The organism is Endozoicomonas sp. G2_2 (genome assembly GCF_017744135.1).
In the GTDB taxonomy this organism is placed as follows: domain Bacteria; phylum Pseudomonadota; class Gammaproteobacteria; order Nevskiales; family Salinisphaeraceae; genus Salinisphaera.
This window is the reverse complement of sequence record NZ_JAGHQU010000002.1, coordinates 287,563-345,233: the sequence shown is the minus strand read 5'-3', so window position 1 is coordinate 345,233 and position 57,671 is coordinate 287,563. Positions and strand designations below refer to the sequence as shown.

Here is a 57,671-nt window from a genome sequence, read left to right as displayed (position 1 = left end):
AACGCCGAGTACGACGCTGCCGGTTTCGTGGACTACCTGGCCGGTCTGGTCGACCAGTACCCGATCCTCACCATCGAGGACGGCATGGCCGAAGACGACTGGGACGGCTGGGCGTTGCTGACCGAGCGCCTGGGCGATCATGTCCAGCTGGTCGGCGACGATCTGTTCGTCACCAACACGCGTATTTTGCAGAAGGGCATCGAGGAAGGCATCGCCAACTCGATTCTCATCAAACCGAACCAGATCGGCACGCTGACCGAAACCCTGCGTGCCATCGACGTCGCCACGCGCGCCGACTACACCGCGGTGGTGTCGCATCGCTCGGGCGAGACCGAGGACTCCACCATCGCCGATCTGGCGGTGGCCACTTCGGCCACCCAGATCAAGACCGGCTCGCTGTCGCGCTCGGACCGGATTGCCAAGTACAACCGCCTGCTCATGATCGAAGCGGAACTCGGCACGCGGGCGGTCTACCCGGGCCGGAACGCGTTCAAGGTCGGGTTCTAGCATGAACATGCGGGCGGATCTCGCCCATGCTGGACAGCGGCCGCGGGCGCGCTACAATCGGCGTATGTATCGTATCGTGGTCATTGCGCTCGTCGTCGTGCTCGCCGGTCTGCAGTATCGCCTGTGGATCGCGGATGGCGGCTGGGCGGAAGTCCATCGTCTGGGCGAGATGAAGGAACAGCTGCACGAGGCCAACGAGCAGCGCCTTGTTCGCAACAACGCCCTGCAGGCCGAGGTCGACGACCTCAAGTCCGGCGAGAGTGCCACCGAAGGCCGTGCGCGCTCCGACATGGGCATGATCAAGCGCGACGAGCAGTTCTTCCTCACCATCGCGCCGCCCGGTACCGCCGACAGCAGTCACCAGGCCGCACGGTAAATGCCTCTGCTCGACGGGGACGCGGTGGATATCGCCGCGCTCGCCTACGCGCGCGGCGAACAGCCGCGGGTCCAGGCGGTCATTCGCCAGCAACCCGCGGATTTCTTCGTCGACGAAGACTGCGACATCGCTCTGAGCGGCAGCGGTGAACACCTCTGGTGTCACGTAGAGAAGACCAATCTCACCACCCAGGACGCAGTTCAGGCGCTTTCACGCGCGGCCGGCGTGCATCCGCGCCAGATCGGCTTCTCCGGGATGAAGGACCGTGTGGCGGTCACCCGTCAGTGGATCTCGCTGGCCTGGCCGATTGCCCGTGATCTGCCGGACTTCGACGATATCGCCGGATTGACCGTGCTCGACATGAAGCGCCACGAGCGCAAGCTCAAGCGCGGCGCACATCGCGGCAACCGATTCGTTCTGCGTCTTCGGCAACTTCGCGGCGAACGCGCGTCGTTAGAGCAGGACTTGGCACGCATTCGCGCCGTGGGGGTACCGAACTATTTCGGCGCCCAACGCTTTGGGCGCGGCGGTCGCAATATCGCGCTGTCGCGGGCGCTGTTCGCGGGCAAGCGCCTGTCGCGCAACCGGCGCGGATTCGCGCTTTCGGCCGCGCGTTCGCTGTTGTTCAATGCCGTGCTCGACGCACGCGTACGTGACGGCAGCTGGAATCGGCTGATTGACGGCGAGGCGGTGATGCTCGACGGCAGCCACAGCCTGTTTGAGCTCGACGCCACCGATCAATCCGCCGCGGCGCTTGAACAGCGGCTGGACGCATTCGATATCCACCCCAGCGGACCGCTGCCGGGCCGCGACGGGCCGGACGTCGTATCGGCGACCGCCCGTGCGCTCGAGGCTGAGGTGCTGGCGGCCTATCCCGATCTCGTTGGCGGGCTCGCCAGCGCCGGTGTGGATGCCGCCCGCCGGGCGCTTCGGTTGCCCGTGCCGGATCTGGACTGGGTGTTCGAGGACGACAGCTGTCTGCGTGTAGCGTTTTCACTGCCGCCCGGCGCCTTTGCGACCAGCGTATTGCGCGAGTTCGCCGTGGTTTGCGAGGCCGGCCCGCAGGCAGGCGACGCCGAGTAGCGTGCTAGCCGCGGCGCAGGAGTACGTAAACCGCGCCCGTGCCGCCGTCGTTCTCCCGCGCCGAGCAGTAGGCCAGCACCTCGTCGCGCTGGCGCAGCCAACCGGCCACCTTGACCTTCAGCACCGGCCCACGGTTGCCGGAGCGCAAGCCCTTGCCGTGCACCACGCGTACGCAGCGGTAGTCGCGATCCAGCGCCTCGCGTAGAAACACCGCGAGGCAATGGCGGGCGACATCGACGATCATGCCGTGGAGATCGATCTCGGCCTGACATCGGTACTGGCCGCGGCGCAGCTTGCGCATGACGGACAGCTGTACGCCTTCACGCCGGTGAAACAGGTCGTCGCCCGTTTCCACGTCGTCCGGTGGCGGCGTGTCGAGCAGTTCGCCGATGACGGCCTGTTCGTCGGCCTCGCGGATGGCCGGACGCGGGGAGGGCATGCGTCGCCAAGGCGCCCGGCGTTTACCCTTCGCAAGCCGCGCCACGGGCCCGACCGCCTCGCGAAACAGCGCGCTGTCGTCGTCGCTGATCGCCGCCGGGTCTGTGCCCGATGGCTTTCCGGTGGTGTGGGAACGATCGCTCACGGTGGCAATTCATCCAAGCAGGAAGCCGCCAAGATAGGCTATGCTAGCGAGCCTGCAGCGTGCTTGCACGTGCCGGTTTTCACGCACTTTCCTGAAACCCTTGCATGCGATTACTGCTGAGTAACGATGACGGATGTCATGCGCCCGGCCTTACGGCCCTGCGCGCGGCGATGGCCGAGATCTGCGACGACATGGTCACGGTCGCCCCCGACCGCAACCGCAGCGGCGCCAGCAACTCCCTGACGCTGGAGCGCCCGTTGCGCGTCAACCGGGTGGCCGACGGTCTGTACTCGGTCGACGGTACACCGACCGACTGCGTGCATCTGGCGACCACCGGCCTGTTCGAGCAGGACGCCGACATGGTCGTGTCGGGCATCAACCAGGGGGCGAACCTCGGCGACGATGTGCTGTACTCGGGTACGGTCGCGGCGGCCACCGAAGGCCGCTCGCTGGGGCTGCCCGCGGTCGCGGTATCGCTGGTCGGGGAAAACCCGCGCCACTACGATACGGCAGCCCGGGTCGCCGTCTCCGTGGTGCGCCTGCTCATCGACCATCCGTTGCCCAACGACACCATTCTGAACGTCAATGTGCCGGACCTGGCGTTCGGCGAGCTCGGCGGCTACGCGGCCACCCGGCTCGGCAATCGCCATCGCGCGGAACGGCTGGTGGAAGACAGCGACCCGCGCGGTCGGCCGATCTTCTGGATCGGCCGGGCCGGCGGCGAGGCCGATGCCGGCCCCGGTACCGACTTCCACGCGGTCGCCCAGGGGCAGGTGTCGATCACGCCGATCCAGATCGATCTCACGCAGCACAGCGCGGTATCGAGCGTCGGCGAATGGGTGCAGAGACTGTGAACGCGCACGACAAACACCCCCACGTGCGCGGTTTCGGCATGGCGTCGGCGCGCAGCCGTGCGCGACTCGTGGAGCGCCTGCGCGGCCTCGGTATCGACGACGAGACCGTGCTGGCAGCGATCGAAAAGGTGCAGCGTCATCAGTTCGTCGACGAGGCGATGACCAGCCGCGCCTACGACGATACCGCGCTGCCCATCGGTTACGGCCAGACCATCTCCCAGCCTTATATCGTCGCGCAGATGACGAGTCTGCTCATCGCCGAGGGTCGGCCGGAGAACGTGCTGGAGATCGGCACCGGCAGCGGCTACCAGGCCGCGGTGCTGGCCGAGATTCTGCCGTCGATCTATACCGTGGAGCGTATTCAACCGCTGTATGAACGCGCCCGCCGACGGTTCGCGGAACTCGGCTATCGCAACGTGCGGGCCCGGCTGGCGCGCGATGGCGTGCTCGGACTGCCGGATTACGGGCCCTTCGATGCAATTCTGGTAACCGCTGGCGCGGAGCGGTTGCCCAAGGCACTGTATGCGCAGATCGCCGACGGCGGGCGCATGATCGTGCCGGTCGGCCCGAGCGGCGATCAGCGTCTCATGGTGATTTACCGCGATGGCGCGAACTATCGCGAGCAGGCGCTGGACGCGGTGAGCTTCGTGCCGCTGATCGAACAGCGGGCCGACGAGCGCATCGGATGAAGCCCGATCTGGCCTCTCGCGTGTCGTCGACGCGCACCCGCGCATAGGATCTGCCCATGTTTCGACGTCTCTACGAGGCCGTGGTTCGCGCTTCCGGGCATCGGCGCGCGCCGTCGTTGCTCGCGTTGCTGGCATTTGCGGAATCGTCCTTTTTCCCGATTCCGCCCGATGTCATGCTCGCGCCCATGGCGCTTGCCCGGCCGCGGCGGGCGTGGTGGTTTGCGCTGATCACCACGCTGGCTTCGGTCGCCGGCGGCATTCTGGGTTACTGGATCGGAGCGCTGTTTCTCGACGCGTTACTGCCGTGGCTGAAGGATCTCGGGTATTTTCATGCCTATGAGACCGCCCGCGACTGGTTCGACGCCTACGGCTTCTGGGCCATCCTGCTGGCCGGCTTCTCGCCGATTCCCTACAAGGTGTTCACGATCGCGGCCGGGGCCGTCGCCATGCCGTTTCTGCCGTTCCTGCTCGGTTCGGCCGTGGGGCGGGGCGCGCGCTTTTTCTTGGTTGCGGGGCTGGTACGCTGGCTCGGGCCGGTGTTCGAGCAACGCCTGCTCAAGTATATCGACTGGATCGGGTGGGCCATCGTCGCCGTGATTGTCATCGTGATCGCCGTACTGAAGCTGCAATGAAACGCCTTGCGCTCGTACTGTCTATCGTCATCGTGGTCGCGGGCTGTTCGCTGCGCGGCGCCATGCGCCCGGATGTCTACACCGTCAAGCGCGGCGACACGCTATCTCGCATCGCGGCGACCTACGGGCTGAACTGGCGCGATCTCGCGCGCTGGAACCAGATCGGCCCGCCTTACCGGATCGAGGTCGGGCAGCGGATTTCGCTCGATCCGTACCCGCCGCTGGACTACTCCGCGTCGCGCACGACAAGCCGCGCCCCGGCACCGCCCGCACCCCGACAACCGCGGGTGGCGCGCGCGCCGCAGGATTCGCGCGCTGCCCAGGAGGCCGCGATTCAGGCTTCCACGCCGCAACTCACGCGCACGATCGAGCACGTCGACAAGCCCGATACCGGCCGGCCCACGACACCGCGCCCGCAACCGCGCTCCGAGCCGCCGCAAGAAACGATGGCCGAGAACGAAGTCGCGACCGAGGCGCAGATCAACAAGGCCAGCGAGCAGGCGCCGGTCCAGCCCACGCGCACCGGCGGGCCGAGCGAGGACGGCTGGCAGTGGCCGGCCAGCGGCTCGATCATCCGCGGCTATGCCGCTCAGCGCACCCGCCAGGGCATCGATATCGGCGGACGCGAAGGCTCGCCCGTCTATGCCGCATCGAGCGGGCGCGTCGTATACAACGGGACCGGCCTGAAGGGCTACGGCAAGCTCATCATCATCAAGCACGACGAGGAGTATCTGTCGGCGTACGGTTTCACGCGCAACACGCGGGTCGCGCAGGGTCAGGATGTGGCCGTGGGCACGCGCATCGCCGACATGGGGCTGGGCCCCCAGAACAAGCCCATGCTCCATTTCGAGATCCGGCGCGACGGGCGGCCCATCGACCCCGCGAGCGTCTTGCCGAACGAGGACTGAGCGGCCTCTGCATCCGGTAGTCGCACCTCGGCGATTCTGGCAAACTGCGGCGCTTGCTTTTTGCGTTCGCTGATCCACCGAGTCACTCACGACTCTTCAAGCCGATCGACCATGTCAAACCCGTCGCCCAAGTCTGAATTCGCGCGAATCAATCGCCTGCCGCCGTATGTGTTCGGCATCGTCAACGAACTCAAGCAGGCGGCGCGAGCGCGGGGCGAGGACATCATCGATTTCGGCATGGGCAACCCCGATCAGCCGACGCCCGAGCATATCGTCAACAAGCTCGTCGACGCGGCCCAGCGTCCGGATACCCACCGCTATTCGGTATCCAAGGGTGTGCCGCGGCTGCGTCTGGCGATCTGCGACTGGTACAAGCGTCGGTTCGACGTGGATCTGGATCCGGATACCGAGTCCATCGTCACGATGGGTTCCAAGGAAGGTCTGGCGCATCTCATGCTCGCCATTCTCGAGCACGGCGATCAGGTGCTGGTGCCCAATCCCGCGTACCCGATTCATCCCTACGGCGCGGTGATCGCCGGGGCGGACGTGCGCCACGTGCGGATGATGCCGGACACCGACTTCTTCGCCGAGCTGGAAAAGGCGATCAAGGAATCCTGGCCGCGCCCGAAGATGATGCTGCTCAATTTTCCGGGCAACCCCACCACGCAGTGCGTGGAACTGGAGTTCTTCGAACGCTGCGTGGAGATGGCGCGCGAGTACGATCTGTGGATCGTGCAGGATCTGGCGTACGCGGACCTGTGCTTCGACGGCTATGAAGCGCCGTCTATCCTGCAGGTGCCGGGCGCCAAGGACGTGGCGGTCGAGTGTTACACGCTCTCGAAGAGCTACAACATGCCCGGCTGGCGTGTCGGCTTCATGTGCGGCAACAGCACGCTCATCGCCGCACTGGCGCGCATGAAATCCTATCTCGATTACGGCATGTTCACGCCGGTTCAAGTGGCCGCGATCGCCGCGCTCAACGGTCCGCAGGAATGCGTGACCGAGATCCGCGACATGTATCAGAAACGCCGCGACGTGCTATGCGACGGCCTCAACGATATCGGCTGGCTGGTCGATCGGCCCAAGGCGACGATGTTCGTCTGGGCGCCGATCCCGGATCCTTATCTGCCCATGGGGTCGCTCGAATTCACCAAGAAGCTGCTTGCGGACGCCGATGTGGCCGTGTCCCCGGGGATCGGCTTCGGCGAATACGGCGACACGCATGTGCGTTTCGGCCTGATCGAGAACGAGCAGCGCACCCGTCAGGCGCTGCGTAATATCAAGCGCATGTTCAAACGCGACGGGCTGATCGACAGCCTGTAGTGCGCGCCGCGAGCGGCGACGACCAGAAGGAGACGCAAGTGCAACCGGTCAACGTGGGACTACTCGGGCTCGGCACCGTCGGTGCCGGCGCCGTCAATCTGCTCGAACGCAACGGCGCCGAGATCACGCGTCGCGCGGGCAGGGCGATTCGCGTCACCCGCGCGGCCGTGCGCAACCCGGACAAGGCGCGCGAGTGCGCCACGGCCGACATCCAGATCGGCACCGACTGCAACGCGATCGTCACCGACCCCGACATCCACGTGGTGCTCGAGCTGATCGGCGGCGACACCGAAGCCTATGACCTGGTGATGGCGGCGATCGCCAACGGCAAGCATGTGGTCACCGCGAACAAGCATCTGATCGCGCTGCATGGCAACGAGATCTTCGCGGCCGCCGACGAGGCCGGGGTGGTGGTGTCCTTCGAGGCGGCCGTTGCCGGCGGCATTCCGATCATCAAGGCCATGCGCGAAAGCCTGGCCGCGAACCATATCGAATGGGTCGCCGGCATCATCAACGGCACCGGCAATTTCATCCTCAGCCAGATGATGTTCGAGGACCAGAGCTTCGAGGATGCGCTCGCCGATGCCCAGCGGCTCGGCTTCGCCGAGGCGGACCCGACCTTCGACGTGGAAGGTATCGATGCGGCCCACAAGCTCGCGATCATCGGCGCGATCGCCTTCGGTATTCCGCTGTCCTTCGACAAGATCTTCACCCAGGGCATCCGCGACATCGATAGCGTCGATATCGAGTACTGCGCGGAACTGGGTTATCGCATCAAGCATCTGGGTATCGCACGGCGCCAGGACACGGGCGTGGAGCTGCGTGTCCACCCGACGCTCGTGTCGCAGAAAGCACTGCTGGCGAACGTCGAAGGCGAGAAGAACGCCATCATGGTCCATGGCGACGCAGTCGGCCCGACCGTCTATTACGGCGCCGGCGCCGGGGCAGGGCCAACCGCTTCGTCGGTGGTCGCGGACCTCATCGATACCGTGCGCATCATGAGCGTCGACCCGTCCGGACGCGTGCCGCATCTGGCATTCCAGCCGGACCAGATCACCGATGAGCCGGTCCTCGCATCCGAGGATTTCGTCTGCGGGCATTATTTCCGCGTGCAGGTCGCCGACCAGATCGGCGTCATGGCCGAGATCACCCGCGCGCTGGCGGAACAGCAGATCGGCATCGAGGCGATTCTGCAGAAGGACCCGCCGACTGCCGAAGACGACGCGCGCGTGATGATCGTGACCAAACCCGCGCGCGAGCGCAGTCTCATGCAGGTGCTCGACCATATCCGCGCCTTGCCGTACACCCGCGACGGCGTGGTGCACATGCGCGTTGCCCAGTTCGAAGACTAGGAGCGCCGGACTCTCGATGCGCTATATCAGCACCCGGGGCAGCGCGCCCGCATTGAACTTCGAGGAGGTCGTGCTCACCGGCATGGCCGGCGACGGCGGGCTGTACGTGCCCGAAACCATTCCGCAGTTCACGCACGACGAGCTGGCGGCGATGGCGGGACTGCCGTATACCGAGATCGCGTTTCGGGTGATGAAGCCGTTCGTCGGCGGCGAGATCGATGACGCCACCTTCCGCGAAATCATCGATGCGTCGTATGCGACCTTCAAGCACGACGCCGTGGTGCCGCTCAAGCAGCTCGACTGCAACCACCATCTGCTCGAGCTGTTCCACGGGCCGACGCTGGCGTTCAAGGATGTGGCACTGCAGCTGCTGGGGAGACTGCTCGATCACTTCTTGGCCAAACGCGACCAGAAAGGCGTGATCATGGGCGCGACGTCCGGCGATACCGGCTCGGCCGCTATCGAGGGCTGTCGGCATTGCGACAACCTCGACATATTCATCCTGCATCCGCATGAGCGCGTGTCGGCGGTGCAGCGCCGTCAGATGACGACCGTGCTCGCGGATAACGTGCATAACATCGCCATCGAAGGCAATTTCGACGATGCCCAGGCGATGGTCAAGGCAAGCTTTGCCGATCAGGGCTTCCTACAGGGCACCCAGCTGATCGCGGTCAATTCGATCAACTGGGCTCGGATCATGGCTCAGATCGTGTATTACGTAGCGTCCGCGGTGGTCCTCGGCGCCCCGCATCGCGAAGTCAGCTTCTGCGTGCCCTCGGCCAATTTTGGCAATCTGTTTGCCGGCTATATGGCCAAGCGCATGGGCCTGCCGGTCAAGCAGTTCGTGATCGCGACCAACGCAAACGACATCCTGCATCGCACGATTACGGACAACGACTTTTCCAAAACGGAGCTCAAGCCGACGCTGGCGCCGTCCATGGATATCGTGGTGTCGTCGAACTTCGAACGGCTGCTGTTCGAAGCCTACGGCCGAAACGGCAAAGATGTGGCCGATCTGATGGGTCGTTTCGCCCAGTCGCCGACGTCGCTGCACGAAGCGCCACTGGCCGAATTGCGTAAGCTGTTTTCCAGCCACAGCGTCGGCGACGACACGATTCTGGAAGTCATCCGGGAAGCATTCGAGCACACTGGTGAACTCCTCGACCCGCATACTGCGACCGGCTATCGCGCGGCGCAGCGTGTCCGTGCGGACGAAACCACGCCCATGATCACACTTGCGACCGCACATCCGGCCAAGTTCGAAGAGGCAGTGGTCAAGGCAGGGTTCGAGGGTGCGCCCTTGCCCGAGAACATGCACGATCTGATGTCGCGCGACGAACGCTACGACGTCTTGCCTGCCGAGTTGAAGGCAGTGCAAGCCTACGTGGCCGAGCATCGGCACTAGCAGCCGGCGGCGTGCAAGCGCCGCCGGCTGCTCGTGCCGCCTGCCGGATGGGGCATACAGCCGGGTTCAAGACGCCGTGAGCCGTGACACGCCCGTTACCGCCCGCATCGTCGAGCGTGAGGTCGATATTGCCGCGGCGCTCGCAGACGTGGGCCCGCCCTTATTGCAGCGCCTCTATGCCGGGCGGGGCGTACGCTCACCCGACGAGCTGGACTACGGCCTGCGTCACCTGCCGCACTATTCGACATTCAAAGGCATCGACTCAGCCTGTGATCTGATCGAAAGCGCCATGCACGGCGGCCACCGTATTCTCGTGGTTGGGGATTTCGATGCCGATGGCGCCACCAGTACCACACTGGTTTGTGACGCGCTGGAAGCCATGGGCGCACGCCGCGTTTCATATTTTCTGCCACATCGGGCACGCCATGGTTATGGCTTGTCGCCTGCTGTGGTCGAAGCGGTCGGTACGGGCGAGCAGGGCGACCTCATCATCACGGTCGATAACGGCATCGCCAGCATCGCCGGCGTGGAGGCCGCACAAGCGGCCGGTTGGCGGGTCGTGGTCTGCGATCACCATCTGCCCGGCGATACGCTGCCGGCCGCCGAGGCCATCGTGAACCCGAACCAGCCGGGCTGCGAATTCAAGGGCAAGGCCCTGGCCGGTGTTGGCGTAGCCTTCTATTTGATGGCGGCCGTACGTGCCCGCCTGGCCGAAACACAGCCGGAACGAGCGCTCCCGAGGCTGAGCGACTATCTCGATCTGGTCGCGGTCGGTACGGTTGCGGATGTCGTCGTGCTCGACCATCTCAATCGGATGCTCGTCAGCCAGGGGTTGCGTCGTATACGCCAGGGAAAGGCGCGGCCGGGCATCGCCGCGCTCATCGAGGTCGCCGGACGCGACGCGGCGCGGCTTAACGCTGCGGATATCGGCTTTGCGGTGGGCCCACGGCTGAATGCGGCCGGTCGGCTCGAAGATATGTCGATCGGCGTTGCCTGTCTGCGCGCAAGCGATACACCGACCGCTACGTCCAAGGCCAGCGAACTCGCCGCTATCAATCGCCAACGCCAGAGCGTGCAACGGCGTATGCAAAGCGATGCCGACAACGCACTCGCCAAGCTAGACCGCGCGCCGGCAGAACGCGCGGCGCTGGTCGTCCATAGCGACGATTGGCATGAAGGCATTGTGGGTTTAATCGCCTCGCGTCTGCGCGAGCACCACGGCCGCCCGGTGGTCGCGTTCGCGCCAGGGGCCCACGGATTGCTCAAGGGCTCGGCACGCTCGATCGCCGGTTTGCATATTCGCGATGCGCTGGCCGCCGTGGATGCGCGTCATCCCGGCTTGATCACCCAGTTCGGTGGTCATGCCCAGGCTGCCGGGCTTGTTCTGTCGCCCGATGCACTCCATGAGTTTGAGCAGGCCTTCGAAACAACCGTCGCCGCGCGTTTGACGCCGGCCATGCTGAGCCCGGACATCGTCACCGACGGGTCGCTCACCGCGCAGGAGCTGAATCTCGATACCGCGCGGTTGCTTGAGGCCAGCGGGCCATGGGGCAATGGTTTCGAAGAGCCGCTGTTCCACGGCCTGTTTGAAGTCGTATCGCAACGCATTGTCGGCGAGCGCCACCTGAAGCTCGAGGTTCGACATCCGCAGGCCAGCACTACCATCGAAGCAATGGTCTTCAACCAGGCCGATCTGCTGGAAACCGGAGCAGTGTATCGGCTGGTATATCGATTGGCGGTCAATGTGTTTCGCGAACGCATGAGCGCGAATCTCATTGTCAGCGCGGTTCGCCGGAACTGACAACAGGCCCGCGCGCGGGGCGCGCGTTCATTCATCGGAACGAACGCTAGCCGCCCTCAAGGCTGGCTACCAGTTGCAGCTGGGCGACGAACATGAGCGCGGGCACGCCGATGAGGATGGCCAGCCAGAGGAGTATCTGGTCTGAAAAACGATCGAGTAGCCAGAAATACACAGCCGCCAGGGCGACGGCAAGCACGCTCTGAATCAGGGCCGCGAACAGGCCGGCTTCTTGAATGGCGATGCCAGAAAAGAAGACGAAAAGGCCCCAGATGCCGGCGAACAAAAAAGGCCGGCCAAACTGGCTGGCCACCCAGCCGAGGAAGATCAGTACAAGTACGCCCATGATCTGTTGCCCCCGGTAAGCTCAGCCGCATGCCGACGCAGGGCGCCAGCGGCCGCTCTCAGTCGAAACGATCGTCGCAGACCTGGACCATACCGTCCTCGACCCGTACCGGAAAGGCGTGGACGTCCTCGTAGGCAGGCGGCGTAAGCGCCTTGCCGTTCTTGATACAGAAACGCGCGCCATGACGCGGGCAGATGATCTCGTCGCCCTCGACTTCGCCGCTGGCGAGTTCGCCGCCGTCATGGGTGCACATGTCCTCGATGGCGTAGTAGTCGCCTTCGCGATAGAACACGGCCACCATCACATCGTCCACGTCGACGACGCGGCACTGGCCTTCCTTGAGTTCGCCGTCCTTGGCGACATCGACCCAGTCCGTCATTGCTTGCTCTCGATTCGGTTAGGGGAAGAATCCCGCGAAAAAAATGTCACGCCAAGGCGCAGAGACGCCAAGAATGCCGCGACATTGCAGACTTTGTGTTTGCTTAGCGCCTTGGCGGCTTTGCGTGAGACCTGTTCGATCCGGCCTGGAGGATAGCGAATACGGCCGGAGCCGTCGGTCCGGATAATCAGCAGCCTAGCCGAAAATCCGCTGCACGCTCTCCAGGCCCTTGATCAGCGCGTCGACGTCGCTGTCGTCGTTGTAGGCGGCGAACGAGGCGCGCGCGGTCGCGGGCACGCCGAAGCGCGTCATCAGCGGCATGGCACAGTGATGGCCGGTTCGAATCGCGACACCGGATTCATCCAGCAGGGTGCCGATATCATGGGCGTGCACGCCGTCCATCACGAAAGAGAGGGTCGCGGCCTTGCCCGGCGCCGTGCCGAAGATGCGCAGGCCATCGATCGCCTGCATGCCGGCCGTCGCACGCTCGAGCAGACGGTGCTCGTGGTGTGCGACCGCGTCGAGATCCACGCCCTCGAGATATTCGATCGCCGCGCCGAACGCTGATGCCCCGGCGATGTTCGGCGTGCCGGCCTCGAACTTGTAGGGCAGCTCGTTCCAGGTCGTACCTTCGAAGGAGACTGTCTCGATCATGTCGCCACCGCCCTGATAGGGCGGCATGTCGTCGAGCAGGGCTTCCTTGCCGTACAGCACCCCGATGCCGGTCGGGCCGAACAGCTTGTGCCCGGAGAAGACATAGAAATCCGTGCCCAGCGCCTGCACGTCGACCGGCATGTGGGCGACGGCCTGGGCCCCGTCGATGAGCGTGATCGCGCCGGCTTCGTGCGCCGCCGCGACCATGTCGGCCACCGGCAGCACCGTGCCCAGCGCGTTCGACACATGTGCGAAGGCCGCGATCGCCGTGCGGTCCGACAGCTTCGCCTTGAACGCCTCGAGCGTCACGCTGCCGTCGTCCTCGACCGGGACCACCACGACTGTCGCGCCCGTCTGTTCGGCGATCATCTGCCAGGGCACGATATTCGAATGATGTTCGAGTTCCGTGACCAGGATTTCGTCGCCCGCTGTCAGGCGCGGTCGCGCATAACATTGTGCGACGAGGTTGATGCCGTCGGTGGTGCCGCGCGTGTAGACGACCTCGGCCCGCGCTCGAGCATTGATGAAGTCCACGAGACGGTCACGCGCGCCTTCGTACTGGCGCGTGGCACGCTGTGACAGCGCATGAATCGCCCGATGCACGTTGGCGTTGGCGTGCCGGTAGTAGTCGTCGCTGGCTTGGATCACGGCCAGCGGCTTCTGCGTGGTGGCCGCGTTGTCGAGATAGGCCAGTTGCACGCCCTGATCCAGCGGTTCCGACAGAATCGGAAAATCCGCCCGGAAACGGGCCGGGTCAAATGTCAGTTGCTTGGCGGCTTCGGCGATGGCCATGGTTTGTCTCTCGCGTTGCGATCAGGCGAGGTCAGCGTAGCTTTCTCCGCCTGGCAGTTTGGACATCAGCGCAGCTTCGACAAAGCGCTCGACCGGCTCGAGGCCGACCTTCTGCACCAGCGCGTTGGCGAAGCTGTAGGTCAGGATCGCGCGTGCACCGTCGTCCTCGACGCCACGGCTCTTGAGATAGAACACCGCATCCTCGTCGAGCTGCCCGACGGTCGAGCCGTGTGCGGCCACCACGTCGTCGGCATAGATCTCGAGTTCCGGCTTGGCGTCCACCTCGGCCTTGTCGGACAACAGCAGCGCATCGCAGCTCAGGTCCGAATCGGTTTTCTGGGCGTCCTTGCGGATAAGTATCTTGCCGTTGAACACGCCGCGCCCGTAATCGGCCAGTACGCCCTTGTAGATCTCGCGCGAAACGCTGTGTTCGGTGTCGTGATCTACGCAGGTGTGGTTGTCCATGTGTTGCCGGCCGGTCGGCACGTAAACGCCGTAGAAATGCACTTCGGCATTCGGGTCGACGAGCCGGGCATGGGTATCCGTACGCGCCAGGCGTCCGCCCAGATCAAAGCCGTGATTGAGCACGCGGCTGTCGCGGGTCTGGTGCGCAAAGAAGCTGGCCACGTGGTAGCCGCGGCTGGACTCCTGCTGTACGCGGCAGCGGGTAAGCTGCGCATTCTGGCCCATGACCGCCTCGGTCACGATGTTGGTGAAGTAGGGCTTGTCGCCCAGACCGACGTAGTGCTCGATGACCGTCGCCTGGCTGCTGGCGTCTATCACGTAGCGATGACGCACCTGCGCCATGCGCTCCTCGTGACCGCCGCTCGACACGGTGATCACGTGGATCGGCTTGTCGGCCGCAGCGTTTGCCGCGAGATGCACGTAGGCGCCGTCGGTGGCGAACGCGGCGTTCATGTCTGACAGACTGCCCGGCTGCGACGCGATCGCTTCCGACTGGACCGTCGCTTCGGCGTCCGACTCCAGATACTCGGCGAACGACTGTACGATCACGCCCTTGGGCAGGCCGTCCAGCATCGACAGGCGCGCACTGAAATGGCCGTCGACGATGACGATGCGATACGCGTCCAGATCTGCCGGCAGGAACGGGGCGAGGGCGTCTTCGGAGACGTCGCCCGCCTCGTCGCTGATCTCGAAGCGACGCTTTTCCACGGGACGCAGGCTGGTGTACTTCCAGTCCTCCTGACGCGTGTCCGGAAAGCCGGCTTCGCCGAAGGCTTTCAGTGCCGCCTTGCGGGCCCGCTTGTTCGCGTCGCTGCCCGGCAGCTGGCGCTCGATACGGGCGTATTCGGCCAGGTAATGGTCGATGAGCGGCGCGATATCGTTCATGAGGGTGCCGTTTCGCTATCGGTTTCGAGATTCACGTAGCCCTGTTCCTCGAGCGTATCGGCCAGTTCGGGACCGCCCGAGCGCACGATGCGGCCGTTGGCGAGCACGTGCACGCGATCGGGCACGACATGCTCGAGCAGACGCTTGTAGTGGGTTACCAGCACGGTGGAGCGCTCGGGCGAACGCAGGCGGTTGATGCCGTCGGCGACGACCTTGAGTGCGTCGATATCCAGACCGGAGTCGGTTTCGTCAAGGATCGACAGGCTCGGCTCGAGCACAAGCATCTGGAAGATTTCGTTGCGCTTCTTCTCGCCGCCCGAGAAATCCTCGTTCACGCCACGCTTGGCCATGTCCATGCTCATGCCGACATGCGCGATCTTTTCGTTGATCATCTGCATGAATTCCATCGCCTCGACCTCGGGCTCGCCGCGATACTTCCGGCGCGCATTAACGGCCGCACGCAGCAGGTAGAGGTTGGAGACGCCCGGAATCTCGACCGGGTACTGGAAACCGAGAAACACGCCTTCGCAGGCTCGTTCGTCGGCATCCAGGTCGAGCAGATCCTTGCCCTTGTAGGACACACTGCCGCCGGTGATGTCGTAATCCTCGCGGCCGGCGAGAATGCTCGCCAGCGTGGATTTGCCGGAGCCGTTCGGGCCCATGATGGCGTGGACTTCGCCGGTCGGAATCTCGAGGTCGACGCCGCGCAGAATCGGCTTGCCCTCGACCTCGGCCTGTAGGTTCTTGATGGAAAGCATAAATTATTTTTAGCGGATTGAACGTGGCAGGCCCGCGCACGCGGCGCGGGCCCGATATTCATTCGCCGGGCTGTCGCGTGCGATCAGCCGACGGCGTTCTCGAGCGTGACGTTGAGCAGCTTCTGGGCCTCGACGGCGAATTCCATCGGCAGCTCCTTGAACACGTCCTTGCAGAAGCCGTTCACGATGAGGTTGACGGCGTCTTCCTCGGAGAGCCCGCGCTGCTGACAGTAGAACATCTGGTCTTCACCGATCTTGGAGGTGGTGGCCTCATGTTCAAGCTTGGCGGTCGAGTTCTTGGTCTCGACGTAGGGGAAGGTGTGGGCCCCGCACTTGTCGCCGATCAGCAGGCTGTCGCACTGGGTGAAGTTTCGCGCGTTGTTCGCGCTCGGCAGGATCTTGACGAGCCCGCGATAAGACTGCTCGCCGCGCGCCGCGGAAATACCCTTGGCAATGATCGTGGACTTGGTGTTCTTGCCCACGTGGATCATCTTGGTGCCGGTATCGGCCTGCTGCATGCCGCGCGTCACCGCCACCGAGTAGAACTCGCCGACCGAGTCGTTGCCGTTAAGCACGCAGCTAGGATATTTCCAGGTGATCGCCGAACCAGTCTCGACCTGGGTCCAGGAGATCTTGGAGCGGTCACCGCGGCAATCGCCACGCTTGGTGACGAAGTTGAAGATGCCGCCGTTGCCGTTCTCGTCGCCCGGGTACCAGTTCTGGACCGTGGAGTACTTGATCTCGGCGTCTTCCTCGGCAACGAGCTCCACCACGGCGGCGTGCAGCTGATTCTCGTCGCGCTGCGGCGCCGTGCACCCCTCGAGGTAGCTCACATGGCTGCCCGGCTCGGCGATGATGAGCGTGCGCTCGAACTGACCCGTGTTTTCGGCGTTGATCCGGAAGTAGGTCGACAGCTCCATGGGGCACTTGACCCCCTTGGGGATATAAACGAACGAACCGTCGGTGAATACCGCCGAGTTCAGACCGGCAAAGAAGTTGTCACCACGCGGCACGACCGAGCCGAGATATTTCTTGACCAGCTCCGGATGCTCGCGGATGGCTTCCGAGATCGAACAGAAGATCACGCCCGCGTCGGCGAGCTTCTGCTTGAATGTCGTTGCCACCGACACACTGTCGAACACCGCGTCCACCGCCACATTGCTGTTGCTGGTGGGGTAGGTGGCGCCTTCGACGCCCGCGAGCATTTCCTGCTCACGCAGCGGAATGCCGAGCTTCTCGTACGTTTCGAGAAGCTTGGGGTCGACTTCGTCCAGGCTCTTGGGCTTGTCCTTGGCGCTTTTCGGGGCGGAATAGTAGGAAATCGCCTGATAGTCGATCGGCTTGTAATGCAGATGCGGCCATTTCGGCGTGCGCATCTGTTTCCACTGCCGGAATGCTTCGAGGCGCCAGTCGAGCATCCACTCCGGCTCGTCTTTCTTGGCCGAAATGAAGCGGATGACATCCTCGTCCAGCCCCGGCGCAACCGTGTCGGATTCCAGGTCGGTGACGAAACCGGCTTCGTATTCGCGCTCGGCGACAAGTGTCTCGACGTCTTCCTGATGTGCGGCCATAGCTGTTTCGATCGTTAGGAAGTATGCGGTTTATCCACCAAGTATAACGCGAATCGCGCGGCTCCCGGCGGCATGCATGACGATGTGTACGATAGTGGGGGTCTATTAAAGCGGTTCAAGGCATTGCCCCACTTCGATTCAGTTGCGGCCGCCCTGAAATCCAGCTTTAATGCCAGTTCTTTACATGACAAACAGGGAGTTCCATATGCGGCCTATGATTCGTCTGGGTGCATTGGCGCTGGCGGGCACGGCTCTCGCCGGCTGTTCGCAGATCACCATCACGTCCGACACCATTGTGGATGGCACCGCGCGCATTGCCGACGCCACCACGAATGCCGTGCAGGGCACCAGCAACGTGACCACCAACACCGCGAATGACGTGGACGCTCGCACGCACGCGGCACGTCGCGAATTCGTCGGTTCCCAGATGGCCATGATCAAGCGCGAAGCCGCGCGTGGCCAGGGCGAAAACCTGGAAACGCTCGCCTACATGATGCATGCCGAAGACACCGCGGCATTCGAGCATCAGGTGCAGGCCAATTACGCGCGCCTGTTCGCTGGCGATGCAGACGCCGAGCAGTGGCTGACCAGCCTGTATGAAATCGTCGGCACGCCGCCCGACATGCAGGTCGCGTCCGCGCGCTAGACCACGCGCGTTGCATACCAGCCGGCATGTCCTGCATGCCGGCTTTTTTGTGTATGGCTGGTGTGCAAGCCCGGCGTCGCGCTAGGCTTGCCCGCGTTTCATTGATCGCTTGAGAGGTCGCGCGATGCCGCGCAGTGACGACTGGGATATTGATGCGCCGTTTGTGACGGCGTTCACCGTGGACGAGTCGCATATCGACCGTCTCGAGCACATGAACAACGCCATGTATCTCACGTTCATGGAGCAGGCGGCCTGGCACCACACCGAAGCGCTGGGCATCGACTGGCAGACCTATGTCGATCTCGATGCCGCCTGTGTCGTGCATCGTCACGAGCTCGACTACCTCATGCCGGCCCATCTCGGCGACGAGCTGGAAGTCGCGACCTGGATCGCCGAGAACGACGGCCGCCTTACCATGTGGCGCGGCTTCCAGTTCCGGCGCGTTGCCGACGGCCGAACCGTGTTCCGCGCACGCACGCAGTACGTCACCGTCAAGCTTTCGAACGGCCGGGCGCGGCGCATGCCGCAATCGTTCGTCGAGGCTTACCGCGCGGTTCCCGGCGCGCCGACCCGCGGCTGATCATGTCTGCCCCGCGCGTCGAAATCCATTACTGCCCCGGTTGTCGCTGGGTCGCCCGCGCCGCCTGGATGGCCCAGGAACTGCTCACCACTTTCGGCGATGCGCTCGGCGAGGTCGCGATCCTGCCGGCCGGCTCGGGCGTGTTCGAGATCCATCTCGACGGCGAACTGCTGCACTCGCGCAAACGCGAGGGCGGCTTTCCCGAAACCAAGCCGATCAAGCAGATGATTCGGGATCGGATCGACCCGGCGCGTGGCCTCGGTCATAGCGACAGGTAAGACACGCCGCACGCCAGTAACAGGATCGGGACCGAAACCGAAAGACCGCCGCTGCGCCAAGGCTGCGGCGCGCCCTGGAATATTCGGCGGGTTAGAGCCATACCAGCGTGACGTCGGCCTGCGCAGGGACGGCGACAATCGCAGCCTGGCCGAAGCGCCGCGCCTGGGCGCGAACTTCGCCTTCGTCGATTCCGATCGCAAGCACCCCGGGCTCGTCGGGCCAGTGGTTGTCGGGGTCTTCATTGACGGTTTCCAGCCAGCCCCCAGCACGCCGGGTGGCCCAGGCGCGTAACAGGGCATGGCGCGCGCGATTACGCTCGGCGTCGATCTGTTCGGCGTTCGGATTGTGGGCAGTCACCAGCCAGGCGCATTGCCCGGACGCGTGGCGTGACATCCAGGTCGCGATCGGCTGAGGGCAGAGCGCGCCGATCGCCAGCACATGGCTGTCGTCGTTGATGAAGACGCGATAGCGGGCGGCCTCGAAGGCTGCCCCCAGATCGTCGGACATGAAAAAGGCCCGAGAGAGAACTCCCGGGCCTTGTACCGTAGAACGCGGTGCGCGTGCCAGCGTGAGCTAGGCGACGCGCGATTCGAGGCGCTTGTCCTCGTGCTGGTGCGAGATCGGGTCCCGCAGATATTCCTTGCTGAACGCGTCCGTGAGGATCGCGTCGTAGCGCAGGTCGTCATACTCCTTGACCTGCTTGGCTTCGGCTTCGGTCAGAACGTTGTTCCTGACCGCGTCCTCGAGTTGCTCATCGATCGTGAAGCCGGACACGTCGCCCTTGGCGATCGCCTTGGCGAAGCTGTCGTACACGCCTTCGACCTCGATCAGCTTGTTGAAGGCCACTTCCATACGGCCGGTGGCACTGTTGGTGCCGGTGCCGAGATAGATGTTGGCGGTCACCCGGTCGCGAAACGCGGACGGCTCGAGGATTGCATCGCCCAGCGCATTGATGAGCTTGTCGCTCGGGCCCTTGTGGCGACGGCCGGTCGGGAAGACCAGCACGCGCATGGCACCGCCGATGAACGCGTTGGGAAAGTTGCGGAAGAACCCGTCGAAGGCCTCCTCGATCTTGTGCAGGCAATCCTCCATCACGTAATGCAGATGGGCGATGTCCTCGGCGTCTTCCTTGCCTTCGTCGTAGAAGTACTTGAGCGTGGCCGAACCGAAGTACAGCTCGGAAAGCACGTCACCCAGACGCGCCGAGAGCAGTTCCTTCTTCTTCAGCTCGCCGCCGAGCATGCCCATGGTGATGTCCGAACAGATCGCCAGCGCCGAGGAGAAACGCTCGAGCTTGCGATAGTAGGGCGCGGCCACGCCATCGACCGGCGCCTTGGCCGTGATCGACCCCGACAGGCCAAACGTCAGCGTACGCGCGGCACGGTTGACCGAATGGCCCACATGCGACCAGAGCAGGTGGTCGAACTCGTCCAGATCGTCGTTACGCGCGGCTTCCATCTCGGGGAAGACATAGGGATGGCAGCGGATTGCGCCTTGGCCGAAGATCATCAGGCTGCGGGTGAGGATGTTCGCACCCTCGACCGTGATCGCGATCGGCACCGACTGATAGGAGCCGAACAGATAGTTGCGCGGGCCCTGCTGAATACCGCGACCACCGTGCACGTCCATCGAATCGTTCACGATCTGACGCATCCACTCGGTCATGTGGTACTTGGCCATGGCCGTGACCACCGACGGCGTGCACTGATCGACGCCGGACGCGGTGAAGATACGCGCGGCCTCCATCTTGTAGTTCAGGCCGCCGATACGCGCGGTGGCCTCCTGCACGCCCTCGAACTTGCCGACCGGTACCTTGAACTGGCGACGGATACGCCCGAACGCGCCGGTCATGCGATAGGCCGTCTTCGACGCGGCCGAGGACAGCGCCGGCAGCGAAATACCGCGACCGGCCGACAGGCATTCGACCAGCATGCGCCAGCCACCGCCGGCTTTTTCCTGGCCGCCGATGATGGCGTCTAGCGGCACGAACACGTCCTTGCCGTAGATCGGGCCGTTCATGAACGCGCCCGGGGCATGACGACGGCCGATCTCCACGCCGGGCTCTTCGGCCGAGATCAGCGCGCAGGTGATGCCGTAGTCCGTCTTGTTCTCGTCGCCGAGCAGGCCCTCCGGGTCATACAGCTTGAACGCCAGGCCGATCACGGTGGCCACCGGCGCGAGCGTGATCCAGCGCTTGGAGAAAGTGAGCTTCATGCCCAGCACTTCTTCGCCGTTGTACTCGCCGCGGCAGACGATGCCGGTGTCCGGCAGCGCGCCTGCGTCGGAGCCGACTTCCGGGCCGGTCAGACCGAAGCAGGGGATCTCGCTGCCGTCGGCCAGGCCGGGCAACCATTTCTCCTGCTGTGCCTTGGTGCCGTAATGCACGAGCAGTTCGCCCGGGCCGAGCGAGTTGGGCACCATCACGGTCACCGCCGTGGTCAGCGAGCGCGACGCGATCTTCGCCACCACCGTTGACTGCGCGACCGCGGAAAAGCCCAGGCCGCCGTGCTCCTTGGGAATGAGCATGGCGAAGAACTTGTTGTCGCGGATGTACTGCCAGCCTTGCTCGGGAATATCCTTGAGCTCGTTCATGATTTCCCACTCGTCGAGCATCTCGCAGAGCGTTTCCGTTTCGTTATCCAGAAACGACTGCTCCTCGGCGGTGAGCTGGGTGCGCTTGAAATCGAGCAGGTACTGCCAATCCGGCTTGCCGCGGAACATCTCGGCTTCCCACCAGGTGCTGCCGGCTTCCAGCGCTTCGCGCTCGGTGTCCGACATCGGCGGCAACACGGCCTTGAAGCCCTTGAAGACCGGGGCGGTGACCAGCTTCTTGCGCAGGCTCGTGCTGTTGAAGATCACCAGAAGCGGTGCGAACACCAGCGCGGCAATGATCACGCCCACCCAGCCGATCGCGCCGACTGCGGCCAGCAGGCCGAAGTAGACGACCACGGCCGCGCTCCAGACCGCCAGGGACGCGCCGACATAGGCCAGCGTCCAGGCAGCCGCTATGGCGACCAGAATGGAAATTAAAGCTGTCATAACAACCTCCGTTTTAGAATTCCTGACCACCGCTGTTGGCAGCCCAGCCGTTAACCGGCGGCGGCGCGTCGGTGGCGGCATCGAGTTCCGAGGGCATGAGACTCACCATCAGAAAACGCACGTATTCGGCGAACGCCGGCTCGTCAGCGCTGGGCCATTCGCCGGGCAGATCACGCCGGATCTGCAGGGCGCCCAGAAACACCGAGAATGTCATCAGCGCCCAGCGCCGTGCGTTGTCGGCCGATAGCCCAAGCGCGGCATAGCTGTCGATGATGAAATCGAGCCGCCGCTTGGAAACGCGTTCGACATAATCACGCACGAATGCCGGCTTGTTGGCGCTGGAAAGCGCCATGTAGACACGGCTGGCCCGTTTGGACGTATTCACCTCGGTGATCAGGCGCTTGATGCGCGCACGTGGATCGACTTCCTGCTGTACGCGCTCGAGCACCTCATCGGTTTCGCGGGCTTCCCAGCGTTTGAGCGCCGCAACGAGCAGGGCCTCGCGGTTCGGGAAATGCCAGTAAAAGCTGCCTTTGGTCACGCCCAGTTCGCGAGCGAGAGGCTCCACCGCCACGCCTTCCACACCACGCCGCCCGATGGCGTCGAGCGCGGCTTCGGCCCAGTCCTGGGCGGTCAGCATCACTTTCTGCGTTTTGGTCATGCGGCGCTGCGTCATAAGACTTCCGTATAATGTTGCTGACTTGTATCGGCGTGTCAATACGCCGGCGTATGGCGGTCGCCGATGGCGTGACGCAACGGCTGCGCCGCGCCATTCGTGCCGCTATTGCCTGTTTGGACTCTGTGGCGCCCCGGCGGGTTCGAACCTGTTCGCGCGTGCGCCTTACGCGTCGCACGGGCAGAGTCCATATAATATGGCGCTCTTGGCGGTGCGCCGCGAGCGAGCGGATCGCTTCGGCAAAGGGACGGCGCGCGGCGCGCCCTGTTCGATGCGACTCGGTGCCGTCCAGGCGCTCGGTCACTGAAAAATGCCCCACAACACGTGCTATGGAGCCTGCATGCGTCAACCGACCCGGTCCGATTACGTCCACTACGTACCGATCACAGTGAAGTGGGGCGAAATGGACAGCCTCGGCCACGTGAACAACACGGTGTTCTACCGTTATTCGGAAGACGGGCGCATCGACTATATCCACATGATCGCCGACGGCGGCGACACCCAGACCAGCGACGGCCCGATTCTGGCCGACCTGCGCTGCAGCTTTCGACAACAGCTGCGTTTTCCGGCGGACGTGGAGATCGGAACGCGTGTCAAGCGCATCGGCCGGGCGAGCTTCGAACTCGAGCAGTGTCTGTTCTTTGCGGAAACCGAGGATGTGATCGCGGTCTACGACACCGTGGTCGTCTGGTTCGATTTCGGCGCCCAGACCAGCATGCGTGTGCCGGAAACCATTCGCGAACGCATTCGCGAGTACGAGGCTGTGCCGCCGGAAGAATAGGGCGGCAAGCATTTCGCGCTAAGCGCTATTCCGTCTCGTACTCGCCTTCGGGAAACCGGTCGCGCATGAATACGTCGTCCAGCGCCAACTGGCCGCTGCGCGGGTGCGCGCCTTTGAGCGTCTTGCCGATGCAGATCATCATGCAGATGCGATGATCTGGCGGCAGGTCGATCAGATGGCCGACCCGCTTGAAGTCGAACCCGTCCATCGGGCAGGAGTCGTAACCCATGGCACGGGCCACGAGCATCGCTGTCTGTGCGGCCATCCCGCAGGAGCGCATGCCTTCATCGCGCTGCAGGGCCTCGTCATCCCGATAGAAGTGCTTGATTTCCCGCACCATGTTATCGGCCACCTGGGCCGGCGCATTGCGCCAGTACCGCTCCGGTGACTTGGCCCAGCTTTTCAGGTCCATGCAGAGCACGAGCAGTAGTGACGACTCGGTGATCTGTGCCTGATCCCAGGCCGCCTTGCGGATCTCGTCGCGCAGCGCGTCGTCCTCGACTGCGACAAAACGCCAGTTCTGAATATTGAACGCCGTTGGCGAGAGCAGCACGTGCTCCATGAGCTCGCGCACCTCGGCGTCCGTCATCCGGTGCTCGGGATCGAAATGACGCACCGAGCGGCGCGTCGCGATCGCTTCGAAAACATCCATCGTCGCGCCTAACCCCGGGTACCGCGAACGGCGTGCGCCTGGTCGGGGGCGTTGCCGACATAATCCTGCGGGCGCATGGCTTTCAGGCGTGCCTTGTCGTCGGCCGGGATGTCGAGGGACTCAATGAACTCGCGCATGGCGTCGGCGTCGATCACCTTGCCGCGGGTCAGCGCCTTGAGCTGTTCATAGGCGCCGCTGATCCCGCGGATACGCATCACGGTCTGTACCGCTTCGGCGAGCACGATCCAGTTGTCTTCCAGATCTGCGTCGAGCCGTTCGGCGTTGGGCTCGAGCTTGTTGATGCCCTTGAGCAACGACGCATAGGCCACACCGCCATGCGCCAGGCCAACGCCGAGATTGCGCAGCACCGTGGAATCGGTCAGGTCGCGCTGCCAGCGCGAAATCGGGAGCTTGGCGGCCAGATGATCCATGATCGCGTTCGCCAGCCCGAGATTGCCCTCGGCGTTCTCGAAGTCGATCGGGTTCACCTTGTGCGGCATGGTCGAGGAGCCGACTTCGCCTTCCACGGTCGCCTGCTTGAAATAGCCGACCGAGATATAACCCCAGACGTCCTTCGCGAAATCCAGCAGCACCGTGTTGATGCGTATCAGCGCATGAAAGAACTCGGCGATGAAATCATGCGGTTCGATTTGCGTGGTCGCGGGGCTGACTTCCAGGTTCATGCCGCGGATGAAGCGGGTGGCGATGCCCGGCCAGTCCGCGTTCGGATAGGCAGCCAAGTGGGCGTTATAGTTACCCACTGCGCCGTTCATCTTGCCAAAGATGGTGACCTCGGCGAGCAGGGCACGCTGGCGGCGCAGGCGCTGCACGAACACCGCCATTTCCTTACCCAGCGTGGTCGGCGAGGCCGACTGGCCATGGGTACGCGAGAGCATGGGCGTCTCCGCCTCGCTTTCCGCGATCGCCGCGATCGCTTCGATCACGCGGTCGATGGCCGGCAGCAGATTGTCGTCGCGGGCATCGCGCAGCATCTGCGCATAGGCGAGGTTGTTGATGTCCTCGGACGTGCAGCCGAAGTGGATGAACTCGTTGACGTGCGCGATTTCTTCGAAATTCTTGATCTTGTTGCGCAGGTAATACTCGACCGCCTTCACGTCATGGTTGGTCGTGTCCTCGATCGATTTCACCTGCTGGCCTTCGCCGATATCGAAATCCGCGATCACGCTTTCGAGGTAGTCGGTCGCCGCCTGAGACAGCGGCTCGATATCGTCCACCTCGGGTTCCGCGGCGAGTGCCTGCAGCCAACGGATCTCGACGATCAGCCGGTAGCGGATCAGACCGTATTCGCTGCAGATCTCGCGCAGATCCCAGGTTTTGTCGGCATAGCGGCCGTCGATTGGGGAAATCGCAGACAGCGCTGTGAGTTGCATGGCCATGGGCACGCGTCCGTAAAAAGGGCAGTGATAGAATCGCGGATTCTACCGAATTCAAAGGGCGTGCGTCGCTCGCCGCGCGCATGCCGGACTTCAACCCGGCCGGGCTCAAGCTCGGTCGTCAGCAACCTTGAAGAGGAGCGATCGATGGCCCCACAGGACGATTACCGGATCGAGAAAGACAGCATGGGCGAACTCCAAGTGCCCACCAACGCGCTCTGGGGTGCCCAGTCGCAGCGCGCCGTCGATAACTTCCCGATCTCGGATCTGCGTGCGCCGCGCGCCATGATCAACGCGCTGGGCCTGATCAAGGCCGCTGCTGCCGAGGTCAACCGCGATCTCGGGCTGCTGGATGCGGATATCGCCCAGGCCATCATCGACAGCGCCAAGGCGGTGGCCGAAGGCCAGTACGACGATCATTTTCCGGTCGATATCTTCCAGACCGGCTCGGGCACGTCGAGCAACATGAACACCAACGAGGTGGTTGCCCATCTCGCCACGAAGGCCGCCGGCCAGACGGTGCACCCGAACGACCACGTCAACATGGGCCAGTCGTCCAACGACGTGATTCCGACGGCGATTCACGTGGCTGCGGTCATCGAAGGCGAACGCAAGCTTCTGCCAGCGCTCACCCATATGCGCGACACGCTGCGCAAGAAGGGCGGCGAACTCTCCGACGTGGTCAAGACCGGGCGTACGCACCTCATGGACGCCATGCCCGTGCGCTTCGACCAGGAACTCGGCGGCTGGGCTGCGCAGATCGATTCCGGAATCGCCCGCGTCGAATCGGCACTCGTGCGCCTGCGCCATCTCGCCCAGGGCGGCACCGCAGTCGGCACCGGCATCAACGCGCACCCGGAATTCGGCGAGCGCTTCGCCAAGGCCATCGGCACCGCCAGCGGCTGCCGCTTCGAGCCCAGCAGCAACTACTTCGAAAGCCTGTCGTCGCAGGATGCCGCGGTGGAACTGTCCGGCCAGCTCAAGACGGTCGCCGTCTCGATGATGAAGATCGCCAACGACCTGCGCTGGATGAACTCCGGCCCGCTGGCCGGCCTCGGCGAAATCCAGCTTGAAGCGTTGCAGCCTGGCTCCAGCATCATGCCCGGCAAGGTGAACCCGGTGATCCCGGAAGCCGCCGCCATGGTCAGCGCCCAGGTCATCGGCAACGACAGCACGATTACGGTCGCCGGCCAGTCCGGCAATTTCCAGCTCAACGTCATGCTGCCGGTCATCGCCTACAACCTACTGCAGAGCATCGAACTGCTGGCCAACACCAGCCAAGTCATGGCGGACAAGGCCATCGCCAGCTTCACCGTCAATCAGGACAACCTGAACGACGCGCTGTCGAAGAACCCGATTCTCGTCACCGCGCTCAATTCGGTCATCGGCTACGACAAGGGCGCCGCGATCGCCAAACAGGCCTACAAGGAAGGTAAGCCGATCAAGGAGCTGACCCTCGAACAGACCGACCTCAGCGAGGAAGAAATCGACCGTCTGCTTGATCCTGCCGATCTGACCAAGGGCGGAATAAAAAAATAAATCCTTTACGAGAGCGCAGCGACCAGAACCATTTGCGGCATTTTCGAAATGGTGCGTATGGCAATTGGCGTTGGAGCATCAAAGCGATCAATGAAAATCACGTGAGCGAACCGACAGCGCGCCGAGAAGCGCGCTGTCGTCCACGATATGCCTTGCCACGCAATGTGTAACCGGCCCGGCACGCTGCATATGACCGATAACGCGTAACAATCGTGCGCTGGTTACGGCCACGCGATACTGTGCGAATACCGATGGCCATATGACAACGTTGACTGGCCCGGTTTCGTCCTCGATCGTCACGAATGTCGTGCCTTTTGCACTGCCGGGGCGTTGGCGGATGGTCGTCAGGCCGGCGACGTGAGCGGTCTGCTGATCGGCCAGCCGATTAAAGCTGCGGGCGTGCAATACGCCCTTGCGGCTTAGGGTTTTACGCAATAGCGCCAGCGGATGACGTCTAAGCGTCAGCCCCAGATTGGCGTAGTCGGAAATGATATCGGTGCCCTCAGCCGGCTCGGGAAGAGCGATGGGGTCTTCTGGCGGGTCCAGATCGGCGAACAGATCATCGTGAACTCGAGCAGCGGCGATATGCCATTGGGCGTTGTGGCGATTTCCGGCCAGCCCCTCCAGTGCATCGGCACGGGCCAGGGCATCACGGGCACGCCGATCGAGTGCCGCGCGCTGCACGAGATCAGCCACGTTACGAAACCCTCCACAAGACCTTGCGGCAACCAGTCGCTGAGCGGCGTCAGGCGATAATCCCTTGACGCGGGACAAGCCCAATCGCAGAGCCGGTCGCGGCTCGTTTGCGGCCGCAACGCCAGGAACGGTCTCCAATGTGCAATCCCAATCCGAGTAGCGTACGTCCGGCTTGCGAACATCGACTGCGTGATTGCGTGCGTCGGTCACGAGCTGAGACGGGCCATAAAACCCCATCGGCTGGCTGTTGAGTAACGCAGCGGTGAAGGCTGCCGGGTAATGACACTTGAGCCAGGCCGAAATATAAACCAGCAGGGCGAAGCTTACGGCGTGCGACTCGGGAAATCCGTAGCTGCCGAAACCCTTGATCTGCTCGAAGATGCGATCGGCGAAGTCGTCATCGTAACCGTTGGCGCGCATGCCGGATTTTAGACGCTCTCGCCAGGATTCGAGCCCACCTTCTTTCTTCCAGGCCGCCATTGATTTCCGCAAGCCGTTGGCTTCATTGCCGTTGAAGCCGGCTGCCACCATGGCAATTTTCATCACCTGCTCTTGGAAGATTGGCACGCCGAGCGTTCGTTCGAGTACGCCGCGCAAGGCCTCGCTCGGGTATTCGATATCTGCCGGATTCTTGTTTCGAGCTTCCAGATACGGATGGACCATGCCGCCCTGAATCGGCCCTGGGCGCACAATGGCGACTTCTACCACTAAATCGAAGAAGCGCGCGGGTTTGAGACGCGGCAGCATCGTCATTTGTGCACGGGATTCGATTTGGAATACGCCGATGGTGTCCGCTTTTTGAATCATGGCGTAGGTCGGCGCGTCGCCGCCCGGAATACTGGCCATGCTCAGACGCTGTCCGGTATGACTTTCTATGAGATCGAAACAGCGCCGAATGCAAGACAACATCCCTAACGCGAGTACGTCGATCTTCATCAGCCCGACGGCTTCGAGATCGTCCTTGTCCCACTGAATAATGGTGCGATCTGGCATATCGGCATTCTCTACCGGCACCAGTTCCTCGAGTGGGCGATCGGAGAGAACGAAGCCGCCCACGTGCTGAGATAGATGCCGGGGAAAGCCGATCAGATCGTTCACCAGCCAGAGTATCTTTTCGAGCAGAGGCTGACCGATATCGATGCCATGTTCGGCCAGTTGGTCGCCCAGGCTGCCGTCGTCACTGCGTCGGGACAGGGCCGCGCTAAGCCGGTCGATCTGATCGACGCTCAGACCCATCACCCGACCGACATCCCGCATGGCACTACGCGGCCGATAATGAATGACGGTCGCCGCCAACGCTGCTCGATGACGACCGTATTTCGCATAGATGTACTGGATTATTTCTTCGCGGCGCTCATGCTCGAAATCCACGTCAATATCCGGCGGCTCTTTGCGCGCTTCGGAGATGAAGCGTTCGAACAGAAGTTCATTACGAGTAGGGTCGACCGCGGTGATGCCCAGGCAGTAGCACACCGCAGAGTTGGCTGCGGACCCGCGCCCCTGACAAAGAATGCCTCGTTGATTGGCTTCTCGAACGATGTCGTACACGGTTAGGAAATAGTGCGCATAGTTCATGCGACCTATAACTTCGAGCTCGGAGTCGATCTGTTTTTTCGTTTTGGCGGGAATGCCTTCTGGCCAGATAGTCGCACAGCCCCTATGAACATATTTTTTTAATAAATCATCGGCACTTCTGGTGTCGTCGACAAGCTCTGAAGGGTATTTGTACTCGATCGTTCGCAACGAAAAACTGCAATCTGCTGCCGCCCAGCGTGCTGCTTCGATGGCATGCGCCGGATAGAGTTTTTTGATCGTGGCGATCGGTCGCAGGTAACGCTCACCGTTGGATGCCAACCGATAGCCGGCCTCGGCTACGGTGGTATTGAAGCGCAGGGCGGTGAACACGTCCTGGAGCGCGCGTCGTGAGCGACGATGCATATGCACGTCGCCCACGGCGACCAGCGGCAGACCGTATCGTGTGCGCAGATTCTCGAGTGATTGCAGATGAGCGCCGTCACGAGCTTGTCGGTGTAAGGCCAGTGCAATGCCCGATTGATGCGGCCAAGTGGCTGACAGCCAAGCCAGCACTGTATGCAGGGACGCACCAGAGGCTACGTCATGAACGGGCAAAACGAGCAACCGACAGCCGCTGAGGTCGCGACCTTCAATATCGGTCTGTGAGATGCCGTAATGCCCTTTCGTTGCCCGCCGCCGGGCCTCAGTGATCAGCCGACAAAGTTGGGTGTATCCGGCGAAATCGCGAGCCAGCAGCACGATTTCTATACCCTCGGCCAGCATCAGCCGCGTACCCAAAATTAGTTTGATCGCGATGCCATGCGTATCGCGTGCCGTTTCGGCGGCCTGCAGGGCGCGAACGGCGCCGGCTAGACTGCATTCGTCTGTGATCGCGATCGCTTCGTAGCCGAGCTTCGCCGCCTGCAGGACCAGTTCCTCGGGCACCGATGCGCCGCGCTGAAAAGAAAAGGCCGATACGCAGCATAGTTCGGCATAGCCACTCATGAGCCGCAGCCCACGCCCAGGCCAATCCCGGAAAGCGAACTAAACCCCATGGCGTGTCAGCCGAATAGCCCGTGCAGATAGTAGCGGGGCGTATCGACGTTTGAACCAGTTGCAACTTCATCGTCGAGTCGACGATAAACCCAGAGTTGACGACCGTTGCCGTCGACCGCGCGAAAGTAATCACGCCGCACACTTGTCGCCTCATCCCACCACCCGGTTTCAATGCGCTCGGGGCCGCTGATAAATCGCAGGTTGGCAGGTGCAGGGCGGGGCGGTTCGATCAGCCAGAGCGGACGCGGCGCTGCGGATGGTGTTGGAGAATCAGTCGGTTGTTCAGCGCGGCAGCTGGCCCGCTCGGGACGATGATCGGCCGGTGCATGAAGCCAGTAGACCGCATCATGGCCGAGCCTTGCACGCAGTCGATCCAGCACGGCGGGCCAATGCCCGGGCGTCGGAGCTGCACTGTTATCGTGCTCGATCGTTTGTTGATCCGGCTCTACGGGGCGTAGTTGGTCCGTTGCCAGGCCAATCTCCAACACCGGGGCTACCAGGTCGAGTCGGGCCAGCCGGTATTGGGCAATGCGTTCGAAATGATCGGCGCTGCGCGAAGGGGCACTTAGGTGCAGCGTCAGGCGCGTAGTCGGCGCTTGGTCGTGAATAAGTGCCAGTTTGAGAGTCTGTATGGCGGCCCCGGCGCCACGCAATACGGCGCCGAGTTCGATAAATACTCGACGCAGCACGAAAGCCAAACCTTGTACGCTTTCCACGGCACCGAAAAGCTCGTGACGGGTGATGTGGCGCTGTGGTGGTCGATAACACGCCAAACCGTGCGGTCGGAAACCATGAAGGCGATCTAGGTATTCGAGCAGTTCAGCCCCATAACGTTTGTGCAACATCGCCGAAGGCAAGCTCAGCAACTCGCCGATTTCACGCAGACCGCTCGCCTGTAACGAGGCCAGCGTGCCAGAGGGCAATGCCAGGCAGCTCAACGGCAACCGCGCCAAAGGCTGGCTCCTAAGTCGTCGCGGTGCATGGGCTCTAGCGAGAGCCATGGCAGGCGTATCACCAATACCGGCATTGTGCCGATAACCGAAATCGGCAAGATTGTCCTGAATACGGGCGATTAGAGCACGCTGACCACCAAACAGCCGTAGGCTGGCCCCGATTTCGAAAACCAGTCGAGTTGTCGCGACATTGTTGCTTTCGCGAGCAACATGTACCTGCGCGCTGTATCGCCAGGCCCAGCCGGCAAGTCGCTCCAGCGCTGCCGATTCAGCGTCGGCACGACGCTCGAGTACGCAAGCGTCCGGCGCACGGAGCTGGGCGTCGGCCAGCTCCATCAAACGCTGCACACCGCTACGAACAACCGCTTCGCTGGCCGCGATCACATGACGGCGACCAAGGCTCGAGTCCGCAACCAGCGCAAGCGCCTTCTGGGACGCCATTGCGCCGCGGCTATCGAGTGCCCAATGTGGAAAAAGCAGAGCCAGCCACATCGCAGTGCTCCTCGCTCCATTGTTCGTTGGAAGCACGCATACAGCTGGATAAATCGCGCTGCTCGGACGGTAGCCGCCACGGTTTGCCGTCCGCGATCATTAAACTATCGATGCGTGCGCCGGCCGGCCCTCGGCACTTAACTACTTTCAAGCGCTGATGCAGATGCCCGTCAACAAGGTGTGCAGTAACCGCCAGGCGTAATGCCGCTGGTGAACGCTCTGTCGCACGGTACAAGTGCCGATAGACGAATACTGGACAGACTGCCTTTTCTGCGGCCAGCTGCAATCGGCGTAGTGCTGTTGTGTCCAGAGTGTCGCCCCAGACAACAAACGCCACGAACTCTCCGGCGGTGCTCATTTGTTCGACACACCAAACACGTTCACCGTCGTTGCGACAGGCTATGAACGGTACATTCCGGCAATCAATGCCGAGCTGTATCAGTGCGGGTGCGTTCAAAGCCGGCGGTGGATCGATTATTGCCAGCCGGCGAGAGGGATGTGTGCAGAGCTGATTGGATAACGCATGCAGCAACAGACTGACTTCGCCTATACCGGGACACTCAACCAGCAGCTCGGTTACTGCACCCACCGGATAACCGTCACCCGGCAGCAAGTGATCCAGTGCCGGCCAACCAGTACTTATGGTGAGAAGCTCAGCCTGATGGCTGGCGCGGTAAACACCAAAGCGTTGCCACGCAGCCTCTGCAGTCGAAATAGGTTGTGAATTCAAACTTGCCATAACTGTATTTATATACAGTTATGCGTTTGATGACTAGTGCACTCGACATGTCACGAACCTAGGGCGCTGCGTTAAGGAGACACTGCATCAAGCTTTTTAGGCGCCACGGTTATAGCCTGAAATATATTATTTAACATAATATACATTATGAACAGTCATGTGTGTGGCTCAGGTCGCTGGTCGAGATCCCTGGCACCTTCTAATTGGTCCTCGATCAGCTTGTCGCGCTATGGGAGATACCTTGAGCGGCGTTCGATCGCTGGCGATCGATCGGCGTCATGTGTCGAGCCACAAGATCCGGGTCGATTGTTCTACGGTTCCGCTAAGTCGCGACTTTGCGCTCAGTTAAATGAGTCGCCAGCTAACACATGGCGTTCGCTGTTTTTAGCTCCCGTCACGCGATTCGTCTGCGCCTGCGGGGTTGTTTGGCGTCTGCGCGGCATCCCCGGCGTCACCTTCACCCTCAGCCGAGCGATACTTTAGGTCGTCGTTTGACGGCGATGACTGGTTGCCGTTTTCGGCCGCCGGCGTGTGATCCTTCACAACCTGGCAGTTCTCGTGTGCGCCGCCATCGACGTTGAAGTCGGTTGTCGTTTCACCGACGCGCAACTCGTTGCCATGCGAATCGCGGAATAGCTGGCTGGACTCGTCATTCCTGGCGGCATCGAGCGCAAGCCGTCGGTTGCCGAGCCTGGCAACGGCCTTGTCTTCGGTGGTTGCAGCACCGAAATGGAAACCGTCCTCGCAGCGATACTTGGTAAATGCAAGTTGTTCGCGTTCAGCCGTGGGCTGAAGCGCCAACTGAATGGGATCGACGCTCTCGAGGGGCTTGATCGTTACAGGCTGCTTCGTTGTCCACCGTGTGTCGCCCTGGTTATCCAGAATCTCGGCACGCAGCGCGTAACGACCCTCGGCATTGATCAGGCCGCGGTCGACAACGATATCGAAATCAATGGGTTTCTGACCGATATTATGAAGAGAGCGTTCCGCGACGATGCGCTTGTCACCGCCGGCCGTACCCTGCTCGACCATGCTGATGCGGGCGCCGGACTCGGGCGGCACTTTGGTGTCGCCGGGATACGTGAGCTTGCCGGCGAGTGTGATCTGCTGGTCCTTCTCTGCGCCGCATCCTGCGACCGCGAGTGCCAGCCCAAGCATGGCGGCGAGAAGAAACAGCTTGCGACATTTGTTTCGTAGTTGCATCAAGACTCTTATCTAATCTATTGAAAAAGCGAGAATCTGGCTGATCTGGCACAGCGGTCGATCACATGCTCGCTGCCAGTCGTTGAAGGCCTGCTGAATGGCGGCGAGTGCCGTCTTGCTCGTGGCACGCCCTTCGTGGGCGCCCCAGTATGCGAGCGCGCTCAGAACCCAGTCGGTCAGCAAAAAGGTGTCCTTGCCGCACATGCGTAAAAACGCAGGCGCGGAATTGCCGCCCAGTTGGCTGAAGCGGCGACGCAGGGTTTGCCAAAGATCCACGATTTCGTCTTCCGGCCATTCTGCGAGCCAGAACCCGAAACTGCCGAACTCCTCGATAATCGCCTGCATCGCGATGGCGTTGTCCCGAACGGCGAATATCTTCTTGCGGTGTCGGATCAGCGTTTCGTCACGTGCGAGGCGTTGCAGCGCCGTATCGTCGAGTGCGGCGACCGATCCAACATCGAAATCCGCGAACGCGGCCTCGAAGGCGGGCCATCGTGCGTCCACGAGCGTGTGCGTCAAACCGGCACGAAAAACGCGGCGATTCATGACGGAAAGGTAGCGATCGTCACCGATCATGGCGAGCGATTCAGGCGGCTCAGGGCGGATGAGGCGCGATTCCAGTGCGTCGCGGCCGCCCATGCGCTCGCGCGCCCTCTTTTCGATAACCGAAAATTCGGCCATGCAGGAACATTCCCTAGCGCAATAACAGTGTCGAGTTTACCCCAGGCCACAACGGCACACGTAAACCCGTCATTCAGAAGCTTTAACCCGGCGCGCGCATCACGTTACCGACGGCCAAGGGCAAGTCTGACTCGTCTTGCGAGAGAAAATTCCAGACAGGCGCGGAAAGCGCATAAAAAAACGGGGGCCAAATGGCCCCCGCTCAACTTAAAGTGATTTCTAGATGCCGCTAATGGGTGTGATGCACTTCCTGTTGACCGTAGACTGGTGTGGCGAACCCTTCCATGCGTGCCTTCAGCTGTAACGCGAGAAAGTGGGAGTAGAATCTTGATTGCGCGAGATTCCCGCCGTGAAACCACAGCGCCTCCTGTTGTGTTGGCTTCCACATGTTGCGCTGTTCGCCTTCCCAAGGGCCGGGATCCTTCGGGGTGTCCGAGCCCAGCCCCCAGACCTTGCCGACCTTGTCCGCGACCTCTTGCGAAATGAGATCCGCGGCCCAGCCGTTCATGGAGCCATAGCCCGTGGCATAGATGACGACATCTGCCGGAATCTCACGCCCGTCTTCGAGCTGGACGCTGTTCCGGGTGAGCCGCGCGACTTCAGAACCGCTTTCCAGTTTGATCTTGCCGTCGATGATCATCTGAGACGCACCGACATCGATGTAGTAGCCGGAGGCGCGGCGTAGATACTTCATGAACAGCCCGGAGTCGTCGGGGCCGAAGTCGAGCATGAACCCGGCGTTTTCCAACTTGTCGTAGAAGTCGGCGTCCACCTTGCGTATCTCGTCGAATATCGGCTTCTGAAAATCCGCCAGGATCGCGTAGGGAATCGAGGCGAACAGCATATCGGCCTTTTCGGTGGTGATGCCGTTGGCCAGCGCCTCCTCGGAATACAACGGACCGAGCGCGTACTTCATCAGCGATTCCGAACGCGAAATATGCGTGGACGAGCGCTGAATCATAGTGACGTCGACGCCGGCCTCGGCAAGCGCGGCGCAGATGTCGTGCGACGAATTGTTCGAGCCGATCACGGCGACTTTCTTGCCTTGCATGCCGTCCGGCCCGGGGTGCTCGGACGAATGCTGCTGGACGCCTTCAAACACCTCCTGGCCCTCGATGTTCGGCACGTTGGGTTTGGCCGACATGCCGGTTGCGAGCACAAGTTGACGCGGCTTGAGCGTGATTTCTTCGCCGTCGCGCTCGACCACCACAGTCCAGGTGCCGCTGGCCTTGTCATAACTGGCCCTGCGCGCCTCGGTCGAGCCCCAGAAGTTGAGTTCCATCACGCGCGAATACATCTCAAGCCAGTCGCCGATCTTGTCCTTGGGCGCGAAGACCGGCCAGTTGCGCGGGAATTTGATATACGGCAGGTGGTCGTACCAGACCGGGTCGTGCAGGCACAGCGACTTGTAGCGTTTGCGCCAGGAGTCGCCCGCCCGCTCGTTCTTTTCGATGATGAGCGCCGGCACGCCGAGCTGACGAAGCCGAGCGCCGAGGGCGATGCCGCCCTGCCCGCCACCGATGATGAGCACATACGGCTGCGTGTCGACGCCGAGCGAGGCGAGTTCGTGTTCGCGCTCTTCCTTCCAGGTCGGCTTGCCCTGGTCATCGCCGTGTTTGGCGCCCAGCGGGCGCGACTCGCCGAGCGGTTCTTCGTAGCCCTTGAGCTCATCCATCGTGGTGAGCAATGTCCAGATCAGACCGTCCTTGATACGCACGAAGCCGGACCCGCGCGCAACCGCCGTCTCGAACACGATCCACGCTTCGATGATGCCGTCGGTCTCGGTCGCCGTCTCGCGCTCGTCGAGTGCCCAGTCGTGGGGCTTGGCGCGGTCCAGGCAGTTCGAAAGCATGTCGCGAATATCGCGCTTGCCTTCGGCTGTCGTGATGTTCCAGGTAAACGTGAGCATGTCGCGCCAGTAGCATTCACCGGCGAACAGCTCGAGCGCGGCGTCAATATCGCCCTGGGTGAGTGCCTCGTCGAGGCGGTTGAGCACGCTGTTGGCCTGCGCGGCCGCTGTGGTGTCGAGCATGAAACTCCTCCTTGCTTGCTTTTATGTACAGGGGCTGTACCGCCCTCTTCTTCCAACGATCCGTTCTTCGGCTAGAGCGAAAAGCCGCCGTCGACCGCGATCGCCTGTCCGGTCACGTGTTCCGCGCCGGCCAGATACACGGCCAACTGGCCCATATCCTCAGGTGTTTGCGCCACGCCCTGGGGCAGCAGTGTCTTCTGATGGCGCTCCCAGGACTGCGCCTCGGTTTCGCCAGGTTCCCGCCAGCGGCCGGAAAGGCCGTCCTCGCCGCGCCACATGCCGGTACCAACGATGCCGGGACAGATCGCGTTTACGGTGATGCCCTCCGGCGCCACCTCTTTGGCAATGGCGTTGGTGAAGCCGATCACCGCGAATTTGGACGCGGAATAGTGAGAAAGATCGGGAAAGCCGACCTTGCCGGCGATCGACGCGACGTTGACGATCCGGCCCGATTGGCGTGGCCGCATCACGGCCAGTTCGGCCTGGGCGCAGAGAAATACGCCGCGGGCGTTCACGGCCATGATCTGGTCCCAGTCGTCAACGCTCAGTTCGCCGACACCCTTGATGCTGATGACGCCGGCGTTGTTCACCGCGATATCGAGATCGCCAAGCGCCGCCTGCGTAGACGCCACCATGGCTTCGACCGACGCGGGGTCTCGCACATCGACAGTGATTGCCGTGCTGCGACGCCCTGCCTGTTCGACCTTGTCTGCCGTTTCCCGGGCGATGGTCGCATCGACATCGGCGACGGCCACGTCGGCACCAGCCTCGGCGAGCGCCAGCGCAATACCCTGGCCGATCCCGCGGCCGCCGCCAGTCACCAGCGCCACCCTGTTCTCGAGCTGCATGTGTTCTCCTCCGGATTATTCACATCGCCGTCTTTATCGACGGTCTGACGCTGCCAGAGCAAAACACGTGCCGCTCCTAAAGAGCATTGTTTAGAAATAGTTTTTACGCGACGACCGCCTGAGTGTTCGGCCCTGTGCAACAGGTGATGCCACAGGTGTGGCAACAATCCACTCAGTGGCGCGTGGCCTGCTGCCGACAGCGTTTCAGGCGCCGATGGACGGTCGAACGGTCGACGCCGAGCCGGCGCGCCAAGGCCGATACGTTGCCGTTGCACTGCTCGAGTTGAACGAGCAGTTCAGACTCGGCCGATATCGGTTGGCGGATTGCATCCGGCAGATGGCGCTCACGAATCACGCCATCATCGGTCAAGGCCGAGGCCACCTCCAGCGCGTTCTGCATTTCACGCAGGTTGCCCGGCCATGCATAAACGCGCAGCAGGCGCCGCGCCGTGCTGTCGAGCCGGTAGCTTTGCCCGTAGCGCTGCCCGAGGTCGTCGATGAGCCGGTCGAGAAGCCCATCAAAATCCTCGCGTGCGCGCAGTGGCGGCAAGCTCAGCGTCGCCGCGTTCAGGCGGTAATACAGATCCTCCCGGAACACGCCCTCGGCCACCAGCGTTTTCAGGTCGCGATGGGTGGCTGAAACGAGCCGCAGCTCGACTTTTTTCGGCTCCAGGCCCCCGACCGGCACGATCTCGTTCTCCGACAACACGCGCAGAAGCCGGGTCTGCAATGCCAACGGCATATCGCCGATCTCGTCGAGAAACAGCGTGCCGCCCGCGGCGGACTCGATCAGCCCGGTTTTGCCTTTGCGTGAGGCCCCTGTGAAGGCATTGGGCACGTAGCCGAATAACTCGGACTCGATCAGATGCTCGGGTATGGCGGCGCAGTTGACGGCGACGAAGCGCCCGCCCTCGTTGCTGCTGTCGTGGATCGCACGGGCCAGCACCTCCTTGCCGCTGCCTGTTTCCCCTTGCACGAGAATGGGAATTTGCCGGGCTGCCAGCTTGGCCGCCTTCGCTTGTAGCAGCCGCATGGCGGTATCGCCGTGGCTCATCGCCGCGAATGCGTCCGTCTTCGGCCCGCGCGGCACGGCGACCGCGGGTTTTGGCGTATCCGCCGGCGACATCGCACTGGCGAACAGAAGCGGCTCGCCGTTGGCGTGCAGCAGCCGTTCGCCAGCCGGATTCCCGCGCATGAAATACGGCAACTCGTCGATGCCGATATCGAACAGCGAAGAGATCGGCTGGCCAATCAGAGTTTGCGGGTTGCCGTCGCCGAAGCCCATCGAGCGGCCCAGCGCTTCGAGCCCGCCAAACGTCAGCCCGGTAATATTGCCCGAGGCGTCGAGCGAGATCGCGGCATCGGGCGCGGTGTCCAGGAAATCCGGTGTGCGCGACAGGCGCAGCACCCATTCGTCCCCGGTACGGGCGACGAGGTTCGCCATTTCGATACGGCGCGCAGTTGCCTTGGCCAAATGCAACGCCAGGCGCTGACTCGTCTTCGCGTTCGGCGAGCTCAGCTGCGAGATATCGAGTACCGCGGCCAGCGCGCCGCGCGTGTCGAAGATGGGCGCCGCGGTACAGGTCAGCGGCGTATGGGTCGGATCGAAATGATCGTCCTGATGAATCACCACCGGTTCGCGGCTGACCAGACAGGCGCCGACCGCGGACGTACCCGCGCGCGTTTCCGACCAGTCGGCGCCCAGATACAGCCCGGCACGGCGCAGTTCACGATCCAGGCGCGGGTTGCCGAGATAATCCACCGCGACACCGCTCGCGTCCGACAGCAGCAACACGTAATCGTCGGCCGCAATCTGGTCGAACAGCGCGGCGAGGCCGGCGCGGCTGATACGGATCAACGACTCGGCCTGCTCCTGATGCTCGCGCAGTTTCGCGTTCGGCACGATGTAGGCGTCCTGCGCGTTGGCAGGGTCGAGCTTGTAGTCGTTCACGCAGCGCAGCCACGACTGCACCACCGGCCGGTCGCGCAGGCTGTGCTCGCCGGCCGCGACGCGCTCGATCTCCTTGACGTGCGAATCTATTGAAATCATGCCGCACTCTCCTCCATAGCGGACACTGACACAGCCGCTACCCGTGAACAATCGCTGGCGTTGACGCGGAAACCGCGTTAATCCGCGAGCGCAAACGGTGATCCCGGTTACCGCGTCAGGTTGGATATAATCCGCTCGCCACGTTGCCTTCAGGACGACCATGAACAATCCCAATTACCCAAAACTCTTCGAACCGCTCGACCTTGGCTTCACGCAGCTCAAGAATCGGGTACTGATGGGATCCATGCATACCGGCATGGAGGATTTCTTCTGGCACTACGACGAACTCGCCGCCTATTTCGCCGAGCGTGCGGCCGGCGGCGTGGGGCTGATCGTCACCGGCGGCATCGCGCCCAACGTGGCCGGCTGGGTCTCGCCGATGGCCGGCCAGATTTCGCATCGGCTGCATGTGTGGCCGCACCGCAGGATCACCAACGCCGTGCATGCCGAAGGCGGCAAGATCTGCATGCAGATCCTGCACGCCGGGCGCTACGGCTATCACCCGTTCATCGTCTCGGCATCCGATCGCAAGTCGCCGATCACGCCCTACAAGCCCAAGCGGCTGAGCACGGAAGGCGTGAAGAGCACCATTCGCGACTATATCCGCTGTGCGGAACTCGCCCGCGAGGCCGGCTATGACGGCGTCGAGGTGATGGGCTCCGAAGGCTATCTCATCAACCAGTTTCTCGTGGAACGTGTGAACGACCGCGACGACGAGTACGGCGGCAGCGTGGAGAACCGCCAGCGCATCGCGGTCGAGATCGTCGCAGGCATCCGCAAGGCGCTCGGCCCGGATTTCATCCTCATCTATCGCCTGTCCATGCTCGATCTGGTGGAAAACGGCCAGCGCTGGGACGAGATCGTGCAGCTCGCAAAGGCCGTCGAAGCCGCGGGCGCCACGATCATCAATACCGGCATCGGCTGGCACGAGGCGCGCATTCCCACCATCGTCACCCGCGTGCCGCGCGCGGCCTTCGCCTGGGTCACGAAAAAGCTCAAGAGCGAAGTCGCCCTGCCCCTGTGCACCACCAACCGCATCAACATGCCGGATGTGGCCGAATCCCTGCTGGAAGACGGCACCGCGGACATGGTTTCGATGGCACGCCCCTTCCTGGCCGATCCTGAATTCATGAACAAGGCCGCGCAGGCGCGCGCGGACGAGATCAACACCTGCATCGCCTGCAACCAGGCCTGTCTGGATCACACCTTCCAGTGGAAACGCGCCAGCTGCCTGGTCAACCCGCGTGCCGGTCACGAAACTAAGCTCAACTTCCCGCCGGTCGACAAACCTCGGGACATCGCCGTCATCGGCGCCGGCCCGGCCGGCCTGGAAGCCGCCACACGCCTGGCGGAACGCGGCCATAAGGTGATTTTGTTCGACAGCGCCAGCGAAATCGGCGGCCAGTTCAACATGGCCAAGAAGATTCCCGGCAAGGAAGAGTTCTACGAAACCCTGCGCTACTACGCGCGCAAGCTGGAACTGCTCAAGGTCGACGTGCGCCTCGACACTCCCGTCGATGCCGACGATCTCGTCGCTATGGGCTTCGACGATATCGTCATCGCCACCGGCGTGAACCCGCGCACCCCCGCCATCGACGGCATCGCGCACGCGAGCGTGGCCTCCTATATCGACGTCATCCATGGTCGTGTGGAAGTCGGCCGTCGCGTTGCGGTGATCGGCGCCGGCGGCATCGGTTTCGACGTCAGCGAATTCCTTACCCACACCCGCCCCTCGCCTGCCGAAGACAAACAGAAGTTCTTCGACGAATGGGGCGTGGACCCGAGCCTCGCCCATGAATCCGGCCTGATGAAGCCGGACCCGGAACCCTCCCCGCGCGAGGTCTGGCTGCTGCAGCGTACCGACGCCAAACCCGGCAAGAGCCTGGGCAAGACCAGCGGCTGGGCCCACCGCGCCTCGCTCAAGCACAAGGGCGTACACATGCTCGGCGGCGTCGCCTACGAACGCATCGACGACGCTGGCCTGCATATCCGCGTGAACGACGAAACCAGACTGCTGGACGTGGATAACGTCGTCATCTGCGCCGGCCAGGAAACCCGCCGCGACCTCGCCGACGCCCTCGGCGCCCGCGGGATCAAGACGCATATCATCGGCGGCGCCAATCTGGCGGCCGAGCTGGATGCCAAGCGAGCGATTCGGGAGGCGGCGGAGTTGGCCGCTGGGATCGACTAGCTGATGCCGCACTGCACGGCCCGCGATTAAGCCATCATGTGAAATCCCAACAGCGCAAAGCTTTACTCGCCATGTGCCTAAACTGATTGGCGCTCGCTATTCGCTAACGCCACTCTAGGACTTCAACTCGGCAAACGCGGCATCCAGCCGTTTTGCCGATACCTTCATCGCCGTTCCCAGTGGCTGGGCGAATACCTGCACGCGGTATTCCTCGATCATCCAGCGCACGGTGCGCAGCGTATCCGGCCGCTCGCCGCGGGATCGCGTCCGCTCGGCCTGCTGTTTGTAGGCCTGCCAGAACGGGATGATCTCGCGCATTCGCTGTTTGTCTGCCGCGGCACCTTCCCGGCTCAGCTTGTCGAGCCGCTGCTCGATTGCGGCGAGATATCGGTCGAGATCCTGGGCGAACCGGGCCGGGGCGTCGTGGTCGCTGATGAAGCCTGCATAGACGAGATGCGCGAGTTGGTCGCGCATGTCCTCGACGGCGGCCATCCAGTCCAGCCCGATGTTCTTCGACAGCCGCTTTTTGATCGTTGCCAGCCGCGCCAATGCCGGCTGAAGGCGATCCCACAGGGCGACCGCTTCGGCCATCAGGTCCGATCGGAGCCTGGCCACCAGCGATTCGAACGCGGCCGCGGTTCTCACCGGCATGTCGATGTGCGGATCGATCAATGCGGTCACGAGATCGGCGAGCAGGACCGACTCGGGATCGTCGGCCAGTGCCGCCTGGACGTGGGAATCTGCCAGGGCCGTTGCTGGCGGTACGGGCCATTTCATGACCGCCAACGATTTAAAACCGCGCAGGTCCCGCTTGATCAGTCGCACCTGTTTGGCCGCTGCAAGACGGGCCAGACGAATGGTGCCCAGGCGATGCTGGCGCGCCGCGTCTGCCGGATCGTCGAGCAGTTCGAGATCGACATGCGTCGCGCGATCCACAAGCGCGGGCACGGCCTGTACGCGAACGCCGGCATGTCGTAGCTCGACGCTTTCGGGTAGATCCCGGTCAGGCCACGACGTGAGCCCTGTCTCGGTGAGTTGGTCATCCGAAGCCTGGGCGACCGCAGCCCGCGCGCGCCCGCTGAGTTCACGGCTCAAGACTTCGAGATCGCGACCGGTGGCGATCGTTTCGCCTTCGTCGTCGACCACCTCAAAGCGCAGCTGCAAATGCGCGCTCGGTGTGAAATCGTCCCAGGTATCCGCGGGAATCGTGACGCCGGTCATCGCCTGGACGGCATCGCGCAGTGCGTCGAGCGGATCCCCCTTGCCGAAATCGGCGCGCTCGGCCGCGGCGCGGGCGAACTCCGGCACCGGCACCACTGCACGGCGCAGCCGCTTGGGTAGCGCTTTCAGGTATTCGCGGTATTTCTCCTCGAGCAACCCCGGAACCAGCCACTGCGCACGTTCGGGTGGCACTTGATTGAGTGCCGCCAGCGGTACGCGCGCGGTCACGCCGTCGCGCTCGGTGCCCGGCTCGAAGGCGTAGTCGAGACCGATCGGCAGATCGCCCAGGCGCATGGTCTGCGGATAGGCGTCCTCCGGCAGATCCACTCCCGCGTGGCGCAGCAGCGTGTCCTCGTCGAAGCGCAGCAAGAGGTCGTCGTGGTTCTTCAGCCATTGCTGCAGCGTCTTGCGGTCGCGCACCTGTGCCGGCAACCGTTCATCGTAGAAGCGCGCCTGCGTGGTCTCGTCAACGAGCAGATCGCGGCGGCGAAAGCGTGCTTCCTGCGCGGCGATATCCTCGACGATCATCTGGTTGTACTGCAGAAACTCCGGCAGCCGCCCGCGGGAATCGGCCACGGCAAAATTCACCAGACCGTCGCGGATGAATATCTCGCGCGCCACGGTCGCGTCCATGCGCCCGAAATCCACCTTGCGCCCGTCCGCCAGCGTCAGGCCGAACAGCTTGACGCGCTCGTAGGCGGCGACCTGTCCGCGGCGTTTTTCCCAGTGCGGTTCGTAGTGCTCGCGCGCCACCAGATGTTCGGCCGCCTTCTCGATCCACTTGGGGTCGACACCGGCCACGGTATGCGCGAACAGCCGGCTGGTTTCCAGAAGCTCACCGGCCACGATCCACTTCGGGCTCTTTTTGGCCAGACCGGAGCCGGGAAAAATACGAAACTTGCGCCCACGCGCACCCTGATACTCACCCTTCTCGTCCAGTTGGCCCACGTGGTCGAGCAGGCCCGGAAGCAGGCCCTGATGCAACGCGACGAAATCGACCTCCGCCAGCGGCGTTCGACTCGGGTTCTGACCCATGCCGAGATCCGCCGTGATGCGGCGCAGCTGGCGGGCCAGATCCTCCCATTCGCGCATGCGCATGAAATTGACGAACCGCTCACGGCACCACTTTCTCAACTGATTGCCGCTGTGCTCCTTGCGCGCTTTCGCGAACCCGTCCCAGAGTTTGAGCAGACTGGTGAAATCCGAACGCACATCGGCGAATTCGCGCTGGGCCTGATCGGCGGCTTCGCGTTGCGCGGCCGGGCGCTCGCGCGGGTCCTGGATGGTCAGGCCGGCAGCGAGAACGCGCATGGCCGTGGGCACGCCCATGGCATTACCGGCAATGAGCATGCGCCCGATACGCGGGTCCAGCGGCAGGCGCGCCAGCTGACGGCCGAGTTGGGTGATACGACCGTCCGCCATCGCCTGCAGCTGGGTCAGCAGATTGCGCCCGTCGTTGATATAGCGCCGCTCCGGCGGGTCGATGAACGGAAAACGCTCGATTTCGCCGAGCTTCAGATCCGCCATGGTGAGCAGCACGCTGGCAAGGTTCGTGCGCCGTATTTCCGGGTCGGTAAAGGCCGGCCGGTTGTTGTAGTCGTCCTCGTCGAACAGGCGGATACAGATGCCTGGGGCGACGCGCCCACAGCGCCCGGCGCGCTGATTGCAGCTCGCCTGCGAGACCGGCTCGATCGGCAGGCGCTGTACCTTGGCGGACGTGGAATACCGGCTGATGCGCGCAAGCCCCGTATCGATGACATAACGAATGCCCGGCACGGTCAACGAGGTTTCCGCCACGTTCGTCGACAACACCACGCGGCGGCCGTTGCTGGCCGAAAAGATGCGGTTCTGGGCGCTGCGGGTCAGGCGCGCATACAGCGGCACGATTTCGGCGTTGTGCCGGTCACCGGCCAGGGCTTTGGACAGATGCCGTTCGCAGTCGCGGATATCGCGCTCGCCGGGCAGAAACACCAGGATGTCGCCCGGGCCTTCGCGCCACAGCTCGCGTACACCGTTCTCGATCGCCAGCGCCAGGTCGGCGTCCTCTTCCGGCGGGCGATAACGCACCGTGACCGGATAGCCGCGCCCTTCAACGTTAATCACCGGCGCGCCGCCGAAAAACCGCGCGAAGCGATCCGGGTCGATCGTGGCGGAGGTCACGACCACTTTCAGATCAGGACGCTTGTCGAGAAGCTGCTTGAGATAGCCGAGCAGAAAATCGACGTTGAGCGTACGCTCGTGGGCCTCGTCGATAACGATGGCTTCGTAGCGGTTGAGAAACCGGTCGCGGGCCGTCTCCGCCAGCAGAATGCCGTCGGTCATCAGCTTGATCTGGGTGGTCTCGCCGAGCTTCTTTTCGAAGCGGGTCTGGAACCCCACGAGTTCGCCGAACGGCGTCTCCAGTTCGTCGGCGATCCGTTGGCCGACGCTGCGCGCCGCCAGCCGACGCGGCTGCGTGTGGCCGATCAGTCCACGCGCGCCGAGCCCCGCCTGCATGAGAATCTTGGGCAGCTGCGTGGTCTTGCCGGAACCGGTTTCGCCGCAGACGACGACCACCTGGTTTTCATGCAGCGCCTTCGCGATCTCGTCGGCGCGTTCGGTAACCGGCAATCCCTCGACAAGAGATACTTCCCCCCGGACTGTCGCGCGCTGCGCCGTGACGGCAGCGCTCTTCTCGATCGCCCCCTGCACGCGCGCATGTTCGGCGTCATTGCGCGCACGGCGCAGCTTCTGCTGCAGGCGATGGCGATCGCGTGTCTGCACCGCGGCCAGCAGGTCGTCGGTTTTGGCGGTCTGGGTCAACGGTATTCCTGAACAATGGCGCGTGGACAACCGGCGACGATCACGCCGAACGGGCACCCACGCGGTTTCGATTCACACATGGCCGACGCGCGGCGCTTCGGGTAGCCTGCGTGGCTTTGCGGCTACGCCGCGAGCGAGGATCGGCCATGAATTTTCATACACGCAAATGGATCAAGCCCGAGGATCTCAATCCCAACGGCACCCTCTTCGGTGGCAGCCTGCTGCGCTGGATCGACGAGGAAGCCGCGATCTACGCGATCATCCAGCTCGACCACGAACACATCGTCACCAAGTACATCTCCGAAATCAATTTCGTGTCCAGCGCGCGCCAGGGCGACATCATCGAACTGGGCATCGCGGCCGTGCGTTTCGGCACAACGTCGCTGACCATGTGCTGCGAAGTGCGTAACAAGATCAGCCGCAAGAGCATCCTCACCATCGACGAACTCGTGTTCGTCTGCATGGGCGCAGACGGCAAGCCCAAGCCCCATGGCAAGACCGAAGTCACCTACATCAAGGATCGATTTGCCGATGGCGAAGCCTGAATTCTCTAACCGGATACCGCGGCTCGACAGTGACGCCGTCGGGCGTATCGCCCGTTTAAGCGTGTGTGTTCTCGTGGCATGGGCGATCACCGCCTGCACGCCGGCGAACCTCAAACAGCGCAGCGGTTACTGGGCCGATCAGGCCGAGAGTGCACGCGCCTACAACCAGCGCGTGCGCTTTCTGGTCATGCACTACACCGGCGGCGACGAACCCCGCGCGCTCAAGGTGCTGACCGGCGCTTCGGTGAGCTCACATTATCTGGTGGGCGATCATCCTCCCGAACACGGCGGCGCCCCCATCGTCTATCAACTGGTCGCAGAGCACGAACGTGCCTGGCACGCCGGCACCAGCGCCTGGGCCGATCGAACCCATCTCAACGACAGTTCGATCGGCATCGAGATCGTGAACATGGGCCCCATCGACACCGCCAGCGGCCCGGCCTGGCAGGGCTTCGGCGGCGACCAGATCGAGGCGGTGATCACGCTGGCGCGCGACATCATCCACCGCTACGACATCCAGCCCGTCAACGTCGTCGGCCACTCGGACATCGCGCCGGGGCGCAAGGTCGACCCGGGCCCGGCCTTCCCCTGGGAACTGCTCTACCGGCACGGCATCGGCGCCTGGCCGGATGCGCCCACCGTGGAGGCCTATCGGCAACGCTTCTTTCGCGACATGCCGAGCATTGCGGCCATTCAGTCCGCTCTGGCCCGCTATGGCTATCAGTTGCCGGTCACCGGTGAACTGGATCAACGCACACGTTCGGTCCTGATCTCGTTCCAGATGCATTTTCGTCCGGCACGCTACGACGGCATACCCGACGTGGATACCGCCGCGCGGCTGTGGGCGCTGAACGACAAATACCGTTAACGCGCCAACCCGGCCCAAGCGAACGACGAAAAACCGCAAGCCGCTGAAGATATTTGAAAATGCCGATTTTCCTATTCTCGGCATGCCGCACGGTGATCCGAACCCGGTTTTACACCGTTGATGAATCGGGCTAATACTCGACGCGTCCCATCCAGAAAAACAACAGGCCGGCTCAGTCGGCTCAACACGGGGGATGAATGGATCGCGTCGATATTTTCATCGCCAATCTCTACCACTCGGTTGAAAACGGCAGTACGGATACGTTTCGCGAGACGGCCTTGCGCGCCCTCGGCGATCTCGTCGATTTCGACGGCGCGCTCTGGGGGTCCGGCAACTACACGTCGAACGTGTTTCACAGTGTGGTGACGCTCGGCGTCGAGGCAGGCTACCCGCAGGCGCTCGAAAGAACGCAGGGCATCAACCCCATTCTGCCGGCCTTGCTCGACAACGTCGGGCAGGCGGTCGACATGCGTTCGGTGATCGGCGACTCCGCTTTCCTGCAAAGTCCGGTCTATCGCCGCTGTTTTTCGCGCTACGGTATCGAACGTATAGTGAGCTATCTGGCCTACGACCGGCGCAGCCATCTCTACACGCTGCTCAGCCTGTACCGTTTCGACGCCGACCGCCCCTTCACCGAAGACGAACGGTGCCTGTTCGAACGCGCGGCCTATCATCTGGTGGCCGCTGCCGGCCACGCGTTCTTTCTGCATATGGCCACCGGCGCGCGGCCGCAGTCGCCTGCGGTTCATGCCGCGGTCTGTGACGACCACGGCCTGCTCTACCAGGCCCAGCCGTCGTTCGTGGACTTGATCGAAGACCGGTTCGAATCGTGGTCGTACGAGCGATTGCCGTTCACTCTACCCGCACCCGGCGAGACCCGGGTCACCCATGGTCTATGTATCGAGGTCGAAGCGCTGGGCGATCTGTTCTGCGTGCGAATCCGTCGCGAAGGCCCGATCGACTGTCTGCGCGGTCGCGATCAGGAAATCGTGGCCGGCGTGTGCCGCGGGATGACCTTCAAGGACATCGGCCGCGAGCTCGAACTGGCCCCATCGACCGTCTCCAACCGGCTCTACCGCGTCTACCGACAGCTGGGCGTGACCAATCGCAGTTCGCTGGTCCGCCTGGTCCATCGCTCGGCCTAGCGTCGCCCGGTCCGCGGCCTGGGCGGACACCGCAAACCCATCGGTAATCCGCGATTTCCCGGCGCGGTAGAAATTTACCTGCGCCAGCTCTATACGGCAGGCGAGCGCTGGTCTATGAATGAAAAGACAAGCGCATGGGCAATCGCGCGATGCATGTTGCACCGTATCGCGCCCTGGGGGTTATCGATGGATAAGCGAGTACGCGTCAATCGTTGGATAATCGGTATCGCAATGTTGGCATCCATCGGGCTGTTGGCCGCCTGCGATGACGATGCGCGCGTCGACATCGGTTCGGGCACCGCGATCCCCGGCGAAACAGACAACAGCGATGGCGCAGGCAAGACGCCGGCGCCGCGCGTGTTCCGGATCTCGCCCGGCGAAAACGCCACCGCCGACGCGGTCGCGGCGTTCTTCGAAGCCGCACCGGGGGACCGTATCGAGTTCGGTTGCGGCTTTTTCGAGTTCAGCACCGGCCTGGTGATGCAGGATACCGAGGGCGTCACCGTGAGCGGCTGCGGCCGCGACGAGACCGTGCTGTCGTTCGAAAACAGCGATACGGCCGAGGGCCTGCTCATCAGCAATGTGCGAGGTGTCGTGGTCTCCGACCTGACGGTGACCGATACCCCGGGCGACGGCATCAAGATCAAGAGTTCGGATATCGTCACCTATCGCAACGTCCGCACCATGTGGTCGAGTACCGACCGGCCGGTGACCGCAGACAACTACCAGAGCGCGATCCACTACGAGTGCCCCGCCGAACCGATCAGCGAAATCAACCCGGCCCCCTATCAGCCCGATTCCGGCAATGGCCGCTACGGCATCTACCCCGTACAGGCATCAAACGTGCTGCTGGACAACGTGGAATCCCTGGGCGCCTCCGATGCCGGCATTTATGTCGGCCAGACCGATGACGTGATCATCAAGAACAGCCGGGCGCTCTACAACGTGGCCGGCTACGAGTTCGAGAACACGCAGCGCGCCGAAATGTTCGATAACGTCGCCGAGTGCAACACGGTCGGCTACATCATCTACGACCTGCCATACCTCACCCAGTACGGCTATCAGGCACACATGCACGACAACGTGGCGCGCAACAACAACTTCGAGAACTTCGCGGCGGGCGGCATCGTCTCCCAGGTGCCCTCCGGCAGCGGCCTTATCACGCTGGCCTATGACCAGGTCGAGGTCGATAACAACCGCTTCGAGGATCACAAGACCGCGGCCATCATCATCACCAGCTATGAACTGATCGGCGATGACGGCGATCTGCGTCAGGATGTCTATACCGAGGCGCTGTCGATTCACGACAACAGCTTCGAAAATTCCGGTTACATGCTCCCACCGCCTGATCCCGAAGCGCTGGCGAGCGGCGATATTTCCAGCGCGCTGCCCACGCTGATCGGCCTCAAGAACGGCGGCCAGGGCGCGGATATCCTCTGGGACGGGCTCTACGACGCGCCGAACGAATGCCCGCAACCCGACGTGCCTGCCAACGCACGCGGCAAGCCCCTGTTCGAAGGTACCGATGTAAAGCCGCAGGATTGCGGCGACGTGGAAGGCAATAGCGTCAAGGATCGCTACAACGCCTACAAGTTCGACAGCAGCGACGAACGCAAGAAGCCCTCGATGTGGATCTGTATCGAAAACAACACCCACGCCGGCAGCCCGCTTGCCCCGGATTTCGCCAACTTCCACGGCTTGCGCGGGCTGGACACCCTGATCGGCGCAATTACCGACCCTGCCCAACTGGCCGACCCGGATTTCTTGCCCGGCCTGATCAGCGGCATCCCCGAGTTCCCCGCGGATACCGATGTGTCGCCGCATCAGTGTCAGGCACAGTACGGCGCCACGCTGGCGAGCATGCCCGCGGTCGAGCTGGAAACCTATACGCTGCCTGAAGGTGGCAGCGATCGGCCGACCGACGAACAGATTGCCGCACTGTGTAGCCGCGACACGGCCGGCGCAATCAACTGGGAGGCGCTGGCAGCGGTCGACTGCCCGGATCTGGCGAGCTATCACCTGTTCGACGATCCCGAAGACCCCAGTGAAAACAGCAACGGAGGCATTCCCTACGACCTGAACACCCGGCTGTTCTCCGACTACGCGAGAAAATATCGCTTCGTGTTCATGCCGCCCGGCGAGGCAGCCGTGTATCACGACGGCAGCGAGGACGTGAATGCAACCTACGACTTCCCCGTGGGCACGGTGATCGCGAAGACATTCTCGTTTCCGGACGAAGGCAACGGCACCATCGATCACGTCGAGACCCGCCTGCTCATCAAGCGTGAAGACGACGACGGCACGGTGAAATGGGTGGGGCTCCCCTACATCTGGGAAAACGATGACGCCGCGACACGTGTCGCGACGCTATCCAAAGGCGGCGGCACGGCCGCCGTCGCCTGGAACTACACCGATGCCCACAGCGGCAACCTGCATCAGGGCAGCACCGAAAGCTACAACATTCCGAACGCCGCCCAGTGCGTCACCTGCCACGGCAATACCCATCGCCCGGCAGGCGCGGCGCCGATCGGGCCCAAACCCCGGAACCTGAACAAGCCCTACGCCTACGACGGCGCGGGCATGCAGAACCAGATCGCCTACTGGGTGGATCGCAACCTGCTCAGCGGCGCGCCGGCCGATCTGGGTGTCGATGCGAACACCATGATCGCCACGAACGTGGAACGCATCCCCTACTTCGAAGTCCCCGGCGACGGTGGCGAGACCGCCGGCTCGGATGCCGACCTCGAGCTGCGTATTCGCGGCTATCTCGAAGTCAATTGCGCGCACTGTCACAACGAAGGCGGCGCGGCATCGAATACCGGCCTGTACCTGGATTACTTCCGCGAGGTGAACTCGTCCTACGGTATCTGCAAGACACCGACCGCCGCGGGCGCCGGTTCGGGCGGCCGACCGCACGACATACAGCCCGGCAGCAGCGCCGATTCGATCATGCCGTTTCGCATGGGGTCGAACGACGTGGAAGCGCGCATGCCGCCGATCGCGCGCAGCATCGTTCACGACGAAGCGCTCGCGCTGCTACAGCAATGGATCGACGAGGTGGTCGACAGCGATTACCCCGACAGCAGCTGTGCGAGCGGCACCGGCGTGTTCGGCGCCCTGCGCTGAAGCCCCCCGGGGCGCTGAAACGCGTGTGAGAGGCGCCGGGCCATGCCCGGCAATCCGCCGGTCGCCGCCTTGAGGGCGGCGGCCGTTTTCTACGTCCGACCGCGCCCTGCGACCAGCACGTCCCGGGCGGCGATCGCATGGCGCGCCGCGTCTTCGCCATCGTCGCCGAACGCCGTCATGTGACCCATCTTGCGGCCCGGGCGGGCCGCCGCCTTGCCGTAGAGATGGAGCTTGAGCGCCGGGTCGGCCAGCGCCGCACGCCAGTCGGGCATGCCGTCGGCCCAGAGATCGCCCAGCAGGTTCACCATGGCCGAGGGGCGCAGGCGGCGGGTGTCCCCCAGCGGCAATGCGCACACGGCACGCAGCTGTTGTTCGAACTGGCTGGTCACACAGGCATCGAAGCTGAAATGGCCGGAGTTGTGCGGCCGCGGCGCCAGCTCGTTGATCACGAGGCTGCCGTCGGTCTTCAGAAAGAACTCGACACAGAGCACGCCCACGACATCGAGCGCCTCGAGCACGCCCTGCGCGATCTCGACCGCCTGCTCGGCGATCCGCGGATCGATATCCGGGTCGGGGATGGACACGTCGAGAATATGATCGCGATGCCGGTTTTCGGTCACACCGTAATGCGCGAACTCGCCGTCACAGCCGCGCGCCGCCACGACCGAAATCTCCCGCTCGAAATCCACGAAGCCCTCGAGCACGGCCTCGCCCGCGCCGATCGCCTGCCACGCGGCCTCGGCCTCGCCGCTATCGTGAATGACGGCCTGACCCTTGCCGTCGTAGCCGAAGCCGGCCGTCTTGAGCACGGCCGGCGTGCCGATACGCGCCAGTGCATTCTCAAGCGTGGCAAAATCCGGCACATGCTCGAACGGCGCGGTCGGGAAACCCGCCCCGGCGAGAAAATCCTTCTCGCGCTGGCGATGCTGGGCCGTATGCAGCACCTCGCCACGTGGACGTACCGGCACGTGTTCCGATGCCGTAAGCGCGGCATCGAACGGCACGTTCTCGAATTCGAAGGTGACCACATCGACGCGGCTGGCGAACTCCGCAACCGCGTCGAGATCGTTGTAATCGCCCACGGCCTCGCGATCGGCGACCTGGCCCATCGGCGTGTCGTCGCCGGGGGAAAACGTATGCACGCGATAGCCCATGCGGCGGGCGGCAATGGCAAACATGCGGCCCAGCTGGCCGCTGCCGAGCACACCGACCGTGGCACCGGGAAGAATGGGTCGACTCATAGGGGCAACTCGTCGTTCTGGACCTTGTCGGCCTGGCGCTGGCGAAAATCTGCCAGAGCGGCACGCAGTTCGGGGCGGCTGTTGGCGAGCATCGAAACCGCGAAAAGCGCGGCGTTGCGTGCGCCGGAATTGCCGATGGCGAAGGTCGCGGTGGGCACCCCGCCCGGCATCTGCACGATGGACAGCAGCGAATCCAGACCGTTTAGGGCGCGACTCTTGACCGGCACGCCCAGCACCGGCACCACGGTCTGGGCCGCCACCATGCCGGGCAGATGGGCCGCGCCGCCCGCGCCGGCGATGATGACTTCCAGACCGCGTTCGGCCGCCGTATGCGCGTAATCGCGCATGACATCCGGCGTGCGGTGGGCCGATACGACACGGCACTCGTGGGCCACCTCGAACTCGTCGAGCACCTCGTGGGCGACCTGCATGGTATCCCAGTCGGAGGTGCTGCCCATGATCACGCCGACCAGCGGCTTGTTGTTATCCATATCGCCCCCTGCACTGCTCGCAGAAAAGCGGCCTAGTCTAGCAATTTCGTCGCGCGGGGGCTGCATCGCCACGCCGACACGGCATGACGACCGCTAGGCGAGGATCACCAGATGATTCGGCAGCTCGTTGCGTTCGTGGGTAGCGGGCACCGCGCGATGCAGTTTGTCGCCGCAGGCGTCGATGCATTCCAGAAAGCCGGCCAGCGTATCGCCGCTGCGCACCTGGCGGGTGAACGCTTCGACGATCGCCTGCCATTCGCTGTCCTGCACATGTTGCGAGATGCCCCGATCGGCAATGATCTCGACATAGCGTTCGGCTTCCGAGACGAAGATCAGCAGCCCGGTGGCATCTCGGGTGTGGTGCAGGTTCTGTTCCAGAAACTGTCGGCGTGCCAGATTGGCTGCCCGCCAATGGCGTACCGATTTCGGCACCAATCGGGTCGTGACACCAGGCAATCGAAAGACCAGCGCCAGGACCACGAAAAAACTCCACTGTACGAGCAACAGCGTGGTCGCAGGGATCGCCGCGGTGAAAAACAGCAGCGCGCCGGGGATGAGAAGTGAAATAAGCCCGGCCCACAGCAGCGGAATATAGGCGTAATCGTCGGCACGTTCCGCGAGCACGGTCACCAGCTCGGCGTCGGTATGCCGTTCCACTGCGGCGATCGCGTCGGTGACCTGCTGGCGTTCGTTGTTCTTGAGTAGCGTCATTGTCGTCTCTTTCACCAGCCGCCGGAGGCGCCACCGCCACCGAAACCGCCACCGCCGCCGGAAAATCCGCCGCCGCCGAAACCGCCACTGCTGCCACCGCCGAAGCCGCCGCCCATCATGATCGGCACGCCCCAGAGGCCGCGCCGCCGGCGCCCGCCACGACCGCCGCCGCCACCGCTGCCGAACAGGCCGATGATGACAACCATGAGCACGAAGAAGCCAAGGCTGCGCAGAATCGAAGGCTCGCCGCCGTCGCCTCGTGTTCGCTGTTGCGGCTCGGCCAGCGGATCGCCGCCGAGCACCTGCACCATCGCGGCCGTGCCTTCGACGATCCCCTGACTGAACGCGCCCTGGCGAAATGCGGGCGTGATGATCCGATCGATGATCACCGACGATTGCGCGTCCGTGAGTCGACCTTCCAGCCCGTAGCCCACTTCGATACGAATCTTGCGCTCGGCCTTGGCGATGATCAGCAGCGCACCGGTGTCTTCATCGGCTTCACCGATGCCCCAGTGCCGACCGAGCTGGTAGCCGTATTCCTCAATGGTCTCGCCACCGAGCTCGGGCAGCGTCACGACCACGACCTGCTCGCCGCTGTCCTGTTCATGCGCGGCCAGCATGTCGGTGAGTCGCTGCCGGTCGGAGGCGTCGATCATGCCGGCCTCGTCGACCACCCGCCCGCTGAGCTCCGGGAACGACGGCGCGGCCCAGGCTGCCGTCGCCATCAGCAACAGAAGGAGCGCCAGCCCGCTCCGGGCGACGTGCGCGCGAACCGCCGGCATCAGAACTGGACCTGGGGTGCCTGTTCTGCGTTTTCGGCCGTCGCTTCGAAGTTGGCGTGCGGCTCCATGTCGCTATACATCAGCGAGTGCCAGATACGGCCCGGAAAGGTGCGCAGCTCCGTGTTGTAACGCTGGACGGCCTGTATGAAATCGCGCCGGGCGACCGCGATGCGATTCTCCGTGCCTTCGAGCTGGGATTGCAGCGCGAGGAAGTTCTGGTTCGATTTCAAATCGGGATAGCGTTCGGAAACCGCCATCAGACGGCTCAGCGCGCTCGACAGCTCGCCCTGGGCCTGCTGGAACTGCTGGAGCTTCTCCGGGTTGTCGAGGATGCTCTCGTCGACCTGGATCGACGTGGCCTTGGAGCGCGCCTCGGTGACGGCCGTGAGCGTTTCGCGCTCCTGCTGGGCGAAACCCTTCACTGTTTCCACCAGGTTCGGCACCAGGTCGGCACGCCGCTGGTACTGATTTTCCACCTGTGCCCAGGCGGCCTTCACCTGCTCGTCGTAAGTCGGAATGTTGTTGATGCCGCAGCCGGTCAGCGAGACCAGCAGGATAAGCACCAGCAACAGGCCCGGCAGGCGTTTGTCGATTCGAACAGGCATCGCGGCCATGGATGGAGACTCCGTAGAACACACTCGAGATTGCGCTCACTTTACGTCAAAGCGGGGTCGCTCAGCACCCGCGACCCGTTGACCGTGCTTGGCCTGGCGCCCGACACGCTATAAGTTGGTGGTGAGCGGTGCGATTGCGCACGGCGAAAACCAACAAGAACGAGGAGATGCCATGAACAATCATATCCGGCCAACATCGACGTATGGCCTCGCCGCAGGCGTCGTGCTAGCTACCCTGCTCGCAGCACCCGCCTTCGCGGCCCACCACGAAGACGGCAGCGACAAGATGGCAGCCGGCACGATCACCGTGACCGAGAGCAAGACGATCGCCGCCCCGGCGGCCGACGTCTGGGCGGTGGTGCGCGATTTCGACGGGCTGGAGAACTGGCATCCGGCAGTGGCATCGAGCGAGATCAGCGAAGGCGAGAACAACACGCCCGGTGCCGTGCGTCACCTCATGCTCGCGGACGACGGCGGCGCGATCAACGAAAAGCTCACCGACTGGGACGACGACGGCATGCAGTACAGCTACCGCATCGTGGACGGCGTGCTGCCGGTTGCACACTACGCGTCGACCATCAGCGTTTCCGCCGAGGGCGAGGACACGTCGCGCCTCACGTGGCGGGGCCAATTCGATGCGGCTGAAGGTACGTCCGACGAAGACGCCCGGGGCGTGATCACCAACGTCTATCGCGCGGGGCTTACCACGGTGCGCATGCAGATTACCGGCGAACAATAACCGGCATCGGCGCTCGGCCCGTCGCCTCGACGGGCCGGGTCATGCGCCCATCCACCGCATCGCGGCGAACACCGCGCCGATGAACAGGAGCACACCCAGGCCCGTAGCCAGGGCATGACGGCGCCATAACGCCAGGGCCCGTTCGCCGACCAGCCATACCAGCAGCGCAAGACCGAAATAGCGCAGCCCGCGCGCCATGCCGACCGCGGCGAGGAACAACGGCAACGTGTAGCCGGCGATACCGGCCGCCAGCAATGCGACCTGGAACGGCACCGGCGTAACGCCGATCGCGAGAATCGCGAGAAACCCGTTGTCGGAAAATTTCTGTTCGAAGCTGTCGTAGGCCTCACCGGCGTCGAGCCACGCGAGCAGCGGCTGGCCGACCGAATCGAACAGAAAGAACCCGACCGCATAGCCCAGCAACGAACCGACCATGCAGCCAAGCAGCGTGACGGCCGCGATCAGCCATAGCCGGCGCGGGCGCGCCAGCATGTACGGCACCATGATCAACTCGATGGGAATCGGCAGGATCGTGGTCTCCAACGCGGACAGTACGCCCAGCCATGCCAGCCCGTACCGCGAATCCAGCAGCCGTTGGGTCCAGTCGGCCGCGCGACTCACGCAACGCCGCCCTGTCGGTACGGCGTACCGGCCGTCGATTTCGCTATCCGCATAAGCCCAGTGTCGATCAGAACGACATCTGAAGCGAGTCGTCCTCGGCCTGAAATGGCCGTGCACGGGCCATGGCCATCCAGTGGCGTGTTTCGAGACGGTAGTCGTGTCGGGGCGCGCAACGTTCGAGCGTGTAGCCGGCCGGGTCACGCCAGGTCACCACACCGTACTCCGCCGGGATCTCCTCGACTTTCGCAATGCCTTCAACCAGAACGAAGTAGATTTCTGCGGCCAGCTCACGATAACGACGCGTTTTTCCGGAACGCAGTTCGCCAAGCAGATCAGCGCGGCCGACCTTGATTTCGTGCACCTGGGGCGCGAGATGGTCCGGCCGCAGGCTGCGCGAGAGCGAGAACACGTCCGGCTTGCACAGCGCCCAGCGCGGCGCGAGCGAGGTGTCGTCTTCGGTATGAACCACCAGCTCGGTGAATACGAGCCGTCCTTCACCGCTCAGGTGGCGCGCCACACCGTCGGTAACCTGCGCATGGCGGCTGCGGGCATGTCGATTGCGCACCACGGCATCGCCCAACGCGTCGCGCCCGCGGGCGGTGACCAGAAAACGGCTGGCCACGTCGGCGTTGGCCAGTTCGTCGATCAGCCCCCAGCGCAAGAGGTCCAGATCGATATTGTCGTGGCACGCCCAGCCCCGCGTGCGCCAGTAGTGGCGCAAACGGCTGGCATGGCGCCGCGGCAGCGTATGGGGCATGGTTTCGTCGGTAGTCCGGTTCCGGGCGTGATTTACGTTCATCGGCATACAGCCTACTGGCTGCGGTGCGCGCCGCGATGCACCGGCCAAGAAAATGCCCGGCCAAAGCCGGGCATTGCGTGGATATCGCAGTGGCGCGTCAGGACGGTGTCAGGAGTCGGAATCCGAAGCCTTCATGTCCTTGTCCCGAGACATCTTGTCGCTTTCCCTGAGTTCCTCGGTCTGCGTCTTGGTCGCCGGCATGCCGTCGGACTGCGGCACCTGTTCACCGGTCGACGTGCCTTCGGCGCCGTTCGGGACATTGCGCATCTGCTCTGCCTGGTGTTCGGTCGTGGGCATGGTGGTGTCGGCGGCTTTTTCGTCGTGATCCGCGGCCACCGCCGGCAACGCGAACGCACAGCCCAGCAGGGCCACGCCGAAACCGGCACCCAGCCACAGGTTGAATCGGTTACACATATGTCTCCTCTCTTGTATGGCGATCTGCACGATCGCTTCGTATGAGATTTCAATGTCGCGCAATCGACCGAAGCCGGCAACCCATGAGTATCCGCGGCGCGGTCATGGCGCCGGCCTCGTCGGACGTCGCGCATAAAAAAGGCCCGGCGC

General features: G+C 63.3%; 51 protein-coding genes (1 of these 51 running past the window's edge). 22 read left to right on the top strand and 29 right to left on the bottom strand.

Annotation, left to right across the window (positions count from 1 at the left end):
* The 3 genes in view from eno to J7355_RS03775 are tightly spaced (at most 1 nt apart) and all read left to right on the top strand, a layout consistent with a single transcriptional unit that may run on beyond the window.
* On the top strand, window positions 1-507 hold the final stretch of the coding sequence (eno, locus tag J7355_RS03785; RefSeq protein WP_209060052.1) for a phosphopyruvate hydratase. It extends 777 nt beyond the left edge of the window; 507 of the gene's 1,284 nt are visible here — the last part of the coding sequence; its start codon lies beyond the left edge, outside the window; it ends in the stop codon at window positions 505-507.
* A gap of 1 nt (window position 508) precedes the next feature.
* Window positions 509-883, top strand: a complete 375-nt coding sequence (locus J7355_RS03780; RefSeq protein ID WP_209060051.1) for a septum formation initiator family protein — start codon at window positions 509-511, stop codon at window positions 881-883.
* Window positions 884-1,966, top strand: coding sequence for a tRNA pseudouridine(13) synthase TruD (locus J7355_RS03775; RefSeq protein ID WP_209060050.1), 1,083 nt, complete (start codon window positions 884-886; stop codon window positions 1,964-1,966).
* Between the two features lie 4 nt (window positions 1,967-1,970).
* Here J7355_RS03775 and J7355_RS17990 read toward each other — a convergent pair whose 3' ends face one another.
* Window positions 1,971-2,549 (bottom strand): Smr/MutS family protein, encoded by a 579-nt coding sequence (locus tag J7355_RS17990; protein ID WP_209060049.1) that lies wholly within the window; start codon window positions 2,547-2,549, stop codon window positions 1,971-1,973.
* 104 nt (window positions 2,550-2,653) lie between these two features.
* Between J7355_RS17990 and surE the strand changes: the two genes are divergently transcribed.
* The 8 genes from surE to recJ all read left to right on the top strand — a co-directional run bounded on the left by surE (window position 2,654) and on the right by recJ (window position 11,513).
* Complete coding sequence (gene surE, locus J7355_RS03765) at window positions 2,654-3,403, top strand: 5'/3'-nucleotidase SurE (RefSeq protein WP_209060048.1); 750 nt, start codon at window positions 2,654-2,656, stop codon at window positions 3,401-3,403.
* Window positions 3,385-4,092 (top strand): protein-L-isoaspartate(D-aspartate) O-methyltransferase, encoded by a 708-nt coding sequence (locus J7355_RS03760; RefSeq protein WP_247739738.1) that lies wholly within the window; start codon window positions 3,385-3,387, stop codon window positions 4,090-4,092. The genes surE and J7355_RS03760 overlap by 19 nt, the downstream gene beginning before the upstream one ends.
* A 56-nt stretch (window positions 4,093-4,148) precedes the next feature.
* Window positions 4,149-4,724 carry a YqaA family protein gene (locus J7355_RS03755; protein ID WP_209060047.1) on the top strand — a complete coding sequence of 192 codons (576 nt, stop codon included), beginning with the start codon at window positions 4,149-4,151 and terminating at the stop codon, window positions 4,722-4,724.
* Window positions 4,721-5,632, top strand: a complete 912-nt coding sequence (locus J7355_RS03750; protein WP_209060046.1) for a peptidoglycan DD-metalloendopeptidase family protein — start codon at window positions 4,721-4,723, stop codon at window positions 5,630-5,632. The genes J7355_RS03755 and J7355_RS03750 overlap by 4 nt, the downstream gene beginning before the upstream one ends.
* Window positions 5,633-5,743: 111 nt before the next feature.
* Window positions 5,744-6,955, top strand: a complete 1,212-nt coding sequence (gene alaC, locus J7355_RS03745) for an alanine transaminase (protein WP_209060044.1) — start codon at window positions 5,744-5,746, stop codon at window positions 6,953-6,955.
* 38 nt (window positions 6,956-6,993) lie between these two features.
* Window positions 6,994-8,307, top strand: a complete 1,314-nt coding sequence (locus J7355_RS03740; RefSeq protein ID WP_209060043.1) for a homoserine dehydrogenase — start codon at window positions 6,994-6,996, stop codon at window positions 8,305-8,307.
* Between the two features lie 16 nt (window positions 8,308-8,323).
* Window positions 8,324-9,712, top strand: coding sequence for a threonine synthase (gene thrC / locus J7355_RS03735; RefSeq protein ID WP_209060042.1), 1,389 nt, complete (start codon window positions 8,324-8,326; stop codon window positions 9,710-9,712).
* A gap of 76 nt (window positions 9,713-9,788) precedes the next feature.
* Window positions 9,789-11,513, top strand: a complete 1,725-nt coding sequence (gene recJ / locus J7355_RS03730; protein ID WP_348522992.1) for a single-stranded-DNA-specific exonuclease RecJ — start codon at window positions 9,789-9,791, stop codon at window positions 11,511-11,513.
* A gap of 46 nt (window positions 11,514-11,559) precedes the next feature.
* On the opposite strand, the gene J7355_RS03725 is transcribed toward recJ, so the two are convergent.
* The 6 genes from J7355_RS03725 to sufB all read right to left on the bottom strand — a co-directional run bounded on the left by J7355_RS03725 (window position 11,560) and on the right by sufB (window position 17,360).
* Complete coding sequence (locus J7355_RS03725) at window positions 11,560-11,856, bottom strand: hypothetical protein (RefSeq protein WP_209060041.1); 297 nt, start codon at window positions 11,854-11,856, stop codon at window positions 11,560-11,562.
* Window positions 11,857-11,914: 58 nt separating this feature from the next.
* A complete protein-coding gene (locus J7355_RS03720; protein ID WP_209060040.1) occupies window positions 11,915-12,235 on the bottom strand; it encodes a non-heme iron oxygenase ferredoxin subunit in 321 nt (106 codons plus the stop codon).
* 195 nt (window positions 12,236-12,430) lie between these two features.
* Window positions 12,431-13,681, bottom strand: coding sequence for a cysteine desulfurase (locus J7355_RS03715; RefSeq protein WP_209060039.1), 1,251 nt, complete (start codon window positions 13,679-13,681; stop codon window positions 12,431-12,433).
* Between the two features lie 21 nt (window positions 13,682-13,702).
* On the bottom strand, window positions 13,703-15,031 hold the full coding sequence (gene sufD / locus J7355_RS03710) for a Fe-S cluster assembly protein SufD (protein ID WP_209060037.1): 1,329 nt from the start codon (window positions 15,029-15,031) through the stop codon (window positions 13,703-13,705).
* Window positions 15,028-15,789, bottom strand: coding sequence for a Fe-S cluster assembly ATPase SufC (gene sufC / locus J7355_RS03705; protein ID WP_209060035.1), 762 nt, complete (start codon window positions 15,787-15,789; stop codon window positions 15,028-15,030). Before sufC ends, sufD begins: the two co-directional genes overlap by 4 nt.
* 83 nt (window positions 15,790-15,872) lie before the next feature.
* Entirely contained in the window at window positions 15,873-17,360 is a 1,488-nt protein-coding gene (gene sufB / locus J7355_RS03700) for a Fe-S cluster assembly protein SufB (RefSeq protein ID WP_209060033.1), read from the bottom strand.
* A 205-nt stretch (window positions 17,361-17,565) separates the two neighbouring features.
* Here sufB and J7355_RS03695 point away from each other — a divergent pair, with 205 nt between their 5' ends.
* From J7355_RS03695 to J7355_RS03685, 3 genes are all read left to right on the top strand, one after another.
* Window positions 17,566-18,006, top strand: a complete 441-nt coding sequence (locus tag J7355_RS03695; RefSeq protein WP_209060031.1) for a DUF3015 family protein — start codon at window positions 17,566-17,568, stop codon at window positions 18,004-18,006.
* A 124-nt stretch (window positions 18,007-18,130) separates the two neighbouring features.
* Window positions 18,131-18,586, top strand: a complete 456-nt coding sequence (locus J7355_RS03690) for a thioesterase family protein (protein ID WP_209060030.1) — start codon at window positions 18,131-18,133, stop codon at window positions 18,584-18,586.
* A gap of 2 nt (window positions 18,587-18,588) precedes the next feature.
* Complete coding sequence (locus tag J7355_RS03685) at window positions 18,589-18,864, top strand: SelT/SelW/SelH family protein (protein WP_209060029.1); 276 nt, start codon at window positions 18,589-18,591, stop codon at window positions 18,862-18,864.
* Window positions 18,865-18,955: 91 nt separating this feature from the next.
* Here J7355_RS03685 and J7355_RS03680 read toward each other — a convergent pair whose 3' ends face one another.
* From J7355_RS03680 to J7355_RS03670, 3 genes are all read right to left on the bottom strand, one after another.
* Entirely contained in the window at window positions 18,956-19,372 is a 417-nt protein-coding gene (locus tag J7355_RS03680; RefSeq protein ID WP_209060028.1) for a DUF3293 domain-containing protein, read from the bottom strand.
* A 66-nt stretch (window positions 19,373-19,438) separates the two neighbouring features.
* Window positions 19,439-21,904, bottom strand: coding sequence for an acyl-CoA dehydrogenase (locus J7355_RS03675; protein WP_209060027.1), 2,466 nt, complete (start codon window positions 21,902-21,904; stop codon window positions 19,439-19,441).
* Between the two features lie 13 nt (window positions 21,905-21,917).
* Entirely contained in the window at window positions 21,918-22,565 is a 648-nt protein-coding gene (locus J7355_RS03670) for a TetR/AcrR family transcriptional regulator (protein WP_209060026.1), read from the bottom strand.
* 355 nt (window positions 22,566-22,920) lie between these two features.
* Here J7355_RS03670 and J7355_RS03665 point away from each other — a divergent pair, with 355 nt between their 5' ends.
* Window positions 22,921-23,361, top strand: a complete 441-nt coding sequence (locus J7355_RS03665) for a thioesterase family protein (RefSeq protein ID WP_209060024.1) — start codon at window positions 22,921-22,923, stop codon at window positions 23,359-23,361.
* Window positions 23,362-23,386: 25 nt separating this feature from the next.
* Here J7355_RS03665 and J7355_RS03660 read toward each other — a convergent pair whose 3' ends face one another.
* Entirely contained in the window at window positions 23,387-24,013 is a 627-nt protein-coding gene (locus J7355_RS03660; RefSeq protein ID WP_209060023.1) for a nitroreductase family protein, read from the bottom strand.
* Between the two features lie 8 nt (window positions 24,014-24,021).
* Window positions 24,022-25,404 carry an adenylosuccinate lyase gene (gene purB, locus J7355_RS03655; protein WP_209060170.1) on the bottom strand — a complete coding sequence of 461 codons (1,383 nt, stop codon included), beginning with the start codon at window positions 25,402-25,404 and terminating at the stop codon, window positions 24,022-24,024.
* 150 nt (window positions 25,405-25,554) lie between these two features.
* Here purB and J7355_RS03650 point away from each other — a divergent pair, with 150 nt between their 5' ends.
* Window positions 25,555-26,946 (top strand): class II fumarate hydratase, encoded by a 1,392-nt coding sequence (locus J7355_RS03650; protein WP_209060021.1) that lies wholly within the window; start codon window positions 25,555-25,557, stop codon window positions 26,944-26,946.
* A gap of 87 nt (window positions 26,947-27,033) precedes the next feature.
* On the opposite strand, the gene J7355_RS03645 is transcribed toward J7355_RS03650, so the two are convergent.
* The 8 genes from J7355_RS03645 to J7355_RS03610 form a co-directional block, all read right to left on the bottom strand.
* Window positions 27,034-30,162, bottom strand: coding sequence for an error-prone DNA polymerase (locus J7355_RS03645; protein WP_209060019.1), 3,129 nt, complete (start codon window positions 30,160-30,162; stop codon window positions 27,034-27,036).
* Between the two features lie 56 nt (window positions 30,163-30,218).
* Complete coding sequence (locus J7355_RS03640; protein ID WP_209060018.1) at window positions 30,219-31,658, bottom strand: DNA polymerase Y family protein; 1,440 nt, start codon at window positions 31,656-31,658, stop codon at window positions 30,219-30,221.
* The gene (gene imuA / locus J7355_RS03635) at window positions 31,618-32,397 is read right to left on the bottom strand and encodes a translesion DNA synthesis-associated protein ImuA (RefSeq protein ID WP_209060017.1); all 780 of its coding nucleotides are present in this window, start codon (window positions 32,395-32,397) and stop codon (window positions 31,618-31,620) included. The genes J7355_RS03640 and imuA overlap by 41 nt, the downstream gene beginning before the upstream one ends.
* Window positions 32,398-32,781: 384 nt before the next feature.
* Window positions 32,782-33,555, bottom strand: a complete 774-nt coding sequence (locus J7355_RS03630) for a YbaY family lipoprotein (protein ID WP_209060015.1) — start codon at window positions 33,553-33,555, stop codon at window positions 32,782-32,784.
* Between the two features lie 57 nt (window positions 33,556-33,612).
* Window positions 33,613-34,281 (bottom strand): DNA-3-methyladenine glycosylase I, encoded by a 669-nt coding sequence (locus J7355_RS03625; RefSeq protein ID WP_209060013.1) that lies wholly within the window; start codon window positions 34,279-34,281, stop codon window positions 33,613-33,615.
* Between the two features lie 229 nt (window positions 34,282-34,510).
* Entirely contained in the window at window positions 34,511-36,313 is a 1,803-nt protein-coding gene (locus J7355_RS03620) for an NAD(P)/FAD-dependent oxidoreductase (protein WP_209060011.1), read from the bottom strand.
* 71 nt (window positions 36,314-36,384) lie between these two features.
* A complete protein-coding gene (locus J7355_RS03615; RefSeq protein ID WP_209060010.1) occupies window positions 36,385-37,161 on the bottom strand; it encodes an SDR family NAD(P)-dependent oxidoreductase in 777 nt (258 codons plus the stop codon).
* 172 nt (window positions 37,162-37,333) lie between these two features.
* The gene (locus J7355_RS03610) at window positions 37,334-39,211 is read right to left on the bottom strand and encodes a sigma-54-dependent Fis family transcriptional regulator (RefSeq protein WP_209060008.1); all 1,878 of its coding nucleotides are present in this window, start codon (window positions 39,209-39,211) and stop codon (window positions 37,334-37,336) included.
* A gap of 160 nt (window positions 39,212-39,371) precedes the next feature.
* On the opposite strand from J7355_RS03610, the gene J7355_RS03605 reads away from it, so the two are divergent.
* Complete coding sequence (locus J7355_RS03605; RefSeq protein WP_209060006.1) at window positions 39,372-41,402, top strand: NADPH-dependent 2,4-dienoyl-CoA reductase; 2,031 nt, start codon at window positions 39,372-39,374, stop codon at window positions 41,400-41,402.
* Between the two features lie 114 nt (window positions 41,403-41,516).
* On the opposite strand, the gene hrpA is transcribed toward J7355_RS03605, so the two are convergent.
* The gene (hrpA, locus tag J7355_RS03600; protein WP_209060005.1) at window positions 41,517-45,425 is read right to left on the bottom strand and encodes an ATP-dependent RNA helicase HrpA; all 3,909 of its coding nucleotides are present in this window, start codon (window positions 45,423-45,425) and stop codon (window positions 41,517-41,519) included.
* A 146-nt stretch (window positions 45,426-45,571) separates the two neighbouring features.
* On the opposite strand from hrpA, the gene J7355_RS03595 reads away from it, so the two are divergent.
* The 4 genes from J7355_RS03595 to J7355_RS03580 all read left to right on the top strand — a co-directional run bounded on the left by J7355_RS03595 (window position 45,572) and on the right by J7355_RS03580 (window position 51,109).
* On the top strand, window positions 45,572-45,970 hold the full coding sequence (locus J7355_RS03595; protein ID WP_209060004.1) for a hotdog domain-containing protein: 399 nt from the start codon (window positions 45,572-45,574) through the stop codon (window positions 45,968-45,970).
* The gene (locus J7355_RS03590) at window positions 45,957-46,838 is read left to right on the top strand and encodes an N-acetylmuramoyl-L-alanine amidase (protein ID WP_209060003.1); all 882 of its coding nucleotides are present in this window, start codon (window positions 45,957-45,959) and stop codon (window positions 46,836-46,838) included. The genes J7355_RS03595 and J7355_RS03590 overlap by 14 nt, the downstream gene beginning before the upstream one ends.
* A gap of 197 nt (window positions 46,839-47,035) precedes the next feature.
* Window positions 47,036-47,983 carry a helix-turn-helix transcriptional regulator gene (locus J7355_RS03585; RefSeq protein WP_209060001.1) on the top strand — a complete coding sequence of 316 codons (948 nt, stop codon included), beginning with the start codon at window positions 47,036-47,038 and terminating at the stop codon, window positions 47,981-47,983.
* A 231-nt stretch (window positions 47,984-48,214) separates the two neighbouring features.
* A complete protein-coding gene (locus J7355_RS03580) occupies window positions 48,215-51,109 on the top strand; it encodes a parallel beta-helix domain-containing protein (RefSeq protein ID WP_209059999.1) in 2,895 nt (964 codons plus the stop codon).
* A gap of 89 nt (window positions 51,110-51,198) precedes the next feature.
* Here J7355_RS03580 and J7355_RS03575 read toward each other — a convergent pair whose 3' ends face one another.
* The 5 genes from J7355_RS03575 to J7355_RS03555 form a co-directional block, all read right to left on the bottom strand.
* Window positions 51,199-52,350, bottom strand: coding sequence for a 5-(carboxyamino)imidazole ribonucleotide synthase (locus J7355_RS03575; protein WP_209059996.1), 1,152 nt, complete (start codon window positions 52,348-52,350; stop codon window positions 51,199-51,201).
* On the bottom strand, window positions 52,347-52,841 hold the full coding sequence (gene purE, locus J7355_RS03570) for a 5-(carboxyamino)imidazole ribonucleotide mutase (protein ID WP_209059993.1): 495 nt from the start codon (window positions 52,839-52,841) through the stop codon (window positions 52,347-52,349). The genes J7355_RS03575 and purE overlap by 4 nt, the downstream gene beginning before the upstream one ends.
* A 93-nt stretch (window positions 52,842-52,934) precedes the next feature.
* Window positions 52,935-53,552, bottom strand: coding sequence for a TPM domain-containing protein (locus J7355_RS03565; RefSeq protein ID WP_209059991.1), 618 nt, complete (start codon window positions 53,550-53,552; stop codon window positions 52,935-52,937).
* 11 nt (window positions 53,553-53,563) lie between these two features.
* The gene (locus J7355_RS03560; protein ID WP_209059989.1) at window positions 53,564-54,334 is read right to left on the bottom strand and encodes a TPM domain-containing protein; all 771 of its coding nucleotides are present in this window, start codon (window positions 54,332-54,334) and stop codon (window positions 53,564-53,566) included.
* The gene (locus J7355_RS03555; protein WP_209059988.1) at window positions 54,334-54,948 is read right to left on the bottom strand and encodes a LemA family protein; all 615 of its coding nucleotides are present in this window, start codon (window positions 54,946-54,948) and stop codon (window positions 54,334-54,336) included. Before J7355_RS03555 ends, J7355_RS03560 begins: the two co-directional genes overlap by 1 nt.
* 172 nt (window positions 54,949-55,120) lie before the next feature.
* Here J7355_RS03555 and J7355_RS03550 point away from each other — a divergent pair, with 172 nt between their 5' ends.
* Window positions 55,121-55,687, top strand: coding sequence for an SRPBCC family protein (locus J7355_RS03550; protein ID WP_209059987.1), 567 nt, complete (start codon window positions 55,121-55,123; stop codon window positions 55,685-55,687).
* Window positions 55,688-55,726: 39 nt separating this feature from the next.
* Here J7355_RS03550 and J7355_RS03545 read toward each other — a convergent pair whose 3' ends face one another.
* The 3 genes from J7355_RS03545 to J7355_RS03535 all read right to left on the bottom strand — a co-directional run bounded on the left by J7355_RS03545 (window position 55,727) and on the right by J7355_RS03535 (window position 57,521).
* Window positions 55,727-56,308 (bottom strand): VTT domain-containing protein, encoded by a 582-nt coding sequence (locus J7355_RS03545; protein WP_209059986.1) that lies wholly within the window; start codon window positions 56,306-56,308, stop codon window positions 55,727-55,729.
* 67 nt (window positions 56,309-56,375) lie between these two features.
* A complete protein-coding gene (locus J7355_RS03540; RefSeq protein ID WP_209059985.1) occupies window positions 56,376-57,065 on the bottom strand; it encodes a hypothetical protein in 690 nt (229 codons plus the stop codon).
* Between the two features lie 150 nt (window positions 57,066-57,215).
* Window positions 57,216-57,521: a hypothetical protein gene (locus J7355_RS03535; RefSeq protein ID WP_209059984.1), complete on the bottom strand. Its 306-nt coding sequence runs from the start codon at window positions 57,519-57,521 to the stop codon at window positions 57,216-57,218.
* Between the last annotated feature and the right edge of the window lie 150 nt (window positions 57,522-57,671).

Excerpts from the sequence above, each read along its gene's own strand:
- J7355_RS03625 (WP_209060013.1), bottom strand. The coding sequence starts at position 34,281 with ATGGCCGAATTTTCGGTTATCGAAAAGAGGGCGCGCGAGCGCATGGGC.
- purE (WP_209059993.1), bottom strand. The coding sequence starts at position 52,841 with ATGGATAACAACAAGCCGCTGGTCGGCGTGATCATGGGCAGCACCTCC.
- sufB (WP_209060033.1), bottom strand. The coding sequence starts at position 17,360 with ATGGCCGCACATCAGGAAGACGTCGAGACACTTGTCGCCGAGCGCGAA.
- sufD (WP_209060037.1), bottom strand. The coding sequence starts at position 15,031 with ATGAACGATATCGCGCCGCTCATCGACCATTACCTGGCCGAATACGCC.
- J7355_RS03555 (WP_209059988.1), bottom strand. The coding sequence starts at position 54,948 with ATGGCCGCGATGCCTGTTCGAATCGACAAACGCCTGCCGGGCCTGTTG.
- thrC (WP_209060042.1), top strand. The coding sequence starts at position 8,324 with ATGCGCTATATCAGCACCCGGGGCAGCGCGCCCGCATTGAACTTCGAG.
- J7355_RS03755 (WP_209060047.1), top strand. The coding sequence starts at position 4,149 with ATGTTTCGACGTCTCTACGAGGCCGTGGTTCGCGCTTCCGGGCATCGG.
- J7355_RS03775 (WP_209060050.1), top strand. The coding sequence starts at position 884 with ATGCCTCTGCTCGACGGGGACGCGGTGGATATCGCCGCGCTCGCCTAC.
- J7355_RS03690 (WP_209060030.1), top strand. The coding sequence starts at position 18,131 with ATGCCGCGCAGTGACGACTGGGATATTGATGCGCCGTTTGTGACGGCG.
- J7355_RS03580 (WP_209059999.1), top strand. The coding sequence starts at position 48,215 with ATGTTGGCATCCATCGGGCTGTTGGCCGCCTGCGATGACGATGCGCGC.
- J7355_RS03650 (WP_209060021.1), top strand. The coding sequence starts at position 25,555 with ATGGCCCCACAGGACGATTACCGGATCGAGAAAGACAGCATGGGCGAA.
- J7355_RS03620 (WP_209060011.1), bottom strand. The coding sequence starts at position 36,313 with ATGCTCGACACCACAGCGGCCGCGCAGGCCAACAGCGTGCTCAACCGC.
- J7355_RS03585 (WP_209060001.1), top strand. The coding sequence starts at position 47,036 with ATGGATCGCGTCGATATTTTCATCGCCAATCTCTACCACTCGGTTGAA.
- J7355_RS03550 (WP_209059987.1), top strand. The coding sequence starts at position 55,121 with ATGAACAATCATATCCGGCCAACATCGACGTATGGCCTCGCCGCAGGC.
- J7355_RS03670 (WP_209060026.1), bottom strand. The coding sequence starts at position 22,565 with ATGACCAAAACGCAGAAAGTGATGCTGACCGCCCAGGACTGGGCCGAA.
- J7355_RS03540 (WP_209059985.1), bottom strand. The coding sequence starts at position 57,065 with ATGCCCCATACGCTGCCGCGGCGCCATGCCAGCCGTTTGCGCCACTAC.
- J7355_RS03680 (WP_209060028.1), bottom strand. The coding sequence starts at position 19,372 with ATGTCCGACGATCTGGGGGCAGCCTTCGAGGCCGCCCGCTATCGCGTC.
- J7355_RS03615 (WP_209060010.1), bottom strand. The coding sequence starts at position 37,161 with ATGCAGCTCGAGAACAGGGTGGCGCTGGTGACTGGCGGCGGCCGCGGG.
- J7355_RS03660 (WP_209060023.1), bottom strand. The coding sequence starts at position 24,013 with ATGGATGTTTTCGAAGCGATCGCGACGCGCCGCTCGGTGCGTCATTTC.
- J7355_RS03640 (WP_209060018.1), bottom strand. The coding sequence starts at position 31,658 with ATGTGGCTGGCTCTGCTTTTTCCACATTGGGCACTCGATAGCCGCGGC.
- J7355_RS03645 (WP_209060019.1), bottom strand. The coding sequence starts at position 30,162 with ATGAGTGGCTATGCCGAACTATGCTGCGTATCGGCCTTTTCTTTTCAG.
- sufC (WP_209060035.1), bottom strand. The coding sequence starts at position 15,789 with ATGCTTTCCATCAAGAACCTACAGGCCGAGGTCGAGGGCAAGCCGATT.
- J7355_RS03590 (WP_209060003.1), top strand. The coding sequence starts at position 45,957 with ATGGCGAAGCCTGAATTCTCTAACCGGATACCGCGGCTCGACAGTGAC.
- J7355_RS03725 (WP_209060041.1), bottom strand. The coding sequence starts at position 11,856 with ATGGGCGTACTTGTACTGATCTTCCTCGGCTGGGTGGCCAGCCAGTTT.
- surE (WP_209060048.1), top strand. The coding sequence starts at position 2,654 with ATGCGATTACTGCTGAGTAACGATGACGGATGTCATGCGCCCGGCCTT.
- J7355_RS03575 (WP_209059996.1), bottom strand. The coding sequence starts at position 52,350 with ATGAGTCGACCCATTCTTCCCGGTGCCACGGTCGGTGTGCTCGGCAGC.
- purB (WP_209060170.1), bottom strand. The coding sequence starts at position 25,404 with ATGCAACTCACAGCGCTGTCTGCGATTTCCCCAATCGACGGCCGCTAT.
- J7355_RS03685 (WP_209060029.1), top strand. The coding sequence starts at position 18,589 with ATGTCTGCCCCGCGCGTCGAAATCCATTACTGCCCCGGTTGTCGCTGG.
- J7355_RS03750 (WP_209060046.1), top strand. The coding sequence starts at position 4,721 with ATGAAACGCCTTGCGCTCGTACTGTCTATCGTCATCGTGGTCGCGGGC.
- J7355_RS03675 (WP_209060027.1), bottom strand. The coding sequence starts at position 21,904 with ATGACAGCTTTAATTTCCATTCTGGTCGCCATAGCGGCTGCCTGGACG.
- J7355_RS03630 (WP_209060015.1), bottom strand. The coding sequence starts at position 33,555 with ATGCTTGGGCTGGCACTCGCGGTCGCAGGATGCGGCGCAGAGAAGGAC.
- J7355_RS03610 (WP_209060008.1), bottom strand. The coding sequence starts at position 39,211 with ATGATTTCAATAGATTCGCACGTCAAGGAGATCGAGCGCGTCGCGGCC.
- J7355_RS03605 (WP_209060006.1), top strand. The coding sequence starts at position 39,372 with ATGAACAATCCCAATTACCCAAAACTCTTCGAACCGCTCGACCTTGGC.
- imuA (WP_209060017.1), bottom strand. The coding sequence starts at position 32,397 with ATGGCAAGTTTGAATTCACAACCTATTTCGACTGCAGAGGCTGCGTGG.
- J7355_RS03535 (WP_209059984.1), bottom strand. The coding sequence starts at position 57,521 with ATGTGTAACCGATTCAACCTGTGGCTGGGTGCCGGTTTCGGCGTGGCC.
- J7355_RS03595 (WP_209060004.1), top strand. The coding sequence starts at position 45,572 with ATGAATTTTCATACACGCAAATGGATCAAGCCCGAGGATCTCAATCCC.
- J7355_RS03565 (WP_209059991.1), bottom strand. The coding sequence starts at position 53,552 with ATGACGCTACTCAAGAACAACGAACGCCAGCAGGTCACCGACGCGATC.
- J7355_RS03665 (WP_209060024.1), top strand. The coding sequence starts at position 22,921 with ATGCGTCAACCGACCCGGTCCGATTACGTCCACTACGTACCGATCACA.
- J7355_RS03780 (WP_209060051.1), top strand. The coding sequence starts at position 509 with ATGAACATGCGGGCGGATCTCGCCCATGCTGGACAGCGGCCGCGGGCG.
- J7355_RS03695 (WP_209060031.1), top strand. The coding sequence starts at position 17,566 with ATGCGGCCTATGATTCGTCTGGGTGCATTGGCGCTGGCGGGCACGGCT.
- alaC (WP_209060044.1), top strand. The coding sequence starts at position 5,744 with ATGTCAAACCCGTCGCCCAAGTCTGAATTCGCGCGAATCAATCGCCTG.
- J7355_RS03720 (WP_209060040.1), bottom strand. The coding sequence starts at position 12,235 with ATGACGGACTGGGTCGATGTCGCCAAGGACGGCGAACTCAAGGAAGGC.
- J7355_RS03560 (WP_209059989.1), bottom strand. The coding sequence starts at position 54,334 with ATGCCGGCGGTTCGCGCGCACGTCGCCCGGAGCGGGCTGGCGCTCCTT.
- J7355_RS03715 (WP_209060039.1), bottom strand. The coding sequence starts at position 13,681 with ATGGCCATCGCCGAAGCCGCCAAGCAACTGACATTTGACCCGGCCCGT.
- J7355_RS03760 (WP_247739738.1), top strand. The coding sequence starts at position 3,385 with ATGGGTGCAGAGACTGTGAACGCGCACGACAAACACCCCCACGTGCGC.